47 protein-coding genes and 3 rRNA genes (1 of these 50 only partly in view) are annotated in these 57671 nt (G+C 31.3%); 13 read left to right on the plus strand and 37 right to left on the minus strand.

Translation table 11 applies throughout. The features are described 5' to 3' along the window. Positions 1-1347, plus strand: partial view of a cation-translocating P-type ATPase gene (locus L6653_RS05590; RefSeq protein WP_236785889.1) — the 3' portion only. It extends 1329 nt beyond the left edge of the window; 1347 of the gene's 2676 nt are visible here — the last part of the coding sequence; its start codon lies off the left edge, out of view; its stop codon occupies positions 1345-1347. Between the two features lie 906 nt (positions 1348-2253). Continuing rightward, entirely contained in the window at positions 2254-2541 is a 288-nt protein-coding gene (locus L6653_RS05595; protein ID WP_236785890.1) for a hypothetical protein, read from the plus strand. A 33-nt stretch (positions 2542-2574) separates the two neighbouring features. Here the strand turns inward: L6653_RS05595 and L6653_RS05600 are convergent, their stop codons facing one another. Together L6653_RS05600 and L6653_RS05605 are read right to left on the minus strand one after the other, a co-directional pair. Further along, positions 2575-3135, minus strand: a complete 561-nt coding sequence (locus L6653_RS05600; protein ID WP_236785891.1) for a chromate transporter — start codon at positions 3133-3135, stop codon at positions 2575-2577. After that, positions 3128-3661, minus strand: a complete 534-nt coding sequence (locus tag L6653_RS05605; RefSeq protein ID WP_236785892.1) for a chromate transporter — start codon at positions 3659-3661, stop codon at positions 3128-3130. The genes L6653_RS05600 and L6653_RS05605 overlap by 8 nt, the downstream gene beginning before the upstream one ends. Before the next feature lie 116 nt (positions 3662-3777). Here L6653_RS05605 and L6653_RS05610 point away from each other — a divergent pair, with 116 nt between their 5' ends. Both L6653_RS05610 and L6653_RS05615 read left to right on the plus strand, forming a co-directional pair. Next, the gene (locus L6653_RS05610) at positions 3778-4317 is read left to right on the plus strand and encodes a GNAT family N-acetyltransferase (RefSeq protein WP_236785893.1); all 540 of its coding nucleotides are present in this window, start codon (positions 3778-3780) and stop codon (positions 4315-4317) included. A gap of 16 nt (positions 4318-4333) precedes the next feature. After that, positions 4334-4987, plus strand: coding sequence for an HAD family hydrolase (locus L6653_RS05615; RefSeq protein ID WP_236785894.1), 654 nt, complete (start codon positions 4334-4336; stop codon positions 4985-4987). Between the two features lie 226 nt (positions 4988-5213). Here L6653_RS05615 and L6653_RS05620 read toward each other — a convergent pair whose 3' ends face one another. The 9 genes from L6653_RS05620 to L6653_RS05660 all read right to left on the minus strand — a co-directional run bounded on the left by L6653_RS05620 (position 5214) and on the right by L6653_RS05660 (position 15099). Next, positions 5214-6128, minus strand: a complete 915-nt coding sequence (locus L6653_RS05620) for an IS3 family transposase (protein ID WP_369806173.1) — start codon at positions 6126-6128, stop codon at positions 5214-5216. Continuing rightward, positions 6115-6621 carry a helix-turn-helix domain-containing protein gene (locus L6653_RS05625; RefSeq protein ID WP_236785895.1) on the minus strand — a complete coding sequence of 169 codons (507 nt, stop codon included), beginning with the start codon at positions 6619-6621 and terminating at the stop codon, positions 6115-6117. Before L6653_RS05625 ends, L6653_RS05620 begins: the two co-directional genes overlap by 14 nt. 97 nt (positions 6622-6718) lie before the next feature. Further along, entirely contained in the window at positions 6719-8080 is a 1362-nt protein-coding gene (locus tag L6653_RS05630) for an MATE family efflux transporter (RefSeq protein WP_236785896.1), read from the minus strand. Positions 8081-8255: 175 nt separating this feature from the next. Next, positions 8256-9368 carry an ABC transporter ATP-binding protein gene (locus tag L6653_RS05635; protein ID WP_236785897.1) on the minus strand — a complete coding sequence of 371 codons (1113 nt, stop codon included), beginning with the start codon at positions 9366-9368 and terminating at the stop codon, positions 8256-8258. A gap of 51 nt (positions 9369-9419) precedes the next feature. After that, positions 9420-10880 (minus strand): 4-alpha-glucanotransferase, encoded by a 1461-nt coding sequence (malQ, locus tag L6653_RS05640; RefSeq protein WP_236785898.1) that lies wholly within the window; start codon positions 10878-10880, stop codon positions 9420-9422. A 2-nt stretch (positions 10881-10882) separates the two neighbouring features. Next, positions 10883-11920 (minus strand): LacI family DNA-binding transcriptional regulator, encoded by a 1038-nt coding sequence (locus tag L6653_RS05645; protein WP_236785899.1) that lies wholly within the window; start codon positions 11918-11920, stop codon positions 10883-10885. Between the two features lie 4 nt (positions 11921-11924). Continuing rightward, positions 11925-12761: a carbohydrate ABC transporter permease gene (locus L6653_RS05650; protein ID WP_236785900.1), complete on the minus strand. Its 837-nt coding sequence runs from the start codon at positions 12759-12761 to the stop codon at positions 11925-11927. Continuing rightward, complete coding sequence (locus tag L6653_RS05655; protein WP_236785901.1) at positions 12762-13607, minus strand: carbohydrate ABC transporter permease; 846 nt, start codon at positions 13605-13607, stop codon at positions 12762-12764. A gap of 127 nt (positions 13608-13734) precedes the next feature. Next, the gene (locus L6653_RS05660; RefSeq protein ID WP_236785902.1) at positions 13735-15099 is read right to left on the minus strand and encodes an ABC transporter substrate-binding protein; all 1365 of its coding nucleotides are present in this window, start codon (positions 15097-15099) and stop codon (positions 13735-13737) included. A 504-nt stretch (positions 15100-15603) separates the two neighbouring features. Here L6653_RS05660 and L6653_RS05665 point away from each other — a divergent pair. Next, positions 15604-17079, plus strand: coding sequence for an IS1182 family transposase (locus L6653_RS05665; protein WP_369806169.1), 1476 nt, complete (start codon positions 15604-15606; stop codon positions 17077-17079). An 8-nt stretch (positions 17080-17087) separates the two neighbouring features. Here L6653_RS05665 and L6653_RS05670 read toward each other — a convergent pair whose 3' ends face one another. The 5 genes from L6653_RS05670 to L6653_RS05690 form a co-directional block, all read right to left on the minus strand. After that, positions 17088-17345, minus strand: coding sequence for an ion transporter (locus L6653_RS05670; protein ID WP_236785903.1), 258 nt, complete (start codon positions 17343-17345; stop codon positions 17088-17090). Next, positions 17335-18000 carry a nitroreductase family protein gene (locus L6653_RS05675; protein ID WP_236785904.1) on the minus strand — a complete coding sequence of 222 codons (666 nt, stop codon included), beginning with the start codon at positions 17998-18000 and terminating at the stop codon, positions 17335-17337. The genes L6653_RS05670 and L6653_RS05675 overlap by 11 nt, the downstream gene beginning before the upstream one ends. 133 nt (positions 18001-18133) lie before the next feature. Then, entirely contained in the window at positions 18134-18400 is a 267-nt protein-coding gene (locus tag L6653_RS05680; RefSeq protein ID WP_236785905.1) for a hypothetical protein, read from the minus strand. Between the two features lie 319 nt (positions 18401-18719). Beyond that, entirely contained in the window at positions 18720-19451 is a 732-nt protein-coding gene (locus L6653_RS05685; RefSeq protein ID WP_236785906.1) for a TIGR03915 family putative DNA repair protein, read from the minus strand. Positions 19452-19454: 3 nt separating this feature from the next. Further along, complete coding sequence (locus tag L6653_RS05690; RefSeq protein ID WP_236785907.1) at positions 19455-20690, minus strand: putative DNA modification/repair radical SAM protein; 1236 nt, start codon at positions 20688-20690, stop codon at positions 19455-19457. 150 nt (positions 20691-20840) lie between these two features. On the opposite strand from L6653_RS05690, the gene L6653_RS05695 reads away from it, so the two are divergent. Continuing rightward, on the plus strand, positions 20841-21116 hold the full coding sequence (locus L6653_RS05695) for a histidine kinase (protein WP_236785908.1): 276 nt from the start codon (positions 20841-20843) through the stop codon (positions 21114-21116). 742 nt (positions 21117-21858) lie between these two features. Here L6653_RS05695 and L6653_RS05700 read toward each other — a convergent pair. After that, the gene (locus tag L6653_RS05700) at positions 21859-22995 is read right to left on the minus strand and encodes a hypothetical protein (RefSeq protein WP_236785909.1); all 1137 of its coding nucleotides are present in this window, start codon (positions 22993-22995) and stop codon (positions 21859-21861) included. A gap of 281 nt (positions 22996-23276) precedes the next feature. On the opposite strand from L6653_RS05700, the gene L6653_RS05705 reads away from it, so the two are divergent. Continuing rightward, positions 23277-25256 carry a C69 family dipeptidase gene (locus tag L6653_RS05705; RefSeq protein WP_236785910.1) on the plus strand — a complete coding sequence of 660 codons (1980 nt, stop codon included), beginning with the start codon at positions 23277-23279 and terminating at the stop codon, positions 25254-25256. Between the two features lie 883 nt (positions 25257-26139). Here L6653_RS05705 and megL read toward each other — a convergent pair. Beyond that, a complete protein-coding gene (megL, locus tag L6653_RS05710; RefSeq protein ID WP_236785911.1) occupies positions 26140-27330 on the minus strand; it encodes a methionine gamma-lyase in 1191 nt (396 codons plus the stop codon). Positions 27331-27408: 78 nt separating this feature from the next. On the opposite strand from megL, the gene L6653_RS05715 reads away from it, so the two are divergent. Further along, complete coding sequence (locus L6653_RS05715) at positions 27409-28326, plus strand: LysR family transcriptional regulator (protein ID WP_236785912.1); 918 nt, start codon at positions 27409-27411, stop codon at positions 28324-28326. Here L6653_RS05715 and L6653_RS05720 read toward each other — a convergent pair. Continuing rightward, positions 28289-29683 carry a Na+/H+ antiporter NhaC family protein gene (locus L6653_RS05720; protein WP_236785913.1) on the minus strand — a complete coding sequence of 465 codons (1395 nt, stop codon included), beginning with the start codon at positions 29681-29683 and terminating at the stop codon, positions 28289-28291. The genes L6653_RS05715 and L6653_RS05720 overlap by 38 nt on opposite strands. A gap of 359 nt (positions 29684-30042) precedes the next feature. On the opposite strand from L6653_RS05720, the gene L6653_RS05725 reads away from it, so the two are divergent. Next, positions 30043-30996: a 3-hydroxyacyl-CoA dehydrogenase gene (locus L6653_RS05725; RefSeq protein ID WP_236785914.1), complete on the plus strand. Its 954-nt coding sequence runs from the start codon at positions 30043-30045 to the stop codon at positions 30994-30996. A 350-nt stretch (positions 30997-31346) separates the two neighbouring features. Here the strand turns inward: L6653_RS05725 and rrf are convergent. From rrf to L6653_RS05755, 6 genes are all read right to left on the minus strand, one after another. After that, positions 31347-31463 (minus strand): 5S ribosomal RNA (gene rrf / locus L6653_RS05730). A gap of 49 nt (positions 31464-31512) precedes the next feature. Further along, positions 31513-34574, minus strand: a 23S ribosomal RNA gene (locus L6653_RS05735). A gap of 222 nt (positions 34575-34796) precedes the next feature. Then, positions 34797-36322, minus strand: a 16S ribosomal RNA gene (locus tag L6653_RS05740). The 16S, 23S and 5S rRNA genes sit together here, the layout of an rRNA operon. Positions 36323-36762: 440 nt before the next feature. Further along, the gene (gene pepF / locus L6653_RS05745; RefSeq protein WP_236785915.1) at positions 36763-38547 is read right to left on the minus strand and encodes an oligoendopeptidase F; all 1785 of its coding nucleotides are present in this window, start codon (positions 38545-38547) and stop codon (positions 36763-36765) included. Between the two features lie 9 nt (positions 38548-38556). Next, on the minus strand, positions 38557-39222 hold the full coding sequence (locus L6653_RS05750) for a rhomboid family intramembrane serine protease (RefSeq protein ID WP_236785916.1): 666 nt from the start codon (positions 39220-39222) through the stop codon (positions 38557-38559). 12 nt (positions 39223-39234) lie between these two features. Next, positions 39235-40347: a glycerate kinase family protein gene (locus tag L6653_RS05755; RefSeq protein ID WP_236785917.1), complete on the minus strand. Its 1113-nt coding sequence runs from the start codon at positions 40345-40347 to the stop codon at positions 39235-39237. Positions 40348-40681: 334 nt separating this feature from the next. Between L6653_RS05755 and ahpC the strand changes: the two genes are divergently transcribed. Next, complete coding sequence (gene ahpC / locus L6653_RS05760; RefSeq protein WP_060802970.1) at positions 40682-41251, plus strand: alkyl hydroperoxide reductase subunit C; 570 nt, start codon at positions 40682-40684, stop codon at positions 41249-41251. Then, positions 41251-42777: an alkyl hydroperoxide reductase subunit F gene (ahpF, locus tag L6653_RS05765; RefSeq protein ID WP_236785918.1), complete on the plus strand. Its 1527-nt coding sequence runs from the start codon at positions 41251-41253 to the stop codon at positions 42775-42777. The genes ahpC and ahpF overlap by 1 nt, the downstream gene beginning before the upstream one ends. A gap of 194 nt (positions 42778-42971) precedes the next feature. Here the strand turns inward: ahpF and L6653_RS05770 are convergent, their stop codons facing one another. Next, the gene (locus L6653_RS05770) at positions 42972-43478 is read right to left on the minus strand and encodes a helix-turn-helix domain-containing protein (protein ID WP_236785919.1); all 507 of its coding nucleotides are present in this window, start codon (positions 43476-43478) and stop codon (positions 42972-42974) included. A gap of 135 nt (positions 43479-43613) precedes the next feature. Between L6653_RS05770 and L6653_RS05775 the strand changes: the two genes are divergently transcribed. After that, a complete protein-coding gene (locus tag L6653_RS05775; RefSeq protein WP_236785920.1) occupies positions 43614-44096 on the plus strand; it encodes a TM2 domain-containing protein in 483 nt (160 codons plus the stop codon). A gap of 617 nt (positions 44097-44713) precedes the next feature. On the opposite strand, the gene L6653_RS05780 is transcribed toward L6653_RS05775, so the two are convergent. The 11 genes from L6653_RS05780 to L6653_RS05830 all read right to left on the minus strand — a co-directional run bounded on the left by L6653_RS05780 (position 44714) and on the right by L6653_RS05830 (position 56223). Continuing rightward, positions 44714-45628 (minus strand): DUF4234 domain-containing protein, encoded by a 915-nt coding sequence (locus tag L6653_RS05780; RefSeq protein ID WP_236785921.1) that lies wholly within the window; start codon positions 45626-45628, stop codon positions 44714-44716. Further along, entirely contained in the window at positions 45628-46173 is a 546-nt protein-coding gene (locus tag L6653_RS05785; RefSeq protein ID WP_236785922.1) for a zinc ribbon domain-containing protein, read from the minus strand. The genes L6653_RS05780 and L6653_RS05785 overlap by 1 nt, the downstream gene beginning before the upstream one ends. Positions 46174-46193: 20 nt before the next feature. Continuing rightward, on the minus strand, positions 46194-46589 hold the full coding sequence (locus tag L6653_RS05790) for a DUF2752 domain-containing protein (protein ID WP_236785923.1): 396 nt from the start codon (positions 46587-46589) through the stop codon (positions 46194-46196). Between the two features lie 192 nt (positions 46590-46781). Further along, positions 46782-47159, minus strand: a complete 378-nt coding sequence (locus L6653_RS05795; protein WP_236785924.1) for a hypothetical protein — start codon at positions 47157-47159, stop codon at positions 46782-46784. Between the two features lie 45 nt (positions 47160-47204). Then, a complete protein-coding gene (locus L6653_RS05800) occupies positions 47205-47450 on the minus strand; it encodes a glutaredoxin family protein (RefSeq protein ID WP_058991262.1) in 246 nt (81 codons plus the stop codon). Positions 47451-47515: 65 nt separating this feature from the next. Continuing rightward, complete coding sequence (locus tag L6653_RS05805; protein WP_049690395.1) at positions 47516-47704, minus strand: hypothetical protein; 189 nt, start codon at positions 47702-47704, stop codon at positions 47516-47518. Continuing rightward, a complete protein-coding gene (locus tag L6653_RS05810; RefSeq protein WP_236785925.1) occupies positions 47701-49317 on the minus strand; it encodes an oligopeptide/dipeptide ABC transporter ATP-binding protein in 1617 nt (538 codons plus the stop codon). The genes L6653_RS05805 and L6653_RS05810 overlap by 4 nt, the downstream gene beginning before the upstream one ends. Continuing rightward, on the minus strand, positions 49304-50308 hold the full coding sequence (locus L6653_RS05815) for an ABC transporter ATP-binding protein (RefSeq protein ID WP_049690393.1): 1005 nt from the start codon (positions 50306-50308) through the stop codon (positions 49304-49306). The genes L6653_RS05810 and L6653_RS05815 overlap by 14 nt, the downstream gene beginning before the upstream one ends. Before the next feature lie 8 nt (positions 50309-50316). Then, the gene (locus L6653_RS05820; protein WP_236785926.1) at positions 50317-52269 is read right to left on the minus strand and encodes an ABC transporter permease subunit; all 1953 of its coding nucleotides are present in this window, start codon (positions 52267-52269) and stop codon (positions 50317-50319) included. 1 nt (position 52270) lies between these two features. Then, positions 52271-53233 carry an ABC transporter permease gene (locus L6653_RS05825; protein ID WP_236785927.1) on the minus strand — a complete coding sequence of 321 codons (963 nt, stop codon included), beginning with the start codon at positions 53231-53233 and terminating at the stop codon, positions 52271-52273. An 866-nt stretch (positions 53234-54099) separates the two neighbouring features. Then, on the minus strand, positions 54100-56223 hold the full coding sequence (locus tag L6653_RS05830) for an ABC transporter substrate-binding protein (protein ID WP_236785928.1): 2124 nt from the start codon (positions 56221-56223) through the stop codon (positions 54100-54102). Between the two features lie 352 nt (positions 56224-56575). Here L6653_RS05830 and L6653_RS05835 point away from each other — a divergent pair, with 352 nt between their 5' ends. Further along, positions 56576-57541: a hypothetical protein gene (locus tag L6653_RS05835; protein ID WP_236785929.1), complete on the plus strand. Its 966-nt coding sequence runs from the start codon at positions 56576-56578 to the stop codon at positions 57539-57541. The last annotated feature ends 130 nt before the right edge of the window (positions 57542-57671 follow it).

Here is a 57671-nt window from a genome sequence, read left to right on the forward strand (position 1 = left end):
CACAATATTGAAGAAAATTATAAGGCAATGACAAAGGGAGCTCCAGATATAATAATTTCAAATTCTTCAAAAATTTTATTAAATGGGGAAATTGTAGATTTTACGGAAGATTTAAAGAAAAAGGCAATGGATGAAAATAAAAATCTTGCCAAACAAGCTCTTCGTGTAATGGCTTACGCCTTTAGAGAATTTGATTCAATAAAAAATGAAGATTTAACAAGCGAAAATATAGAAAGAGAAATGGTATTTGTAGGTCTTACTGGAATGATAGATCCACCAAGACCAGAAGCAAAAAAGGCAGTTGCAGAATGTCACTCATCAGGAATTGATGTTGTAATGATTACTGGAGATTATCTAGAAACAGCCTTCGCAATAGCAAGAGATTTGGGAATTGCAGATTCCAAAGACCAAGCAATTGAAGGAAAAGAATTAAATAATATGAGTGATGAAGAAATCAGAAAAATCGCCAAAGAAAAAAGAGTTTTCGCAAGAGTATCTCCACAAAATAAGGTACAACTTGTAAATGCCCTCCAAGAAAACGGCGAAATAGTTGCCATGACAGGAGACGGAGTAAACGATGCTCCAGCAATTAAAAATGCTGACATAGGAATTTCTATGGGAATTACAGGAACTGACGTTGCAAAAGATACAGCAAATATGATTTTGGTTGACGATAATTTCGCTACAATTGTAAATGCCGTCGAAGAAGGAAGAATTATTTTTTCAAATATTAGAAAATTTGTTTCATTCCTACTTTCATGTAACATTGCAGAAGTTTTGATTGTATTTTTATCAATTTTATTTGGACTTCCTTCTCCACTTACACCAATCCAATTACTCTGGTTAAACCTAGTAACAGATGCTTTCCCAGCCCTTGCCCTTGGAGTTGAACCAGGAGAAAAAGATATAATGCAAAGAGAACCAAGAGATCCAAAAGAATCAATAATTTCTGGAGATTTGAGAAATTCATTAATTGTCCAATCTCTAGCAATTACATTTTCAGTTTTGATGTCTTATATAATCGGATTAAAATTAATCTTCCCAGGAAACATAGAAGGAGCTCACACAATGGTTTTTGCAACCTTAATTACAAGCGAGCTTTTGAGAGCATTTTCTGTAAGAAGTACAAAATATACCCTAAAAGAATTGGGAATTGGATCAAACAAACAATTAATAAAAGCAAATCTCTTATCATTCGCCCTACTTTTAATAGTAATGTATGTAGGACCTTTAAGATATTTATTTGAATTAGAATTAATAACCTGGCAATGGATAATAATTCTAGTCCTCGCCTTTATCCCATTAATTTTAGGAGAAGTTCACAAAATTAGTGCGAGAAAAAAATAATATTTTTTCAAAGAAGCAAGGATTTTAATTCTTGCTTTTTTTTGATTAATTAGTATAATGTAAGTGACAAAAAGTTATGACAACATAATGATAATCACAAAAAAGCAGGAGGGCCAACTCCTGCTTTTTTATTTTGGGCTACTTATCGTTAAAATATCTATCTAGCCACTTGCAGGTAAAATGACAAATTATTCCTGCCAAAATAGATATTATTAAAGTTATGACATAATCTATGATAATCACCCCCTAACTGTTACCAGTATAGGTTAACGATAACAAAAATATTATATCACAATTTAAATTTCACAGTTTACGAGTTGAATTTATTTTGAAAATATTCTATTGCTTTTTCCTTGTATTTTAGTATAATGAAATTACTAAGAGATATGAAAATATACAACCAATCAAAAAAAGCAGGAGCGGCAACTCCTGCTTTTTTTGCCTAATTATCGTCAATATATCTATCTAAAAATTTGCAAATATAGTGGCAAATTATACCTGCTAAGATAGAAAATACTAGAGATATGAACAAACCAATCACCCCCTAACTGTTACCAGTTTAGGTTGACGATAACAAAAATATTATATCATAATTTTTATTTCTAAGTTTTATCTTTAAAAAAATATTATTGATTTTTTATATCTAATGAGTATAGTATTTTTGAGTAAAAGAATATAGATTCATGGAATCAAAAAAAGCAGGAGAGGCAACTCCTGCTTTTTTTAGGCTAGTTATCATTTTTATAATATCTATCTAACCATTTGCTGATGCAATGAGTAGTTACGCCAGCCAAAATAGATATTAGAAAAGAATATAAACATTTCATGGAATCCCTCCCTTCTGTTATCAGAATGGGAATGATAACACAATAATTATATCAAATTTAAAAATTTAGAGGTATATTTATGAGAAAAAAAGAAAAACAAAAGTATTTTATGGAAAAAATTCACCAAATTTACAATGATAAAAATTTAAAATTAAGCAAATCTTGTAGAAAAGAAATTTTAGACCAATATAAAGACTTGTCAAATAATAAGACAAATATAAACTATGCCTCATATAAGCTCTATCCACATTTAAGAGATGCCCTTTATGACAATAAGGACTCCAAACTTTTAGGTGATTTTATGAAAATAATTTTAAAATACAGGTGGAAGGCATATTTTGCAATGATTTTACCTACAAAATTTTAATTTCAAAAAAGCAGGAGTATAAATTCCTGCTTTTTACAATTTAAAAACAATCCCAAACAAAGCCCCCATTCCTATTATTAATAGTGGATGGATTTTTTTGTATTTTCTTAATAAAAATAAAAATCCTAGGAACAAAACAAGTTGGATTAATTGAAATAAATCTAGAAAATTTCCTGTTTTTTCATATAATTTTACATTAAATAAGGAAATTACCATAACATTTAACATGGCTCCCAAAATAAGTCCTGCCGTTGATGGTCTTATAAATTCAAAGGCGTTTTTTACAGTAAGAGATGTTTTAAATTTATCCAAAGATTTAGCTATTATTAAAATTATTATTATTGCAGGACTTATTAAAGAAATACTTGCAAGGATTGCCCCTGTGATTCCATAGGCCTTGTATCCTGCAAAACTTGCTGCATTTATCCCTATTGCTCCGGGTGTCGATTCTGAAACTGCAATCATATCCAACAATTCTTCGCTTGTAAACCAATCATAATTTTCTGCCATTTTTTGTAAGAAAGGAAAAGTTGCCATTCCTCCCCCAATTGCAAAAAGTCCTGTCTTAAAAAATTCCCACATCAATCTAAGCATATTTTCCTCCAAAAAGAATTCCAAAAATTCCACAAGCTATAACAATAATTATTGGTGAAATGGAAAATATTCCAATGGCAAGAAAAGTCAATAAAAATATCAAAATTTTCACCTTACTATCAGCAGTTTTTTTGACCATATTTATTACAGTATTTAAAACTAAAGCTGAAACTGCAATTCTAATTCCAGCAAAAGCGTGTTGGATTATTAATAAATGGGAAAATTCTTTTAAAAAATTTGCAATAATTGTGATTATTATTATTGATGGAGTAATAAAACCCAATGATGCAATTATTCCTCCCAAATTTCCCTTTCTTTTTCTACCACAAAATGTGGAAGTATTTACAGCAATAATTCCTGGAGTTGTTTGACCAATTGCATAATAATCTAGGATTTCTTCTTGACTAATCCATTTTCTTTTATCTACCAACTCTCTTTCCAAAAGCGGAAGCATGGCATAGCCTCCCCCAAAGGTAAAGGCTCCTATTTTAAAAAAAGTTAAATAAAGTTCTAGTAATATTTTCATTTTAAATTTCTCCTTTTTCTTATTATAGCACAAGGGTTAGATTGGCTAAATCACTTGATTTTAAGCTTTTTTGAAGTATGATTGTCTAATATGACTGATAAAATGAAAGGAAATTTATGAATTTAACTTTATCCAATTCTTACATTAATTATTTAGATGAAATTAAAAATTTATATATAGAAGCTTTTCCAAAAGCCGAAAGAAAACCAATGGACCAAATAATTAAAGTTTGCGAAAATGGTTTTGGAAGAATTATTCCAATTTTACTTGACGATGAATTTGTTGGAATGTTTATAACTTTGGATTCTAATAATGACGATACACTTTTAATTGATTATTTTGCTATAAAAAATGATTATAGGGGTCTAAGTCTCGGCTCAAAATCCATAGAACTTTTAAACAAAATGGAAAACAAAACCATAATTATTGAAATCGAACCTTGTCACAAAGATGCCGAAAATTTAATCCAAAGAAAAAAGAGAAAAAAATTTTACAAAAATCTTGGTTTTAGGCAAACTGATATAAATATTTCTTGGTTTGGAGTTGACCTTGAATTAATGAGCCTTAATAAAACCATAAATTTTGATCATTATATGACTTTATTAACTTCAATTTTCCCAAAATCATATATTGAAGAAAATATTAAACTTGCTTAAATTTTAAGGAGGATTTATGAAATTATTATTTGATTGTGATGGAACGATTCTTGATTCTATGCATATTTGGCTTGAACCCGTTGATAGGCTTTTAAAAGAATATAATTATAATTTGACAACTGAAGAAAAAGGACATTTTGAAGCTCTTCCCTTTAACGATACTATAAAATGGTTAAAGGAAAATGTCTGTACCGACAAAAGTGAAGAGGAAGTCTATAATTATTTTTCAAAAACAATAGAAGATGCCTACAAAAATCACCTTCTTCCAAAAGACGGAGCTGTAGAAGTTTTAAAAAATTTGAAAAACGAAGGCTATGACATGTGTATTTGCTCATCAACTGACAAATTTCATTTGGTAAATGCGCTTACAAGACTTGAATTGATAGATTTATTTGATTTTATTCTCACTCCAGATAAATTTCCCTACAAAAAAAGCGACAGGGAATATTGGCAAAAAGCACTCGATTATTACAAAATAGATGGCAAAGACGCCGTTTTATTTGACGATGCCCTCTATGCCATAAAAGCTTCCAAAAAACTCGGCATAAAAACCGTAGGCATAAAAGACTTTCCACATAATAAAAATGAATGGGAAGAAATAAAAAAAGAAGCAGACATGGTAATTGATAATATAAAAGACATAGATATGGAAAAAATTAAAAATCTATAAAATAAAACCACCAAATGAACTGACCCCCCAAAAGTTGGACTTAAAAACCAACTTAAGGAGGTCAGTAAGGTGACCCCATAAAGTTGGACCTAATACCAGAGTTAGAACTAAACTAGCTCTGGTATTTCTTTGTCCTTTCTACCCTTATAAAAAATTTGATAATGCTTTTATTTTAAATGTGCTCTGGTATTTCTTTGTCCTTTCTACCCCTAGGGGTAGGAAATTTTTATGCTGCATTTTTATTTCTATATTCTACTGGTGATAGGTATCCTAATTTTTCTTTTATTCTTTCTTCGTTATAATATTTTATGAAATCTTCTATTGTTTGTTTTAAGTGCTCGTATGAATAGAATTTGTGTCCGTAATTTATTTCTTGTTTTAATATTCCAAAGAAGTTTTCCATTGGTGAGTTGTCTAAGCAGTTGCCTTTTCTGGACATGGATTGGATAATGCCGTTTGCTTCTAGCCTTGATGTGTATTGATTTTTTTGATATGCCCATCCTTGGTCTGAGTGGAATATTCTTTTTTCTTTTGTTTTGTTAGTTACTTTTATTGCTTTATCTAAGGCTTTTAGGATTGGTTCTATTGTTGGTTGTTTTGATATTTCATAGCTTAGTATTTCACTGTTGTACATATCTAGGTATGGGTTTAGATAAAGTTTCTTTATTTGATAGTTGCCTTTTTTATCTTTTTCTAAATACTTAAATTCTGTTGTATCTGTTGTTATTTGGATGTATGGTTTTTCTACTTTAAAGTTTCTTTTTATTTTATTGTCTGATATTTTTCCTATCTGTCCTTTGTAGGATGAGTATTTTCTTGATTTTCTTGAATAACTTTTTACTTGTAGTTTTAGCTTTTGAACTAATCTTTGTACTTTCTTTTTATTTATTATTAGCCCTGTTCTTTTTAACATAGCTGTTATTCTTCTGTATCCATAGTTTGGATTTTCTTTTCTTATCTTAAGTATTTTATTTTCTATTTCTAGATCTTTATTTGGTTTATTTAATCTTTTTTGCCAATACATGTATGTTGATTTTGGAAGATTAAAGTATTTTAACAAGTCTTTTAGTTTAAATTTTTCTCTTAATGATCTAATGACCTCAGATATTCGTCTATTTCTTCCTGTGTCATTTGAGAGAATTGAATCTTTTTTTTAGAATTTCTACTTCCATTTGAAGATAGTAGTTCTCTTCTTTTAGTTTTTCTAATTCTCTTAGATCTTCTTTAATTTTAGTTTTATTAACAGATATTTTCTTACCGTCTTTTCTCATTTTTGAAGGTCTTCCTCTCTTTTTTGGTTTTAGTCCTTCAATTCCTCTTTCTCTAAACTCACTTACCCATCTAGCTATTATGCTTGGGTTTGTGATTTTAAGTTCATTAGCGAGACTTTGATAGGACATTTCTCCTGTTAAGTACAAGTTTACTACATTTAGTTTGAAGTCTAAAGAGTAATTATTATTCCTTCTTGATATTTTTATTCCCTCATAGCCTTGATTTTCATAAGCATTAACCCACGTTCTAATAGTAGATTTGTCTTGGATATTGTATTTTTTTGATAATTCTTTGTATCCTATTTGTCCTTCAAGATATTCTTTTACTACTTTCATCTTAAATTCTGTATTGTATTTTGTCATTAAAAAACTGACCTCCTTAGTTGGTTTGTTAGTCCAACTTTTGGGGGTCAGTTCACAGTTCAAATGGTGGTTATTTTTTTATATTTTTAAAAAAATCTTATCTAAAATCAACAAATTTTAAATTCTTTTTAATTTTCTTTCTCAAAAGATAAAGAGAAAGTAGGCCTTTTATTATTGATGTTATAGTCATTGATAACCAAATTCCCAAAACTCCAAAATATGGAATTAATAAAAATGAAATTGGAATTCTTGCTGCATTAAATATTACAGAAATAGCTGATGGTGTTCTTGTATCAGATAAAGCTTGGAAAATTCCTGTAGATCCAATTTCTAAGGACATCATTAATTGGCTTGCAGAAAGAATAGCCAAATATTTTGCCCCCAAATTTATTGTTTCTAAATCTCCTGGAACAAAAGCTTTGAACAAGTGATTTCTAAATCCAAAAAGAATAATAGTCGCCACTATCCCTATAAAACCGACAAGTTTTAAACTTTCTTTTACACCTTTTTTAACCCTATCAACCAAGCCTGCCCCGTAATTTTGTGCAATAAGTGATTGGATAACCACTTGGCAACCTTCGGTTGTTTTCCAAGAAATTGATTCGAGTTGACTTCCTATTGAATAAACTGCAACAGGTTTTGGGCCAAATCCTGCCATAAGTTTATTTAAAATAATAGTTATAAAAGCATGAATTCCACTGATAAATGAAACCGGAAGTCCAAGTTCAAAAATTCTTTTTTGCCATTTTGTAGACAAGGTAAAATTTTCTAAAGAATCTTTTATTACTCCTTTTTTTCTTTTCATGACAAATAAAAATATTAAAAATACAGTAGCTTGACCTGTAACAGTTGCAAAAGCAGCCCCTCTTATTCCCATAGGAGGTATTGGTCCAAAGCCAAAAATAAAAAGAGGATCCAAAATTATATTAAGAACAAGTCCAATTGTATTTATTTTAAAAGGAGTTACACTTTCTCCAATCGAATAAAAAGATTGGGAAAATATTGGATTTAAAAATACAAAAATATAACCCAAGGCTGTAATTGAAAGATATGCATTTGCAAAATCAGAAACTTCCTTTCCAAGCTTATAAAAATCAATAATATAAGTTTTAAAAGTTAGGATTAAAATTATGTAAATTATTGCCGTAATGCTTCCTTGTATATATCCATTTTGTAAAATCAAAGAAGTAAGTTTTTTATCTTTTCTACCATAAGCTTGAGCCGCATAAACTCCTCCCCCAATTTTTGCAATCAAGGACAAGGCTTCAGCAATCCAAGCCAAAAAATATGAAACTCCAACAGCAGCTACAGCATTGGAACCAATCCTACCAATCCAAATCATATCAACCAAAGTATAGGCAATTTGAACAAAAGCAGTAAGAGTAAGAGGAATCGATAATATTATCAAAGATTTTCTAATATCTTCTTTAGTCAAATCAATATTTTTTCTCTTCTCCATAAACCCTCCTTTATCATCTAATTTAAATTATTTTACCAAATTTTTTAGAAAATTTCTAAAAATTTAAAACTAATATAATCTCCTAAATTTTACGAAATATAAATTATTTTGTCAATAATTATCAATAGATTTACTTACACAAATAAAAACGCTCTTTTTAAGAGCGTTTTAAAAATTATTCTATAATTAGTTTTGTTTCTGGATCAAATAAATATGATTTTTCCATATCAAAGGCGAATTTTGTAGTTTCTCCTACTTTTGCTTTGGTTGATGGGCTTACTCTTGCTGTTATTTGGTCTTCTCCGAGATCAAAATATAGGTAAACTTCTGCTCCCATTAGCTCGTATACTCTAATTTTTGCATCAATTATTGCTTCTTTATCTGCTTTTTCTAAGAATTCTTCCTCATCATATATTGATTCTGGTCTGATTCCAAAGATTAGTTTTTTTCCTATATAATTTTTTTCTACAAGAAGATCTGCCTTTTCTTTTGGTAATTTTAATTTTATATGATCATTTTTAACGTAAACTTCTTCGTTTTCTTTTAAAACTTCTACGTCTATTAGATTTATTTGTGGTGATCCTATAAAACTTGCTACAAATAAATTTTTTGGGTGGTCGTAAAGGTTTTGTGGAGTATCAATTTGTTGGACTACTCCGTCTTTCATTACAACGATTCTTGTTCCAAGCGTCATTGCTTCTGTTTGGTCGTGAGTTACATAGATCATTGTTGTTCCCAATTTTTGATGGAGTTTTGAAATTTCTATTCTCATTTGAACCCTAAGTTTTGCGTCAAGGTTACTTAATGGTTCATCCATCAAAAATACTTTTGGATTTCTTACAATAGCTCGTCCCATTGCAACTCTTTGTCTTTGTCCACCTGATAATTGTTTTGGTTTTCTTTTTAATAAATTTTCTATTCCCAAAATTTTTGCAGCTTCTTTTACTTTTTTGTCAATTTCGTCTTTTGGAATTTTTTTGATTTTTAATGAAAATGCCATATTATCGTAAACTGTCATGTGTGGATAGAGGGCATAGTTTTGAAAAACCATGGCTATATCCCTATCTTTTGGTAAAACATCATTTACAACTTTGTCGCCTATTTTTAACTCTCCAGAGCTAATTTCTTCTAGACCTGCAATCATTCTCAAGGTTGTAGATTTTCCGCATCCTGATGGGCCAACGAAAATTATAAATTCTTTATCTTCAATTTCCATATTAAAATCTTTGACCGCATGAAAGCCGTTGTCATAAATTTTATTTATATTTTTCAAACTTAAATTTGCCATTTTTTCTCCTTTAATATTAGAATTTAGAGGTTAAATTTTAATATTTCGAATTTATTTCCTATTTTTTTCTATAATTTTTTTCAAAAATTCTTCTTTTTCTTTTAAATTTTCCATTGAAGTGAATTTGAAAGACCAGTTTTTTTCATCTAAAGTTGCTGGAGTGTTGATTCTTGCTTCATCTCCCAAGCCCAAAATATCTTGGAGTGGGATTATTACATATTCACTATCTCTTCCCATGGCAAATTCAAAAAAATCTTCTGCTGTATTTTTGTTTTTTATACCAAGTTTTTCAAATAATTTTCTTATATCTTCTCTTTTTTCTTCACTCAATCCCTCATACCAATCCATTAGGGTCTTGTTATCGTGAGTTCCTGTGTAGGCTACTGAATTTTTTGGAGCGTAAATGTATTCTTTTTCTTTTGGCTTTAAAAATTCTTGGATTATAACCATGCCTTTTAGGTCAAAATAATCTCTAAGTTCATAAACTTCTGGTCTTATTTCTCCCAAATCTTCTGCTATAAATTCTACATCTTTTAATTCCTTTTTTACTTTTTCAAATAATTCATAGCCTGGTGCAAGAAGCCACTCTCCTTTGATTGCAGTTTCTTCTTTTGCATCAATAACCCAATAGGTATCAAAAGCTCTAAAATGATCAAGTCTTACTATATCGTAAAGCTTTCCGTTATAGGCAAGTCTGTTTATCCAAAAGGAAAAGTCATCTTCTTTTATTTTTTCCCAATTATAAATTGGATTTCCCCATCTTTGTCCTGTTGCTGAAAAATTATCTGGTGGGACTCCTGCTATTGATTTTGGATTTCCATCTTTTGTTATTTGGAAATATTTTTGGTTTTCCCAAACATCTAGGCTATCAAGTCCAACATAAAACGGAATATCTCCTACAATTTTTATTTGCTTTTTGTTTGCATAAGCTTTTAAATCCATCCATTGTTTATAAAAAACATATTGGATAAAAATTTCATAATTGATTTTATCTTGGTAAGGGGTCAAATCGAATTTTTTATCAACAATCCAATTTTTCATTTCATCTGGCCACTCATTCCAAGATTTTAAGCCATTTTCTTTTTTTAGGGTGATAAAAACTCCATAATTGTAGACAAAATCAAATTTTAAAAATTCTTTGTAAGATTCATCTTCATAACCCCTATTTTTTTTGAAATTTTCGTAGGCAATTTTTAAATATTTTCCCTTAAATTCTCTTACAAAATTATAATCAATTCTTGATTTTTGCTCTATTTTTTCTGGTTTTTTTTCAAGAAGTCCATCTTCATGCAGAAGTTCTAAACTTATATAAATTTCATCTCCAGCAAATGAAGAGTATGGTTGGTAGGGAGAATTTCCGTATCCAAGTGGATTTAATGGTAAAATTTGCCACATATCAAATCCTGATTTTTTTATTATATCTATAAAATCATAGGATACTCTTCCAAAATCTCCAATTCCATAATCTCCATTTAGACTTTGAAGGGGTAGTAGAATACCTGCTTTTTTCATTTTTACTCCTTACTAACAATTTGTGCTGTTGTTTTACCAACAAACAAATCAGCATCAAATTCTGTTATCTTTTCATATGGTTTTTTCTTTATTATTTTAAATAAATCTTTTACAGACTTATAGGCAATTTCTGATGCAGGTTGGATAATTGTAGTGATTGGTTTTAATAAATATTTGTTCATTTCTATTCCATCAAAACCTGCAATCGAATAATCTTCTGGAATTTTTTTTCCAAAATCATCTATGGCCTTAATTGCTCCCATGGCAACTGTATCGGATATGGCAAAAATCGCTGTACAATCCACATTTTCTTTTACAATTTTTTTACCAATCTCGTATCCGTGTTCTAGGGAATATGGATTTACTCCTTTTTTTGGAGGAAAAATTAAATTTCCATCAAATTTTAAACCTTCATCTTCAAGTGCTTTTTTGTAACCCATAAGCCTTAGCTTTCCTATACTTTCATCGTCTGTTCTCGGGGCAATAAAGGCGATTTTTTTGTGGCCAATACCTATCAAATATTTTACTATTTTTTCGCTTTGAACAAAATCATCTATGCCCAAGCAAGCTGACCTGTTAATTTCTAAATCCTTATTTATTATTGTTGTCATTGTAAAAGGAATATCTAGAGCTTTTAAACTTTTCCTATCATTTACAAAATATCCACCCAGAAATATTATTCCCTCTGGTTTTAAATTTTTTACAACCTTGTGGGCAATTTCAACCTCATTTGAATTCTCTTCTACCTTTTGTAGGGCAAAAGTATAGCCTTTTTTTGTAATTTCTTCTTCAAGAACTTTTAACATTGGAGTGAAAAATGGATTTGTAATTCCTTTAATGAGGACAGCTATGGTTTTTGTTTTTGTTATTTTTAAATTTCTTGCGTTTTGGTTTGGGACATAGCCCAAATCGTCAATAGTTTTTAAAATTTTCTCCTTGGTTTCCGAGCTTATTTCATCGCCATTATTTATAGCTCTTGAAACAGTGCTCACACTCACACCACAAATAGATGCTATTTCTTTTATGGTTACTCTTTTCACTTTTTTATCCTTTGATTGCTCCTGCTGCAACTCCTTTTACTATATGTTTTTGCATGGTCAAATAAAATACAATAACTGGTAACATACTAAGAACAAGCATAGCCATCATAGCTCCCAAATCTTTGTTTCCATTGCTTCCTACAAGCATTTGGATTACAACTGGAATGGTTTTGTAAGGTGTACTTACTCCAATTACAAGATATGGAAGAAGATAGTCATTCCAAATCCACATTGTATTTAAAATAGCAACTGTAATTGCTGTTGGTTTTAATATAGGAAGAATTATATAGAAGAAATGTTTTATTGGAGAACACCCATCTATCATTGATGCTTCTTCGATTTCTATTGGGATTGATTTTATAAAGCCTGAAAACATAAATACTGAAAGTCCACTACCAAATCCTAAATATAAAACAACCATACCGATTGGATTGTTTAAATGTAGGAAGTCTGCAACTTTTATAGTTGGAAACATAACCATTTGGAAAGGAACTATCATTGAAAAAACAAACAAATAATAAATTACTTGTGTAAATTTATTTTTAACTCTTGTTAAATAATATGCAGTCATTGCTGATAAAAGCACAACTACAAAAACTGAGATTATTGTTATAAAAAATGACCAACCAGCTGCTTGGAAAAATCCTGTTCTCGCAAGTCCTGAAACATAATTTTCAAGCCCTGCAAAAGATTCTCCTTTTGGAAGGCTAAATGGTGAATCGCTTATAAAAAATCTTCCCTTGAAAGAATTAATAAGAATAAAACCTATAGGAAATAGGAAAACTCCTAATAGAACCAACATTATTACGAATAAAATTGAATTTATAGTTTTCTCTTTCATTTAATGTTCCACCTCTTTTTCTCTTGTAACTCTGATTTGAAGATAGGCAATAGCTGCTACTATAATAAAGAAAATAACCGCTTTTGCTTGTCCAACTCCTTCAAATCCGTTTCTTGAAAACATAGTGTCAACTATATTCATAGCAAGCATTTCTGTTTTATACATTGGAGCTCCTGCTGTCAAGGCAAGGTTTTGATCGTATAATTTAAAACTGTTTGTCAAAGTTAAAAATGTACAAATAGTAATTGATGGCATAACCATTGGAATAGTAATTGATTTTAAAGTTTGCCACTTGCTTGCTCCATCAATTTCTGCAGCTTCAATCAAGGCTTGTGGGACATTTTGAAGTCCTGCTATATAAATTACCATCATATAACCAATTAATTGCCAATTCATAAGGATAACCAAGCCCCAAAAACCATATTTTTGATTTGCCAAAAGTGTTTGTCCAAAATTTAATAAAAAAGAATCAATCATAACTTGCCAAGTATAACCAAGAACGATTCCACCGATTAAGTTTGGCATAAAAAATACAGTCCTAAATAAATTTTTCCCTTTAATTTTTCTTGTAAGGACAACAGCTAGGGCAAAGGCAATAATATTTATAGAAATTACACAAACAATTGTAAATAAAACTGTAAAAATAAAAGCTCTACCAAATCTTTGTCCACTTGAAAAGGCTGTTACATAATTTTGAAAACCTACAAATTCAGAATTAAAAATTGTGGTAAATTTTGTAAAAGAAAGTCCAATTCCCAAAATAAAAGGAATGATAAAAACTATACAAAATACTAAAAAAGTAGGTAAAACAAAAAATGGGAAATATTTTTTCAATATTTTTTCCATAAAAACCTCCTTTATGGATTTTTTAAAAAAAGTCTGAATGTAGAAGTGATTTTTAAATCAAACTAGCCTACATTCAGACTATTATTTTATCTAAAATAGATTATATAATCTTTGTGGCTGCAAATGTTTATTTTTCTACAGCAGCTTTTTCATCTTTCCAAGTATTAACAAAAGCATCTTTTACTTCGTCCCATTTCATTTCTCCAGAAGCATATTGTCCTAGAGCTTGACCAAAGAAATCTTTGAAAGCTTGACTTGGGAATGATGTAAAATTCCAGTCAATATTGTATAAGTCTTCGTCAGACATATATTTTACAACTTCTTTTGCAAGCGGATCTGATGGTTGGTCTTTTTCTTCAAATGTATCAAATGGTGAAATAAATCCAAGATCTTTTGTTACAAATTCTTTTCCTTTTTCAGATGTAAATAACCAAGTTAAGAATTCTTCTGTTGCTTTTTGGTCTTCTTCGCTAGCTTTTGAGTTTATAGAGAAGAAGTTTTCAGTTCCAATACAAATTCCTTGTTTTTCTTCGCCCTTAACACCTGTGTAAATTGGTAAGAATTTAATATTTTCTTCTTTTACCTTGTTTCCATTAACTTCAGAAATTTGGCTCCATGCCCAGTTACCATTTTGAACAAATGCAGCTTTTTCAAGAGCAAATTCAGCCATAGAATCTGTTACAGCTTTTCCTGTTAAAGCATTTGCTTCAACTGTAGAATTTTTAATATAAAGATCAAAAATATTTTTGAAGTTTTCAGCATATTTGAACTTAACTTCATCCATATCCTTTACCTTATTATCTTTGTATTCATAATAAATTGGTAAGTTTGCAAGGTGAGTTTGCCATCTCCAGTCTTCACCTGGTTTTAAAGATGTACAAGCAAAAGCACCATCAATTCCAAGATCTTTCTTTTTAGCTTGCATATCTTCAGCAACTTCTTTTAATTTTTCAAAATTATTAATTTCATCAACGCTTTTAATTTTTGCACCGTCAAGGCCAATATATTTTTGTAAGATTGCATCGTTGTAGATAATTCCATATCCTTCAACTACATAAGGAATACCAAAAACTCCATCCCCATCTTTAACAGCAAGTTCTTTGTCGATAAGGTGTTTATAAAGTTCAGAATCTTTCAAATCCTTTGTATAATCTTTCCAATTTTGATAGCCAATAGGACCATTTATTTGGAAAAGAGTTGGAGCATCTTTTTTAGTAATTTCTGCTTTCAAAGTAGATTCATAAGTACCACTTGCAGCAGTTACAACTTTTACAGGAACACCAGTTTCATCTGTATAAGTTTTTGCAATTTTGTTCCAAACTTCCTCAACTTCAGGTTTAAAGTTTAAATAATAAACAGATCCCTTTGCACTTTCGCCGCTTGCTGCATTTGAATTGTTGTTGTCAGCATCATTTTTTTGTCCACAAGATGTAAGAGTAAGAGTAGATGCAAGAACCAAAGCAGCTCCTAATAACGTTTTCTTTAATTTCATAAAAATTTCCCTCCATTTTTATTTTTTCCTAACCAAAAATAATTTCAAAAGAAACCCCTAAATTTTTTTATATTTCTCTTATATTTTTTGATTTTAAATTTTCTTCTTTATTTTATCAAAAAATAAGGCAAACTATTTTCGGTATCGTTTCCGTAAATTCAATATATCATATAAAAATATAAAAATCAAGCCTTTTTAAAATTATTTTTTAAATTTTTCCAAAAATAATCCTATTTCAAAAGAACTCTCAAAGCTCTTATATTTTAATACAAAAATTCCAAATAAAATATATTTATTTTAAATTATTAAATAAGATTTGATAAGGTTTTCCTAAATATTTACCTCTTAAATTAAAATTTAATCTCAAATATAAATTTCTTATAATAAGAAATCAGACTGTAGACAAAGTAGATGAAAAACACAAATTCATCTACTTTTTTCTATGCGATAAACGCTTAAATTAAGCCATCTATGGGTATAAATATACTAAAGATGGAGGAAAATATGTTACACAAAAACGATAAAAATAATACTGAGCAAGTTCAAATGGTATCAATAGAACAACTAGTCCCAAAAGATCACATATTAAGAAAAATAGATAAATACATAGACTTTAACTTCATATACGACCTAGTAGAAGATAAATACTCACAAACAACAGGCAGACCAAGTATAGACCCAGTAGTATTAATAAAACTAGTAATCCTACAATACTTCTTCAACATAAACAGCATGAGGCAAACAATAAGAGAAGTAGAAGTAAACCTAGCTTATCGTTGGTTCTTAGGACTCGACTTCTACGATAAAGTCCCACACTTTTCAACCTTTGGAAAAAACTATGAAAGAAGATTTAAAAATACAGACATATTCAATCAAATATTCGAAAATATCCTAGAGCAAGCAATGAATTATGGATTCGTAGACACAAAAATACAATTTGTAGACTCAACCCATGTAAAAGCTCATGCCAACAGACATAAAAGTCAAAAAGTAAAAATAAAGAAAAAAGTAAAAATAAAGAAAAAAGTAAAATCATATCAAAGAAAACTAGAAAAAGAAGTAAATGAAGACAGAAACAACAATGGCAAAGATGACTTTGATTACCCAGACGGTGAAATATTAGAAGAAAAAGAAATCACCCAGTCAACAACAGATCCAGAAAGTGGACTATTCCATAAAGGAAACCATAAAGAAGTATTTGCCTACTCAATCCAAACATCATGTGATAAAAATGGCTGGATATTAGGATACAAAACCTACCCAGGAAACCTACACGACTCCACAACCTTTCCATCATTCTTCAAAGAAAAACTAGAAAAATATAAACCAGAAAAAATAGTAATGGATGCAGGGTATAAAATACCAGCAATAGCAAAACAATTAATAGAAAAAGAGATAATGCCAGTCCTACCATATACAAGACCAAAAGGAAAAATTGATAAAGAATCATTCTATCCAAAACAATACAAATATGATGAAACAAACGACTGCTACATATGCCCAGAAAACAAAATCCTCCTCTACTCAACAACCAACCGAGAAGGCTACAGAGTATATCAGAGCAAGAAAAGCCTATGTGAAAACTGTCCAAGTCTAAGTAGATGCACAAAAAGCAAAAGCAAAGTAAAAGTAATAATCAGACATATCTGGCAAGGATACATAGATTATTGCGAATGGTATAGATTAACCAAAGAGGGAAAATCTGAATACAAAAAAAGAAAAGAAACAATAGAAAGACAATTCGGAAGTGCAAAAGAATACCATAGCTTCAGATATACCAACATGATAGGAAAAGCAAAAATGAGTATGAAAGCAGCACTAACTTTTGTGTGCCTAAATATGAAAAAACTAGCAAAATTACTAGATAAATTAGACAAAAATGGAGGTGATTTCCCTACATTTACAAAAATCTTTACTCTAATTTCTTATAATAAGAAATATTTTTCTGGACAAATATCTTTGAACTTAAGGATTTTCTGATTGCTTTTTTAATATAATAAATCGTGAAAACTTGCAATCATAATAATAGAAAAACCAAGTATCATTAAAATTCTAAGAAAATACTCACTTTTACTTTGTTTTTCTTTTTTTATAAAGGTTCTATAAATCATGCCAAACAAAATCATGGTTGAAAATATTGCATCTGGGCCGCTAGTGTCTAGATTTTTAATCCAGGATATTATCATTACAAGAATATAAGCAAGGCTTGCTCCAATAATTTGAAAATTTACTGTCCTATCTTTCATTTTTCTCTCCCCAATATTTTTCCGCCAAATCCAAATGATATTTTATTATTCCAAAATCAACCTTTGAATAAGGTCCCATTTTTCTAGTCAAATTATAAGACCCATCCTCTTTAAATTCAATATAGAATTTTTGTTGATTTAAAGCTGTTGGAGCAAGTTTACAAAATTCTAAAATAATCCTATTTTTTTCATTATCAAATTCATTTATATTTGATAAGATATGATCATCTTTAGATTTATGAATATTTCCATTTTCATTTCCATAAGCAAAGGCAATAAGGCAAATTTCTTTTTCACTCTTCTTAATTTTTGCCATAGATTTTCCATGAGTAAGACCAACCCAACAAGTATTTAGGCCCAAATCTTCCAAAAACAAAAGCAAATCTTGTCCAAAATATCCAATCTTTTCATCCAAATCAGAAGATTTTTCTCCAACTAGGCTTATATAATTATTTGCATTTTTAAAAGATCCGTAAGTGAAAATTTTTGATTTAAAACACTTAGGCTCATCAAAAAATACTTGAAAATTGAGCCCTCCTTTTTCATTAAGGCTTTTTACTTTTTCCTTAATTTTATTCTTTTTATCCTCTTCAATTTCTAAATCTTTAAATTTTCTAACAGAATGCCTATTTCTAGCTAAATCTAAATAATTCATATCTCCTCCTTATAAATTTTTACCCTAATATAATAGAGCCATTTAAAAAATATTCTAAAACAAAAAAATCCATCTTAATTCGATTAAAATCTTATGATTTATCAAATCAAGATGGAAAATTAATTTTAAAATATTATAAGAAATTGTATCCCATTGCCATAGTTATTGGAAAGGCTAAAATTAATAAGATATTTAAAAATGACAAGATTATATTTTTATTTTTTATAGAAAAAATCATTCCTATTATTCCCAAAATTGGACAAATGAAAATAGTTGCAAGTCCAATAGGTCTTAATCCATTTCCAAGCATAAATTCCAAACTATGGACTGGTAAAAATAAAGATATAAGCCAAACCGCAAGGCCCAAAATAAATACAGGTATTTCTATTTGTTTTTTCATATCATCCTCCTAGTATTAAAATTTTACCCGAATAAAATCCAATAAAACCACTTTATAAATCTTTGAATTTTTTTGAAAATAAAAAAAGGAGCTTTAACTCCTCAGACTGTCGACAAAGTATACAAATCCTCATGCTAAGAATATCATACGAAAAAAATTGATTTGATTTCAAATTTAAAAATTCGACAAAAATCGCATTGTTTGAGCGTTAGCGAGTTTGCGATTTTAGAATTTTAAAATTTAGAAATCAACAATTTTTGAAGTCAGATATTCGTGCTTGAGGGTTTGTCTACGCTCTGAGGAGCTTTAACTCCCCTTATTACCCTATCCTATTTTTTTCTGGCAAATATTTCCAATATTTTTTTGGCATATTTGAAATCATAAGTTTTTTGTTTTTTCGCTCTTTTATGGAAATTGAATCGTAAAATCCTATCCATAAATCTTTGAAAAATTTCTCTTCATCGCTTTCTTCTATAGAAAGATTTAAAATTTCTACAACTTCAACATTTCCAAAAATCGAAATAAAGGCTTTTTTTCGATTTTTATCGTAAATAATAAATTTTTCCTTGGGCATTCTTTCCAGAAAGTGCCTTGAAAGATCTTCCAAAATATAGTTATGAGATTCGTATTGAGCAAATAAAAATCCTTCTTGAATTTCCTTAAATCTCAAAAGCCCTTTTAAAGCATGGGCTTCACTTGTATAATTTTTTATCATTTTATTAAAGGCTATGGCGTATTTGTTGGTTGAATTTATAAATTTTTCACCCTTTAAAAAAACAAGCTTAATTAGCCTTGCAATTATAGTCTCCTTATTTTTATAATCAGATTTAAAGGCTGTTTTTATTTGATAAAAAAATTCTACAGAAAAATTTTTCTTTATAGAATCTTCCACCCTTTTCGCCTTTTCAAAATCCGTTTTGATTAATTTTTGGTCAAGAAAAGAAATTTGCTCTTTTTCATTTTCAATTTTTATCTTAAAAATGTCCTTATAAAAAATAAAAATAGCCGTCAAAAATCCCTCAAATGACCCATCATATATAATAATTTTCATATTTTACCCAAAAAATGACAACTGCTCAAAAGATTTTGGGTCAGAAAGGCTCATCCTATCCTTCAAATCTTTTTGATCCTTAAATCTTATACCTTGATATTTACCGTTGACTGTAATAAAATTTCTAGCTTTTTTTACAGAAATGTTTAAATCTTTCAAATGGTAATATTCAAGATTTCTGTATTTTCTTGCATTTACAATTTTTCTTGCAGAAAGTCTACCAATTCCTGGAATTTTCATCAAATCATAAAACCTTGCCTTATTTATTTCCATAGGAAATTTTTCTATATTATTTATCGCCCAATCTGTTTTAGGATCAATCCTTAGGTCAAAATTTTTATTTTTTTCATTTAATAAATCCAAAGATTTAAAGCCATAAAATCTCAAAAGCCAGTCTGCTTGGTAAAGTCTATGCTCTCTTAAAGGCGGAGCTTTTTTAATGTCATTAGTAAATTCACTTTTTACAACAGGAACAAAAGCTGAATAAAAAACCCTTTTTAATGAATAATCCTCGTACAAATTTTCTGCCCTAGTAACTATATCAAAATCAGATTCATCACCTGCACCAATTATCATTTGAGTGGTTTGACCTGCTGGAAGAAATTTGGGCGTGTGCCTGTATAATTTTATTTCATTTTTTCTTTGGACAATTTTTTCCTTGGCATAAGTCATAGAAGATTCAATTTTTTTTATAGATTTTTGAGGAGCTAGGATTTTTAGAGATTTTTCCGTAGGAAGTTCTACATTTATACTCATCCTATCAACCAAAAGCCCCATTTTTTTAACTAAATCAGAATCAGCTCCAGGGATTGATTTCACGTGAATGTAACCATTATAATGATATTCATTTCTCAAAATATCTGCAGTTTTTATCAAAAGCTCCATGGTATAATTTGGATTTTTTATTACACCAGATGATAAAAATAAACCCTCAATATAATTTCTCCTATAAAAATTTATAGTTAAATCAGCAACTTCCCTTGGACTAAACTCAGCTCTTTTCGTGACATTTGATGACCTATTTACACAATACTCACAATCATACACACACTTATTTGTAAATAAAATTTTTAAAAGAGAAATACACCTTCCATCCTCGCTCCAAGAATGACAAATCCCAGAAATATGACTATTACCCAATCCTTTCGAAGAATTTTTCCTATTAGATCCAGAAGATGAACAAGATACATCATACTTTGCAGCATCCGTCAAAATCTTCAACTTTTCTAAAATATCCATAGCTTCGCCCCTCTTTTTTAGACTTTTACTGTCCTATAATTATATAAGAGTTTTTTAAAATTTTCAAGAAAATATCTTCTAATAAGCTATTTGACACAAAAATTTTTTTAACCTATCATAAAGATAAAGCAAAAAAGAAAGGAATATATTATGAAAACAAACCTATTTATAACAATAATTTTACTTGCAAGCTTGGTTGTAAACGTCCTACTTTTAACAAAATATAAATTTGGCGACAAAAGAGATGTTGAAATTTTTAATTACACATCAATCCACACACTTTTCGCTTTTACAATATATCTTGTACTAGAAATAATTTTTTCATTGATAAGTAAAAGATCAAGTCCAGATTCCTTTACAAATCTTTTTATAATTTCCTTTTTGTTTTTGGTAAACCAATTAATGTATAGGAAAAAAATCAAATAATTTAAAATGAAATAAAAAATTAAAAATAAACACAAAAAAATCGACTTTAAACTTTCTTTACAATCTAAAGTCGATTTATTTTATATGTCCACTAGCACAGGATTCTGATTTTGGTTCAATCACTCTTATGTCCTTTCTCTTTTCATATTTAAATTTTATATATTAAATATCTTAGCATATTGACAATTTTTGTATATTTTTTTATATTATGGGAAAACTTCCTCCTAACAAAACTTTTATCTATTCAATTGTTAGCTTGCTTTTTATTTAGTCTATAAACAAATCTTTTAGAAAAATGTCAGATGGCCCTACTTTAACAATTAATTTCCACCACTTTTTCCACGAAAACCTATATTATTTTCTTTTTTTAAATAAATCTCCACAATTGTAAAGTTTTATAATATAAGATTTCAGATTTTAAATTCATTTAAATTCTTATAGCTAAATACCTTTATAGTTTTAAAATCTCTTCTATATTACTATAAATTCTAAGCTTTTTTACATCCATGCTAGTGGACTATCAGAAGATTTTATCTTCTGTTATTATAATAATACCCAGTGAAATCGATTCTAAACATTATTTTTAAAAATTTTTTAAAATTTTTAAAGTTTTTTCTCTATTTATATTCTTTTTATAAAATATATTCCTATAATTTAATTAGCAAGATTTATTTTATTTTTTTGTTCTACTTACAAAAAAAACTAGGATGAAATCACCCTAGTTTTTTAATTTAAAATTTAATTATTTTCTTTTTGATTTGAAAAGAGCTGCTGAAGCTGCTGCTAATGTTGCTACTACTCCTGTAAGTCCAGCAACACCTGTATTTACGTTGCTAGCTTTATTAGCTTTTCTTTCTGTTTTATTTTCTGCAGCTACTTTTTTGTCTGCTTTTTTATCAGCTTTTTTATCAGCTTTTTTGTCAGCTGGTTTTTGAGCTTCTTCACCAATGATTTCGCCTGTTTCAGGGTTAACTTTAACTAATTTGTCAGGATTTCCTACAACTTTTTTAGCTACAGTTCCTTCTACTGGTTCCATTGTTGTGTGAACATAGTATTTGCCATCTCTAGCTTCTGGGTTTGAGCCTGGGAATGCTTTGATAGCTTCTTCGTATGATTTGAATTCATATGTTGCTTTTGGAGCTTCTTGTGTATAGATTACATATTTTCCATTTTCATACATTGGTTTAATATCTTGGAAAGCTTCAAATGCTTCTGCTTGTGTATTAAATGTATATTTTAATAATGGAGCTTGAGCTGTGTATACGTAATATTTTCCGTTTTTAGCTTCAACTTTTAAGTTAGGGAATTTTTCTGCTGCTTTTTCAGCTGAATCAAATTGGTATCCTACTAATGGAGCTTTGTCAGAATAAACTATATATTTTCCATTTTCATACATTGGTTTTGAATCTGGGTATGCAGCTATAGCTTCTTGAACAGTTTTGAATGAATGTTTTACATTTTCATATGATGTTGTTGGAGCTTCTTTTTTAACATTTGTTGATCCAAATGGATCTTCTGCTTTGTTTAATTTAACATCATCATCTCTTTTTTGGAATGGTGCTTCTGCATCATTAAATCCATTTGTTTTTTCTTTTCCTGCAAATGGAGCTTCTGCACTTGTGTAATCTGGTTTTTTGATTTGACCATCTTTTCCAAATGGTGCTTCAGCATCTGTTAAAGGATCTTTGTTTGTTTTTGCTTCAACCTCAGGTGCTACTTCTTTATCTTTTGGCATTTTTTCAGTTACTGCTGGTTGTTGTCCTTTTCCATCTCCATTATCGATACCAAAATCAACAACTTTAGGACCGTCAGCGTTTGCTTGTGCACCAAATACTAATCCTGCTGCTAGTGCTAATGCTAGTACGTTTTTCTTTTTCATATTTTTCTCCTTATTTTAATAATTTTATCATATCTTCATTATATATATATATATAATGTCAAATAAATATTTTCATTTAATTCAAAATTTTGTATTACTTTATCTAATAAAATATTTTTAATTAATTAAGCTTTTTAAAAAATAAATTTATTTGTAAATATTTCTTACAATAGAGAAAAGATTTTGCTCATTTATGATAAAGAAATAAAGAATAAGAACTATTTTTGGTAACGTTTGTCTAATTTCTTTTATTGTTTTATAATATGATTTGGAGGTATACTATGAAAATATTTAATAAATTATGTGTTTTTGCACTTAGTGCAGTATTTTTATTTACTGCTCTTGCCTTGCCTGCAAAGGCTTGTACAGGAGTTATAGTTGGTAGTGATTTGACCGAAGATGGTACCACAATTTTTGGTCGTACAGAGGATTTGGAAATAAACCACAATAAGGTTTACAAAATCAATGAAGCTGGTAAGTACAAAAAAGGAGAAAAACTTGTAGATGTTTCTTACGCAGAAAAAGGTGGATATGAATTTGAACTTCCACATGATTCTTATCGTTTTACATCAATAAGTGATACAACTCCAGAATATGGTATGTTTGATGAAGCAGGTTACAACGAAAAAGGTCTTATAGCTGACATGACAGTTTCTGCTTCTGCAAATGAAGAAATTCAAAAAGTTGACCCATATCTTGATGGGGAAGAAGAAGGAAAGCCTATAGGAATTTCTGAAGCTATAATGCCAACAGTTATTTTATCAAGTGCAGATAATGCTCTAGATGCTGTAAAATTATTGGCAGACGAAGTAGCTACAAAAGGTGCTGCTGAAGGAAATGCTCTTGTAATTTCTGACAAAACTGATTTATGGTATGTAGAAATTTATTCAGGTCATGAATTTGTTGCAATGAAATATCCTAAAGATAAATTCTCAGTTTTCCCTAACACATTCTGGCTCAACGAAGCAAAACTTACAAAAGGCGAAGAAAGTGAAAATTATATAATGAGTGAAGATGAAAATTATCTTTATTCAAAGGGTATTTTCGAAACAGCTAAAAAAGCAAATACTTTTGAAGGAAATGAAGATGAAAGAGTAATTGATCTTGCAAAATCTTATGCAGAAAAAGAACTTTCACCATCAAACCGTTCAAGAGTAGCATCTGGAATCAAATTCTTAAATCCTGATTCAGATGTTGACATGAAAACTGAAACTTACGAATTTTTACAAGATGCCAAAAAAGGTTCAATCTCAGTTAAAAATGTAATGGACTTTACAAGAAATAGACTTGAAAACTTTGATATAGAAGCAAACGATAGGGGAAGAGATGATGCTTATCCAATAGGAAATAGAAATACTATGGAATCACACATCTTCCAAGTTCCAGAAAATGCAGAAGCAACAAATCCTGGAATAATGTGGTTAACACTTGGTTCACCACTCGTTCAACCATATGTTGCCTACTATCCAAACCAAGAAGGATCAATTGATAAAGTTTCAAACGAAACAAACGACCCAGACAAAGAAAATTCACACTATTGGTTGGCAATGGATACCTTACACATGGTTGAAGCAAACAGAGATGACTTTATGAAAGATATCACTCCAGAAATTGACAAATTTGAAAAAGAACAAATTTCAAATACAAAAGTTTCAGGAGAAAAAGATCCAACAGAAAAGAATAAAGAAGAAGCTCAAAAATCATTCGATTTATTAAAAGGATTTAACAAAGATCTTGAAGAAAAATATAAAGATTACCTAAAGAAAAACGACTACACCTACACCTTCTACGGAAGAAGAGCTACTGAAAACTTCTCAGAAACAACAATGGATGTTAAAAAAGACACAAGCGACACCTATCTAAATCTTCAAGTAGAAGCAAATGAAGAAGGAACAGGTGGAGAAATCAAAATTGTAGATGCTTACGGCAATCCAGTAGAAAAACTAAACAATCCAGTAAAAATCTCAATTCCAAAAAAAGCCTTCGAAAAACAAGCAAAATTTGAAGCAAAAGGCGATAAAATTGATGTAAAAGAAGAAGACGACAAATACGTATTCGAAACAGATAAATCCTCAATAAAATACCAAGAAGAAGGAAAAGAAGAAAAATCTGAATCAAACGAACAAACATCTTCTGATTCATCAAGCAATGAAGAAAATACTAAAAAATCAGAAAACAAATCAAACAAATCATTAATAGTAATAGCAGTTGCAGTAATAGCAGCAGTTATAGCAGTATTTTCAAGAAAAAAGAAAAACTAGAAAATAAAATAAAGTAGAAGTTAAAAATCGTATTGGAAAACCCAATACGATTTTTTTTAAGATAAATTTTAAAAAATTTACTAATTAAACAAATACAAAAATAACAACTCGATCAGATAAACAACCGTTAATTTCGATTGATTATCCCGATTTATCGTGCGTAGCAAGCGGAGAAATCTTGTGGTTAAAGTAAATAAAAAATAAAAAAAAGCAAAGAAATCTCAATAGAAAAATAAAAAAATATCCAAATATAACCAAGAGATCTCTCGACTTCGCTCAAGATGGGCTATTAATTTATGTACTCAGTGCCTTCGAATTATTGTAATATTTATATTATTTTTAAAATTCTTGAATAAAAAAATAAAAATATCAGATTAAAAATTATAAATAAAAATGAAATATAAATAGATAATTAAAAAATATAAAATTAGAAAAAAATAAAGCACACCACAAACCCATCTCGACTAAAGGAGCAAAGCGACTGCATGAAGAGATCTCATAGCAAAAGTAAGTAAAAATAAAAATATAGCAAAGAAATCTCAATGGAAAAATAAAAAAATATCCAAATATAACCAAGAGATCTCTCGACTGCTAAAACCCGTTTGCTTCGCAAACTTTACCGTGCTTATGAAAACCCATTTGCTTGGCAAATTTTTCCGTGATCTCGCACTAGTTTTCAGGATTTATAACCGAAATCAACGGTTATAAATCTGCACTAGTTTTATGGAAAAATATGCCAAATTAAGGCATATTTTTCTGCTCAAGATGGGTTATATAATTTTCTAACTTTAATTGAGATGAAATTATTTAATTTTTATATTAGTAGTTATGAAACTTTATCAAAATAAAAAATCCCCCCTAAGGGAGATTTTTCATATAATTTTTATATGAGGTCTAAAGCTTGATTTAAATCTTCTATTATTTCATCTGCATCTTCTAGGCCTACTGATAGTCTTATTAAGCCTGGAGCTATTCCTGCTTCTTTTAGATCTTCTTCTGAGTAGGTTGAGTGGGTCATTGTTGCTGGGTGCTCTATTAATGTTTCTGCATCGCCCAAGCTTACTGCTAATGAACATAATTTTACGTTGTTCATTACTGTCCTTCCTGCTTCGATTCCACCTTTTACTTCGAAGGTTACCATTGCTCCGTAGTCTTTCATTTGTTTTTTGGCTACTTCGTGGTTTTTGAAGTCTTCAAGGCCTGGATAGTATACTTTTTCTACGTTTTTGTGTTTTTGTAGTGCTTCTACAACTTTTTTGGTGTTTGCTATGTGTTGTTTCATTCTTACTTCTAGGGTTTTCATTCCTCTAAAGATTAAAAATGCATCGTGGGCTGATAGGACTGAGCCTGTGAAGTCTTTTTGGCCTACTAGTCTTACTTGGGTCATTAATTCTTTTGATCCGCATGAAAATCCTGCTATTACGTCGCCGTGGCCGTTTAGGTATTTGGTTGCTGAGTGGACTACTATGTCTACTCCGAGTTTTAATGGATTTTGTAGGTATGGGGTTGCAAAGGTATTGTCTGCGATTACTAATGTATCTTTTGAGTTTTCTTTTGCTAGTTTTACTACTTCTTCTATATCTATTACGTCTAGTGTTGGGTTTGCTGGTGTTTCTAGATATACTATTCTTGTGTTGTCTTTTAAATGTTTTTTGACTTCTTCTAGGTCTGTCATATCTATAAATTCTACGTCTATGTTAAATTTTTTTATTTCGTTTAGGTATGCGAAGGTACATCCGTAAAGTGTTCCGCATGCTAGGATATGGTCGCCTGCTTTTATGAATGGCCAGATTGATGATGTGATTGCTCCCATTCCTGATGAGGTTGATACTGCGGCTTCTGCTCCTTCGAGTGCTGCTAGTTTTTTTTCTAGGGCATCGTTTGTTGGGTTTCCTAGTCTTGAATAGATAAATCCTTCTTCTTCTAGGGCAAATCTTCTTCCACCTTGTTCTGCATTGTCGAATATAAAGGTTGATGTTTGATATATTGGTAATCCGAGTGAACCGTATGTATCCTTTATTGCGCCTGCATGTATTGTTTCTGTTGCAAATGATCTTTTTTTGTTTTCTGTCATTTTTTAATCCTTTCTTACTATTCTTTCATTTTTACAAAATATTTAATATAATATATCCAAAGACACTAAGGAGATATTATGAATTTAAACAAAATTAATTATGCTATAGAAGTTTCTAAAACAGGTTCTATTTCCAAAGCTGCCAAAAACCTCTACACATCCCAGCCTGCCATTTCTATGGCCATAAATGATCTTGAAAAGGAACTGGGCTTTAAAATTTTTGATAGAAATCAAAGTGGAACTCAAACAACCGCCAAAGGTCTTGAGTATCTCATAAAATGCCAAGACTTAATGAGCAAATACAAAGAAATTCAAAGACAATATTCTACAGAGAATAAGGATATTTCTGAGCTTAGAATTTCTAGTCAACATTTTAATTTTGCTGTATCGGCCTTTATGAAATTAATTGACAAGTATAAGGATGATTCTTTTAAATTTTATCTAAAAGAAACTACATCTCTTGATGCAATTAACCACGTTGAAAACGATTATTCTGACCTAGCCTTTATTTATATAAATGATCCATATAGACAGGCCATTTTTAATTTGTTCAAAGAAAAATCTTTGTCATATGTTACGATTGCCAAGGTCATTCCTCATGTTTTCATTAACAAAGATCATCCTTTAGCAAATCAAGAATTGATTAGAATTGATGATCTTTATAAGTTTCCTATGATAATTTATGAGCAAAATGACACACAGATTTTACCGGAAGAATTTGTAAGCCTTCCTGATCACAAACAGGTTATCTACACCCAAGACAGGGGTACAACTTTGGGACTTATTTCCAACACAAACTCATTCAATGTTGGAACAGGTTGCCTTCATCCAGATAACGGATTTCCTAATATAAAAACAGTAAAGCTTGAAAATCCTGAAAATTTATCTATGGATATAGGTTATGTTTACAAATCTTCCAAAAATCTTTCAAAGCTTTGTAAGGAATACTTATCCCTAACTAAGCGTGAACTTGTTCATTGCCTTCCAAATTTTTAATATGATCAGCTACTTTTGATTCTGCCATATCATATTCAAAGTTCCATTTATCTTTTGCTTGAGTAAATGGTACATAGATTGAAATTATTGAAACCACTCCCAAAATAAATTGATACCAGAAATATGGTATGATTTGGAATGGTGCAACTAAACCTTCTGTAAAGCTTGCAGCTATCAATACTTGAGCAGCATAAGGTACTATTCCTTGGAATACACATGAAAATGTATCAAGAAGTGAAGCTGATCTTCTAGGATCAATCTTATATTCATTACACATTTTCTTTGCAATTGGACCTGAAATAATAATTGCAACAGTATTGTTAGCAATTGCTATATCAGCAAGAGAAACAAGAGCAGCTATACCAAGCTCACCAGATTTTTCTCCCTTAGCAAATTTTCTAATTTTAGCAATAATCCAATTGATTCCACCCTCTTTGGTAACCATATTAGAAAGACCACCAATTAGCATTGAAAGTAAGAAGATTTCAAACATTCCAGTGAATCCTTCCCACATAGTTTGAGAAAGAGCAAGTAAGTCAAATCCATTGTTCATAAGAAGAACAATACCAGATAAAACAATACCACCGGTCAAAACTAAAAATACATTGACTCCCATCAAAGCTACAACCAATACGAAAATATAAGGAATAATCTTAATAATATCGTAAGATAAATCTTTTTGAGCAGGTTGAGATTCTGGAGCACCCAAAATTAATAATAAAATGAAAGTAATAATACCAGCAGGAAGAGCCATTTTAATGTTCATCCTAAACTTATCTTTCATTTCACAATTTTGAGTTCTAGTAGCAGCGATAGTTGTATCAGAAATAACAGATAAGTTATCACCAAACATTGATCCACCAACCAAGGCACCAAGCATCAAAGCCATATTGATACCACCAGATTTAGCAAGACCAACAGCTATAGGTCCAAGAGCAGTAATAGTACCAACAGAAGAACCAGTAGCTATAGAAATGAAACAAGCTATCAAAAATACACCTGCAGTTAAAAATTTAGCAGGAACAAAAGAAAGTCCCAAACCAACTACAGAATCAACTCCACCAGAAGCAGAAGCAACAGCGGAGAAAGCGCCTGCCAATATGTAAATCAAACACATAATAATAATGTTTGAGTCGCCACAACCTTCAACCAAATTGTCGAATTTTTCATCAATACTTCCACCAAATAATAAAAATGCACTAATAATACCAACAAAAGCTGCAATAGGTGCAGGCAATTGATAAAAAGCCATTTCTACTCCTCTAACGTGAAGTACTATACCTGTGGCTAAGTAAATAACGATAAAAACCAAAAATGGAATTAACGCCTTACCAGAAACTTTTTCATTTTCTTTCACAATATTCACCCCTTCTTCTTAAAAATGATTACGTTTTCATAATTATAATATTACAAATAAAAAAACTTGTAAAATACATATAAATTATAAGACATATAAGAAAAACTTATGGTACAATAAAGTATTAAAAAATTAAAATAAAATATAAATATAAAATGAACTTGTAAATTCTCTATTTTATGAAATATAAAAAGAATAAAATTAAAATAACAAAAAAATTTTATAAATAAAATTAGAAAAATACCAAAAACGATATAAAAAAATTTTATTACAAAATATCAACCAATAGAATTTAAATACAAAGAAATGGGTAAAGATATAAAAGGAAAAAGAAAAAAAGAATAAAAAAGGAGAATAATATGAAAATAAAAAAAGTAACCATAGCAGGAGGAGGAGTCCTCGGAGCACAAATAGCCTACGTTACAGCTTTTCATGGATTTGACGTAACAATTTGGGGAAGAAGCGAAGGATCAATAGAAAGAGTAAAACCAAGAATAGATTACCTACACGAAATATTCACCAAAGAATTGATTGCATGTCCATCATATATCGGACAAGAAAATCCAAACTATCCAAGATCATTTTTCAATAACAAATCAGAAATAACAGAAGAAAAAATAGAAGAACTAAAAAAAGTAAACGAAAAAGTTTACACAGAAATGAAATACACAACAGACCTTAAAGAAGCATTTGACGATGCAGACCTTGTAATAGAGGCAATAGCAGAAGTAGTAGATGAGAAAAAAGCCTTCTACGAAAAAATTGCCCCATACCTAAAAGACGAAGCAATCCTAGTAACAAACTCATCAACCCTATTGCCATCAACCTTTAGAGAATATACAGGAAGAGAAGACAAATTCCTAAGCCTACACTTTGCAAATAATATCTGGAGACAAAATCTAGCAGAAGTAATGAAACAAGACAAAACAAGCGATGAAGCCTTCCAAACAGTAATAGAATTTGCAAAAGAAATAGGAATGTATCCAGCAGTAATCAAAAAAGAACAAGCAGGATATATCCTAAACTCAATATTAGTACCACTAATAAATGCAGGACTAATGCTATATGGTGACGATGTAGCAGAACCAGAAGATATAGATATGGACTGGAAAATAGGAACAGGATCCCCAAAAGGTCCATTTGAAATAATAGATATAGTAGGAATCACAACAGTTCTAAACATAACAAAAAGAAATCCACAAGCAAACGACCCAAATACACCAATAGGAAAAGCAGTAAAAAAACTAGAAGAAAGAGCAGCCAAAGGTCTAAAAGGAATAGAAACTGGCGAAGGATTCTACAAATACAAATAAAAGAAAAATGCGATGAAATAAAATTCTATTTCATCGCATTTTAAATTTAATATAAAATTTTTTATAAACTTACAAAAAAATAATTCAAAAATAAATTTATTTCCAAAATATTTCCAAAATATTTCCAAAAATACCATTATAATAAAAACTACATATTTAATATAATCACATAAATATGACTACATTTTTCATAAAATCAATCGATTCAAAAATTTTAATAAAATTCATAATCAATATTTAAAATTTCTATATTCATACAAAGTAAAAATTAAATTTTTAAAAACACAGTAAAATTTAAACAAATCGAAATATTTCACACAAAAAAAGACTAGCAAATGCTAGTCAAATTTGTTTGGCAACTTCCTAGTCTCCCGGGAGGTCTCCCTCCGAGTACCATCGGCGTTAGAAGGCTTAACTTCTGTGTTCGGTATGGGTACAGGTGTATCCCTTCTGCCATTGTCACCAGATATTTTATATTCTTTTTTTAAACCTCTTAATCAATAGCTATAAATATTTCCAGTCAAGATTTAAAGTTTAGTATCCATTAGCTTAATACATTACTGCACTTACACCTTGGACCTATCTAAGGTATTTTCTTTACCTACTCTGAGAAATCTTATCTTGAGGCCTGCTTCGTACTTAGATGCTTTCAGTACTTATCAATCCCGCACTTAGCTACCGAGCCATGCTAGTGGCCTAACAACTCGTACACCATTGGTGCGTCCATCCCGGTCCTCTCGTACTAAGGACAGCTCCTCTCAAATTTCTTACGCCCACGCTGGATAGGGACCGAACTGTCTCACGACGTTCTGAACCCAGCTCGCGTGCCTCTTTAATGGGCGAACAGCCCAACCCTTGGGACCTACTCCAGCCCCAGGATGAGACGAGCCGACATCGAGGTGCCAAACCTCCCCGTCGATGTGGACTCTTGGGGGAGATAAGCCTGTTATCCCCGGGGTAGCTTTTATCCGTTGAGCGATGGCCCTTCCATGCGGTACCACCGGATCACTAAGTCCGTCTTTCGACTCTGCTTGAGTTGTAGCTCTCGCAGTTAAGCTCGCTTGTGCCTTTATACTCTACGAATGGTTTCCGTCCATTCTGAGCGAACCTTTGAACGCCTCCGTTACTTTTTAGGAGGCGACCGCCCCAGTCAAACTGCCCAACTGACAATGTCCCATGCCCTGATTCAAGGGCTATGGTTAGAACTTTGATATTAAAAGGTTGGTATCCCACCAGTGACTCCTCCTAGATTGGCATCCAGATATCTCAGTCTCCCAACTATCCTGTACATTTAATCTCAAAATCCAATATCAGCCTACAGTAAAGCTCCACGGGGTCTTTCCGTCCTAGCGTGGGTAAGTCGCATCTTCACGACTACTACAATTTCACCGGATCCTTTGTTGAGACAGTGCCCAAATCGTTACACCTTTCGTGCGGGTCGGAACTTACCCGACAAGGAATTTCGCTACCTTAGGACCGTTATAGTTACGGCCGCCGTTTACTGGGGCTTAAGTTCTAGCCTTCGATTGCTCTAAGCCTTCCCCTTAACCTTCCAGCACCGGGCAGGTGTCAGCTCCTATACTTCATCTTGCGATTTTGCAGAAACTTGTGTTTTTGGTAAACAGTCGCTTGGGCCTGGTTTCTGTGGCCAAATCTCTTTGGCTCCCCTTCTCCCGAAGTTACGGGGACATTTTGCCGAGTTCCTTAACAAAGGTTCTTCCGCGCGTCTTGGTATTCTCTACCTCCCTACCTGTGTCGGTTTTGGTACGGGCGCTTTGGTCTGGATAGTGACTTTTCTTGGCAACATGGAGTCATCAACTTCTCTACTTATGTTTTCGATACCTATCGGCTTTCAGAATTTGTGAAAAGCGGATTTGCCTACTTTTCTTCCTACGGCTTTAGACCATCATCCATCGGATGGCTTTGATTATCCTTTTGCGTCATCACGTCTCTCTTAACGACTTCAAGCGGTACAGGAATATAAACCTGTTATCCATCGCCTACGCCTTTCGGCCTTGGCTTAGGTCCCGACTTTCCCTGAGGGGACGAGCCTTGCTCAGGAGTCCTTAGGGTTTCGACGGGAGTGATTCTCACACTCCTTCTCGCTACTCATGCCAGCATTCTCTCTTGTATTAGATCCACTTTTGCTTTCGCCTTGGCTTCGTCTCTAATACAATGCTCCTCTACCACTAATAGAGGTATTAAGTTTAGCTATGAGTCCTAGTTTTTAACTCTTAACCAGTGATTGTTAGTTCATAATTTCTTATGTTACTCACTTTGACTTTAGACTTGTGTTTTTTTGAATATTTTTCTTTAATATCCTATCTTTATGTCTGCGTCTGAAATTTGTATTTTCTTAATCTCTTCTGTTTTTGTTAAATATTTCCTAGTCTCATTTGTAAACTTAATCCCTCTATTAATCCGAAGCTTCGGTATTGAATTTAGCCCCGTTCATTTTCGGCGCAAACCCACTTGACCAGTGAGCTATTACGCATTCTTTAAATGCATGGCTGCTTCTAAGCCAACGTCCTGGTTGTCTTAGTAGATTCACATCCTTTTCCACTTAATTCAAATTTTGGGACCTTAGCTGTCGGTCTGGGCTGTTTCCCTTTCGACTTAGAAGCTTATCCCCCTAAGTCTGACTCCCTGACTTGATTTTTTGGCATTCGGAGTTTGATAGGTTTTGGTACGGATCTCCGCCCTAGACCATTCAGTGCTCTACCTCCTAAAATCTTAGGTCAGAGGCTAGCCCTAAAGCTATTTCGAGGAGAACCAGCTATCTCCGGGTTCGTTTGGTTTTTCGCCCCTATCCACAGTTCATCCGATGCGTTTTAAACCGCACCCGGTTCGAGCCTCCATTGAATTTTACTTCAACTTCACTCTGACCATGGATAGATCACCCGGTTTCGGGTCTATTCTAACTTACTTTGGCCCTATTAAGACTCGCTTTCGCTACGGCTTCTGATCTTAAATCATTAACCTTGCAATTTAGAATAACTCGCTGGCCCATTCTACAAAAGGTACGACATCACGTTCTCTCACGCTCTGTCTGCTTGTAGGCACTAGGTTTCAGGTTCTATTTCACTCCCCTTGCGGGGTTCTTTTCACCTTTCCCTCACGGTACTTGTTCACTATCGGTCACATGTTAGTATTTAGCCTTAGGGGATGGGCCCCCTATCTTCACACCGGGTTACTCGTGCCCGGTGATACTTTCCCTCTTACTTTCTTAAATCTTTCGTTTACAAGACTTTCACTTTCTTTGGTTTAGCTTTTCAGATAATTCTACTAGATTTAAAATCGTTTAATGAGTTAGGCTCTTTTCCGTTCGCTCGCCGCTACTTAGAAAATCGATGTTTCTTTCTTTTCCTCCTGCTACTTAGATGTTTCAGTTCGCAGGGTATCGCCTTACTAAGCTATGTATTCACTTAGTAATGATTGTGTCTTCCACAACCGGGTTGCCCCATTCGGAGACCTAGGGGTCAATGCTTTTTGTGAGCTTACCCTAGTTTTCGTTCACTTACGTCCTTTTTCGCCTTCATGTGCCAAGGCATCCACCTTGTGCCCTTGCTTTCTTGACTGGAAATATTTATAGCTATTTAATTTTATTAGGTTCTAATGGAATTGTCACAGCGAATTTATGAGCTGATGAAATTCCTTATGCAGGGATTTTTGATTTTTCAAAAATCATCGCATTTTTTGCCCTCATTATATAGAAAAGTAAATTACTCCTTTTAACTTAACGAAGTTAATTTTAAAATTTCTTTTGGGTAAAAGTCAGCGTACCGACTTTTTACTCTTAGAAAGGAGGTGATCCAGCCGCACCTTCCGATACGGCTACCTTGTTACGACTTCACCCCAGTTACTGACCCTACCTTCGACTGCTACGTCCAATTGGTTCGCTCACAGGCTTCGGGTATTGCCAACTCCCATGGTGTGACGGGCGGTGTGTACAAGACCCGGGAACGCATTCACCGCGACATTCTGATTCGCGATTACTAGCAACTCCAACTTCATGTACTCGAGTTGCAGAGTACAATCCGAACTGGGACAGGTTTTGTGAGTTTCGCTTCAGATCGCTCTTTCGCTGCCCTGTGTACCTGCCATTGTAGCACGTGTGTAGCCCAAGTCATAAAGGGCATGATGATTTGACGTCGTCCCCACCTTCCTCCGGTTTATCACCGGCAGTATCGCTAGAGTCCCCAACTTAATGATGGTAACTAACGATAGGGGTTGCGCTCGTTATGGGACTTAACCCAACATCTCACGACACGAGCTGACGACAACCATGCACCACCTGTATTACAGTTGACCGAAGTCATAGAAAATTATCTCTAATTTTCGCCGTAATATGTCAAGACTTGGTAAGGTTCTTCGCGTTGCGTCGAATTAAACCACATGCTCCGCTGCTTGTGCGGGTCCCCGTCAATTCCTTTGAGTTTCACACTTGCGTGCGTACTCCCCAGGCGGAGTGTTTAATGCGTTAGCTGCGGCTCCCAGATTATTCCAAGAACCTAACACTCATCGTTTACAGCGTGGACTACCAGGGTATCTAATCCTGTTTGCTACCCACGCTTTCGTACCTCAGCGTCAGATGATGACCAGAAAGTCGCCTTCGCCACCGGTATTCTTCCTAATATCTGCGCATTTCACCGCTACACTAGGAATTCCACTTTCCCTTCCATCTCTCAAGCCTTGCAGTTTTAAAAGCTTTATATAGTTGAGCTATATTATTTCACTTCTAACTTACTAGGCCGCCTACGTACCCTTTACGCCCAATGATTCCGGACAACGCTCGGTCCATACGTATTACCGCGGCTGCTGGCACGTATTTAGCCGGACCTTATTCTTATGGTACTGTCATTTTCATCCCATAAAAAAGATTTTTACAACCCGAAGGCCTTCTAAATCACGCGGCGTCGCTGCATCAGGGTTTCCCCCATTGTGCAAAATTCCCCACTGCTGCCTCCCGTAGGAGTTTGGGCCGTGTCTCAGTCCCAATGTGGCCGTACACTCTCTCAAGCCGGCTACTGATCGTCGCCTTGGTGGGCTTTTATCTCACCAACTAGCTAATCAGACGCAAGTCCATCTTACACCGATAAATCTTTGGTCACTATATCATGCGATATTTTGACGTTATAGGGTATTATTCTTCGTTTCCAAAGGCTATCCCCTTGTGTAAGGCAGGTTACTCACGTGTTACTCACCCGTTCGCCACTAATTCACTTAAAATCATTCCGAAGAAATCAACTAAGCTTCATCGTTCGACTTGCATGTGTTATGCACGCCGCCAGCGTTTATCCTGAGCCAGGATCAAACTCTCAATTATAGTTTGATCTTGACTTTTGTCATTTTTCGTTTGGTTTACTCAAAGTAATTCACTTTACTTTTCTTGTAGTTTCTATATATTTTTTGAGGTTCAATGTCGTTATCTCGTAACGACTATTATATAATACCACATTCATTTTATCTTGTCAAGTATTTTTTTAATTTTTTTATTAAAATCTTACTTTTCAGATTGTTTGTCTGAAGTGATATCGAATATATAATACACTATATTTTTTCGCTTGTCAAATTTTTTTGAAAATTTATTTTTCGTATTTGACTTGCTTCTTTAACAGTGCCTTTATTTAATACTAGGATTTCTTGTCTTTGTCAAATATTTTTCCTGATTTTTTTAAATTTAAAAAAGAGCCCTTGTTTTCAAGCTTTTTCTTAAAGATTTTATGCTTGTTGAGCTCTTTTTGATTTTTATTTTTAATTTTTATTTTATTTTTCTAGAGATCTTTTTAATTCTTCTAGTTTTTCTTTACAAACATCCATGGCTTTTTGGAGTGAATCTTTTTTGGTCATATCTACTCCTGCCTCTTTTAATACTTCTAATGGATATTTACTTTTTCCTGCTTTTAGGAAGTTAAGATATTTTTCTAAATCTTTTTCGTCTCCGTGAAGGATTTTTTCTGATAGGCTTACTGCTGATGAAAATCCTGTTGCGTATTGGAATACGTAGTAGAACATATAAAAGTGTGGGATTCTTGCCCATTCTGTTGATATATATTTGTCTACTTCTATATCTTTTCCAAAATAATCTACGTTTAGGTCGTGGTAGATTTGGTTTAATTTTTCTGCTGTTACTGGCATTGAATTTTCTACTAATTTGTTTGCTTCTAGTTCGAATTCCGCAAACATTGTTTGCCTAAAGACTGTTGATTTGAATGAATTTACGTAGTGGTTTAGTAAATAGGCTTTTTCTTTTTCGTCTTTGGCATGGTCTATCATATAGTTTAATAATAGAAGTTCGTTTGTTGTTGATGCTATCTCTGCCAAAAATATTGAATAGTCTCCATAGATATATGGTTGGGTTTTTCTTGTGTAGTATGAATGCATTGAATGTCCCAATTCATGAGCTGTTGTAAAGAGTGAATCTAGGGAGTCATTATAGTTTAATAAAATGTATGGTTCTGTATCGTAGGATCCGGATGAATATCCTCCTGATCTTTTTCCTTCGTTTTCCATTACATCAAACCATCTATCTTCAAATCCTTCTCTTGCTTTTTTAATGTAGTCTTCTCCGAGTGGAGCTAGGGCTTTTAGGATTAATTCTTTCGCTTCATCAAAAGTGTAGGTTTTGTTATAGTCTTCTACTAATGGTAGGTAGATATCGTAAAATCCTAAATCATCAAGGCCCAAAACTTCTTTTCTTAGACTGGTGTAATCTCTGTGGATTTCTATATTATCGTGGATTACTTCTATTAGATTATCGTAAACTTTTTCGTCAATGTTGTTTGCAAACAGACTCATAGCTCTTGCTGAATCGAATTTTTTAAGTTTTGCTATGGTATTATTTGCTGTCATTTCCCCATCAAGAAGAGATGCTGCTGTGTTTTCAAATTGCTTGTAAACTGTATAATATTTTTCATAAACTTCTTTTCTAAATTCACGATTTGAATCTAGTTCTAGGTTTGTAAAGTTTGCGTCTGTGATTTGGATTTCTTCATCGCCTTTTTTTACTTTTGGAAATTTTAGGTCAGCGTTTGAAAAAATCATATAGGTATTTTGTGGGTTTTGGGTCAATTTTGAAAATGAAGCTATGATTTTTTCTTCGTTTTCACCCAAGGTGTGGTCTTTATTTCTAAATAAATCTTCAAAATAATGGTCGTAAATTTTTAGCTCTTCTTTTTCTTCTATATATCTTTGTACTTTTTCGTAATCTTCTGACAAAATTTCTGGTGTTATAAAGGAAAGTTCTTGGGCAAGATTTGCAAATAAGTTATCTGCAATTTTTGACATTTCTTGATATTTTGCAACTCTTGTGTCTTCATCGGATTTTAATGAAGCATAAACACCGAGTTTTGAAAATTTTCTTTCTAATTTTTCATCTGTCTTTAAAAAATCGTAAAGACTGTCAGCTGATTCTAGAATTCTTCCTTTATATGTCTTTGTTTTTTCGATTAAGTTTTTTACTTCTCCTACTTCTTTGTAGAAATCTTCGTCTTTTTTATAAATTTTTTCTGTGTCCCATTTTAGGGACTTGTCTATATCTTTTCTGTCCATTTTTTCTCCTTATAAAGCTTGTGCTACTGATTTGTTTCCTATATATATAAAGCCCATGGCTATTAATGCAAAGGCAATTATTGCAATAATTTTTGTGCTTGTTGGTAGGGTCATGTTCATTATTGGGAAAAATCCTGCAAGGATAAATCCTCCCAAAAGCCCACCAATGTGTCCTGTTATTCCAATTCCTGGAACCATAAAAGAATAAATAATATTTATCGCCACGATCCCTATAAAACTTGATCCAAATTGCCTTAGAAATTCATTGTCCCTGTAATTAAACATAATTCCAAGAGCAAGACCAAAAAGTCCATAAAGGGATGTGGAAGCTCCCGCTGATACGCTTGTAATTTCTCCAAAAGCATAGGTAAATAAATTTCCCATTATTCCACATAATAAATAAATAATCAGAAAATTTAAAGACCCATACAAGGATTCAAATGTATCACCAACACTATTTAAAAAATACATATTCATCAAAAGATGAAAAAATCCAATGTGGATAAAAATTGGGCAAAACAATCTCCACCATTCGCCCTGGTAAACGTGGATTTTGCTCATAGCATTAAATCTTAAAAGATTTTGAATATTTTCGCTGCCACCAGTGACAGTCATCAAAATAAATACTATGACATTGATTGCCATTAATATTCTAGTCATTTTTCCCTTCGCCATAACTCCTCTTTCTTATATTTTTACAGAAAGATTATCAGAAATAAAAGCTCTAGCAACAGATTTTATTTCCCTTTCATAATCTCCCCTTTCAAGATTTGATTTTATTTTAAATTTATAAACTTCATCTATATAAGGATTATCCCTCAAACTTTGGTAATCTTCATCTTGTAAGAAAATTATTTTTATATTTTCATTATATCTTTTGGCAAATTTAGAAAGATTAATAGAATTTTCCCCATTAAATTCATTAACATTTTCGCTAATAATCAAAAGATCCTTGTCCTTGACCTCTTTTTCAAAATCAAAAAGAGACAAAACAAGTTCCATAGAATTAGAAATTTGAGCCTTGAAAAATATATAAAGAGCCCAACAAACTCCGCCTCCAGCACCAAGATAAGGAAAATCTATCTCACTTACCCCCAAAAAATCGCTCACTTTTTTAGAAAAGTGCCTGCAAGCTTTCTCAAGTCGTAAAATTTCCTCAGGACTTGCACCCTTTCTTATTGGTCTTTTATCCAAAAAAGAATTTTTTTGAAAAAGAGTGAGAGGAAGGCTTGTAGCAATTTCAAAATTTGCATTCAAAACTCTCTTATCAAGACCAGATATGTCAATAGAATCAACCTTAATCATGTTTTTTGCAACCGGATTTAAAGAATTAAGATTTTTATCAAAAAATCTAACGCCCAAAGCATAGAGCATACCCATGCCCATATCATTTGTAGCCGTATCCCCAATTCCAATAAAAAAATTCTCACAGCCATTATTCAAACCATCAACAATCATCTCGCCAAGACCAATTGAAGAAGATTCCATAACATTTAAATTATCCTTGTATAAAAGCCTAAGACCACAAGCTTGAGCCATCTCCATAGCACACATATTTTTTTTGATAATATATCTAGCAGTCGAAGCCTCGCCTATAGGATCATGTACATTTACATAAGAAAAATCTCCACCAATAACTTCCTTGATACTTTCAACAGTCCCAAGTCCCCCATCCAAAAAAGGAAGAATAGAAACCTTGTTATTTTTATTTTCACTTTCTAACTCTTCTTTAAAATAATTTCCAATTTCGATAGAATTTTCAAAATCTTTAATTGAATCTAAAGCTAGTAATATATTCATAATTCACCTCAATTAGATTATACCCAAACTATATGGGCAAATTATTAATTATCTTTACCAATTGTAAATTCGATGATATAATTAAATAGAAAGTTTAGAAAATAAACTTTTACTGTTTAACTCATGGAAATCTTTTAAAAAAAGATTTCGCCCATCAAAGAGCCACTTAAAAACTTATAAGTGGCTTTTTAAAATGCCTTTCCATAAATTTTGGAAGGCATTTTTTTATTTTGAAAATTTAAGATATTGATTCAAAATTTATAATGAGTATAATTATCATATACTTTGTTTTTTATTTAAAATAAAGTAATTTTTTAAAAATATGGAGGATATTATGTCACTAATAGGAAAAAAATTACCTGAATTTAATTTGGATGCTTATGATCCAAAAACAAATGAATTTGTAAAGATAAGTGATAAGGACCTTGAAGGTGAATGGAAAGTTTTGATGTTTTATCCAGCAGACTTTACCTTTGTATGCCCTACAGAGCTTGAAGATTTGCAAGAAAAATATGGGCAATTAAAAGAGATGGGTGCAGAAGTTTATTCTGTAAGCGTTGATACACATTTTGTACACAAGGCTTGGCATGATGAAAGTGAAGCTATAGGAAAAATCCAATACAAAATGATTGGCGATTCAAACAAAGAACTTACAAAAGCTTTAGATATTTTAACAGAAGATGGAAAAGCTGACAGAGCAACTTTTGTTATAGACCCTGATAATGTTATCCAAGCATTAGAAATAAATGCGGGTGGAATAGGAAGAAAAGCAGAAAATAATATCTACAAAGTTAAAGCTGGTCAATATGTAAGAAAACATCCAGACCAAGTATGTCCTGCTAAATGGAATTCTGAAGATGATGATACACTAACTCCAGGACTTGACCTTGTTGGAAAAATCTAATGTTAGACAATAAATTAAAAGATCAGCTAAAGGCTTATCTTAAAATGCTAAAGTCCAATGTAACAATTGGACTTTCGCTAAATGAAGATGAAAATTCAAAAAAATTAAAATCTTTTATAGAAGAAGTGGAGTCTTTATCTGATAAGATAAAAATAAAAGAAGAAAATTTAAATTTCACCCCTGCTTTTAGCCTAAATGGAGAATTTGAACACGGAAAAATTGTTTTTGCAGGAATTCCTTTAGGACACGAGTTTGAATCATTTGTTCTTGCACTTTTACAAGTTGGTGGAATCGAACCAAAAATATCCAAGGAAGAAAAAGAAAGAATAAAGTCTATAAAGGAAAAAAGAAATTTTGAAACAATAGTTTCTCTTTCCTGCCACAACTGCCCTGAAGTTGTGCAAGCATTCAATATTATGGCAGTTTTAAACAAAAATATCTCTCACACAATGATTGAAGGTTCAATAAACCAAGATATATGTGATAAAAGAGATGTTATGGCAGTACCAGCAATTTTTGAAGATGGAGAATTTCTTGACGGGGGCAAAAAAACTATGGCAAGTCTTTTAGACCTTGTAGCAGAAAAAGTCCAAAAAGATTTATCCAATTTCAAAGATTACGATATCTTGATAGTAGGAGCAGGACCAAGTAGTGCTACAGCTGCAATTTATGGAGCAAGAAAAGGACTAAAAGTTGCAATAGTTGCAGACGAATTTGGTGGACAAGTAAACGAAACTCTCGATATAGAAAATATAACAGGAATCCTAAGAACAGAAGGACCTAAATATATGCTATCAGTCAAAAACCAAGTAGAAAATCTTGGTGTAGACATAATAGAGGGAGTAAAAGCTGTCGATTTCGAAAAAAAAGATGATGAATTTAATATTATCCTAGAAGATGGAGCAAAAATAAATAGTAAAAGCCTAATTTTTGCAACAGGAACAAGATGGAGACTTCTTGGAATAGATGGAGAAGAAAAATTCAAAAACAAGGGCGTAGCTTTTTGCACCCATTGTGATGGTCCCCTATTTAAAGGAAAAGACGTAGCAGTTATAGGAGGAGGAAACTCAGGAATAGAAGCGGCAATAGACCTTGCATCAATAGCAAAAACCGTTACAGTTCTTGAATTTTTACCAGAATTAAAGGCAGATAAAATATTACAAACAAAATTAGAATCCCTTCAAAACGTAAAAGTTATAACATCTGCCCAAACAACAAAACTCCTTGGTGATAAAAAACTAACAGGTCTTGAATATATAGATAGAAATACAAAAGAAGAAAAAACAATTGATCTTGACGGAGTTTTTATTCAAATCGGTCAAATTCCAAATACAGAATGGCTGGAAGGAAAAATAAAACTCACAGATAGGGGCGAAATCGAAGTAGAAAAAGACGGTTCAACAAATATAGAAGGAATATTTGCAGCAGGTGATGCAATAAATTCCCTTTATAAACAAATAATAATAGCAGCAGGATCAGGAGCAACAGCAGCCCTATCAGCCTTTAACTATTTAATAAGAAAATAAAAAATATGGAAATCTTGCAAAATGAATTAATCATCCCAATTTGTTAGAGTAAATTTTATGAAAATTTTGCCAAATTAGAAAGGTGATATTAAAAATCTTTTAAGAAAAGCCTCTAGCTATGGAACAATGATTCTTATAGTTTTGCAAGATCTCCATTATTTTTTTACTTAAATTTGATAAAGATACTAAAGTGCTCAATTTTCTTTTTTAAAAATATAATAAAAAACAATAAAGGGTGAAATTATAAAAATTACTGGCAAGACTAATTTTGAAAATGTGAAATAATCAATTTTTTCTAGTTTGTTTCCCATCTTCTTTATAGCTTGGGGAAAGGCTATTACTGAAAATGCTAGAAAAATTGTAAGTATTAAAAAAGGCATTTGTTTTGGGTCTTTGTTAAGGCCAGCTTCCATTATTCCAAAATAATATATTAAATAAAAAACAAGTCCTATAGCTGCATATAAAAAATCCCAAAAAATTTTTGAAATAAGAGATTCATTTTCTTTCTCATCGTTATTTTTAAAATATTTTATATCTACCCCAAAAATTTCAGATAATTTCACAAGATTTTCCATGGAAGGCTCGCTTGTTCCTTTTTCCCATTTAGATACAGCTTGTCTTGAAATATTTAATTCTTTTGCCAAATATTCTTGGGTTAAATTTAATTCTTTTCTTTTATTTTTAATTTTTTCTCCAATCATATGTCCTCCTTTTCTATTATTTTAAGGAATTTTTCAAAAAAAGCTAGCAACTATAAGGCAACTTGGATGATTTTTTCCTTTATTTTTAATATTTTTTGTAAATAATGATATAATTATAGAAAATAAGGAGGAATTATGGGCGAAATTATTAAAATCGAAATTGACAGTGTCGTTGTCGGTATGGACGACGGGTCTGTTGTTAGGGTTAATTTATCTGATGTAAATTTTCTTCCTCAAATAGGAGATAGGGTCAAAGTTTTTAAGGACGACAAGGGATATTTGCTAAGTAAAATAAAAGAAGAAAAATTTGTTGAAAAAGAAAGTAATCCTTACTATGACTTTGAAAAAAATGTGCCTGATGAAAGTAGGAAGGTTTACAACAATTATTATATAAATACTAGTATTCAAGATAAAAAGAAGGTCAATAAAATTGCCTATGTTCTTTTGGCATTTTTCTTGGGTGGATTTGGTGGCCACAAATTTTATTCTGGAAAAATTGGTACAGGAATTTTATATTTAATTTTTTCCTGGACCTTTATTCCTTCTATAATTGCCTTCGTAGAATTTTTAATTGCCCTTACTAAGTCTTCTGATGAAAATGGGGAAATATATGTATAAGAACTCTATTTTGAGTTCTTTTTTTAAAGAATAATTTTAAATTTTTAGATTATAAAATATCTTTTATTTGATTAAGTAAATTGAATTTTAATATCAAAACAAAGCTATACCTATCTCGAGCGCAGTCGAGAGATCTCTTTGGTTTAATATTTTCTCTATATTTACTTAATTCACGAGATCTCTCCACGCACTCGCTTTGCTCATACTAAAACCCGTTTTCTGGGCAAACTTTCTCGTGCTTATGAAAACTCATTTACTAGGTAAATTATTCCGTGCTCTCGCACTAGTTTTCAGGATTTATAACCGAAATCAACGGTTATAAATCTGCACTTAGTTTTAGGGATGATTGTGCCAAATCAAGGCGCAATCATCTGGTCTATATGTGTTAGTGTGAGATTCATTTTATTGCTAAAGTTTTTATTTTGATTTTTCGTAACTCATATTTTCAATAAATGCTAAAAATTTTGAAATCTAGAAATAAGTATGAAATAATAAATGTTCATAGTTTATAAAGAATCAATAAAAAAATACCAGAGCAACTATAAGTAAACTTTCTGGTATTTTGTGACTTTATTTTTCAGTTTAATTTTATAAATTTAATTGATTTTTACTATTTTTTAAAATCTAGAATTTTCTTGATTATACCCTCTGCATATCTTATTTAGGTTTTTTATTGTTATATTTCTTGCAACAAAATAACCAATTCCACAAATCCACCAACCTAAAATCAACCATAGTAGGAATGTTGAACCATTTTCTTGGATAGTATATCCATATCTTGGTCCGTTGGCTGCAAGTCTATTTGTCAAAGCATAATCCCAATAAATTCCATAAATTCCAAATGTAATTGTCGTTAAAATTATAAATTTCAATAATCCACTTGTATGTTCTCCATCTCCTGCACAAGCGATATTGACATCTCTTGATGCGGTATGAACAAAATATAGGAAATAAAATCCACAAGTTATTATATTTAGAAATATAAATAATAATAATGATCTATTTTCTTTTAACATCCCTTTAAAATCTCCCTCATCTTCTGTATATTTGTAAGCTTGTTCTTCTTTAACTTTTTTATTTTGTCTTTTTTTGGTGTTTGTATCTTTCGCAACTTTTGAACTAATTTTTTCTATTTCTTTCAAAAACAATCCAAATGCCGCCATAATTTCTGCTTTTAGGAAATTCGTATCTTTAATTTTATTGAAATATCCTTGTTCATAAATTTTATCTCCTGATGATTTTGAAATAAAATATATGGCAAGTGGAACTAATATAGATATTAAAACCAAAAATAAACTTATTATTGGTTTAAATTCGTATTCCCGGCTAAGTGATTTAACAATAAAATCAAAAATTCTAACTATCACTAGAAAACTTCCACTTACTAGTAAGAGGTTAAATAAATCTTTATGATCTGCCTTTTCCCATTGTTTTGAAACCGTAAAAAGACTATAAGCTAGAAAAACGACGGATAATAAGCTAAGGATGCTAGCTATAATATTAAATAATGATGAAAATAAAGACCCAATCATTAGAATATACCTCCTATAACTTTAAAAATTAAACTTACTAAATCTATTAGATAAACAATTGAAAAAATCACTAAAACGCATGCTGAAAATATAGATATTAATTTAATAAAAACGCTAGGCTTAAGTTCTACGCTAGTTATTTCTTCGCTATTAGAATTAAAGTTTATTTCATCCTCTGTAACTCCAGCTTTACCCAACAAATCTTGGAATTCTTCTTTTGCTTTTTGACTTTGCTCTTTTGTACTTTCTTTAAATTCTCCAATTTCTTTTTTTACACTAGACTTTACTTCTTCACTTTCTTCTCTGACCTTCTCTTTAAAAACGCCCATAGTTTGGTCAATATTATCTTCTATTTTTGTTTGATCTTTTTCAATTTCTTTTTTTACTTCTTCTAACTTTTCTTTGCCTAGATCTCTTTTTTCTTCAAAATTTTGAGTTTTCGTTGAATTCTCATCAAAACCTGATTTCGAAACAACTGGTTTACCGCATTCGCTACAAAACTTAGCACCTTGGACTAAATCTGCACCACAATTAGTACACTTCATTAAATCACCTCTTTTATTTCTTAATTAAATCCTTGGTAAATCCTATAAATTACTGAATCTTTTGGATTAAAAATAACTATATTATCGCTAGGATCTATCATCCTCATTATATAAACTAAAAAAAATAGACTTATTACAAGGAATATTCCTATTTTCTTAATCCTTTCTGGTATCTTATCTTTTAAAAAATATGATAATAATACTAAAGCTGGTATCGGAAAAAGTGGATGGTAGAAAAAGGCTTTTTGAGGTTTAAACTCAAGTAATGATATGTAGGCTCTGGTCATTCCACATCCCGGACAAGAAACTCCTGTTAAAGCCTTAATTGGGCAGGTGAATCCAAGGAGAAATAATAACCCATAAAATATTATAATAGCTAGTATAAAACATATAAAACTTTTAAATTTTTTCCTCATCAATTTCCTTTCGTTATCTAAACTAATAATATATCATTATTGTATCATAGAAATAATTATATTTCTATAAAAATACAAATTTTCTACAAATTTAAATTATTTCTCTTTAAATAAAAGTACAAAGATTTAAATCTTAATGAAATAAACATAAAACTAAAAGTTAATGTATTAACAAAAAATGTAGAAAGTATTTTATTCTAAACTTTTCAAGGCAAAAAACACGCTTACTACAAGTCCTTCGTCTTCTGCCACTTCTATTGTGTTATTTTCAAAATCATAACTTGCTAGATATTCGTCGTCTTTTATTAGAGAAATTAAATTTTCGTGGCTTATTAATTTCATTTGTCTGTTTATAATTTTCGCCTCGCTTATAGGCTCATCTTTCATTTTTTCTATTTTTAGATTTCCTATTACAGCTTGTTTTTTTCCTCTTAGGCTAAAGAGATTTTTTATTTTAAATCTTGCTACTAATTTCCCACTAGGACGCAATACATTGTACTTTCCTTCTAGTTTATAGGTCATTCTTTCGTTTTCAAAAATTTTTCCGTCTTTATATTGTAATTTTTTCATTTTTCCCTCACGAAAAAACCAGCAGGACTTCCTACTGGCTTTGTTTTAATAATTTTCTTTTAGATATTCGATAATATCGTCAGATTCGTACATTTTTTTATCGCCAAATACCATAAATGGAATTTGATCTTTTCCACCAAGCTCTATCAATTCTTTGGTGTTTTCTTTTCCACTTCTGCCATCTTTTACATTGTAGGATGTGAAATCTACAATTTTATTTTCGTGCATAAAATTTAAAACTTTTAAGCAATATGGACATTCTGGTTTAAAATATAAGTCAAATTTACTCATAATACTTCCTTTCTCATTTACTTTATCTCTCATAATTTTTCTACCCTTAAATTAGTTTTTAAAACTTAAAAGAAAAATATTAAGGAGGTAAATATTAAAAGTATTAGTAAAACTGGCGGTAAAAAAACTTTCATTGCTGCCAAAAACATAGCAAATCTGTCGTGTTTTTCTAGATTATCTTCTTCTAAAAGCTCTTCTTTTTCATAGATTTCTTCTTTTGTTTTATTTTTGAAGGGATCTATTGGTCTTTTCATAGATTAGCTTCCTTGGCCAATTCTTGTTCTTTTTTGAGTCTTTCTTCTTCGTTTTTTTCGAAGGCTTTAATTTTTGTTTCTTCTGAAACGTCCATCAAGTGGCAAGCTACAAAATGACCATCTTCTACTTCTTTAAGCTCTGGTTCAAATTGTTTGCATATATCCATACAATATTTACATCTTGTGTGGAAACGACAACCCTTTGGTGGTCTTACGGCTGATGGAATATCTCCATCGATTGTTTGTAATTCTTGTCCCTTATCAACGTCAGTTCTTGGTATTGCCTGTAAAAGTGCCTTTGTGTAAGGGTGTTGTGGATTTTTGAAAATCCTATCTGAGTCTGAAAGCTCAACCATAACTCCCAAATACATTACTCCAATTCTATCTGAAATATATTTTACAACTGAAAGGTCGTGGGTTATGAAAAGATAGGTTAGGTTCAATTCTGTTTTTAAATCTTGAAGTAGATTTATAATTTGTGATTGGATTGAAACGTCAAGGGCTGAAACCGCCTCATCACAAACTATAAAGCTTGGGTTTAGGGCAAGGGCTCTTGCAATTCCTATTCTTTGTCTTTGTCCGCCGGAAAATTGGTGAGGATATCTGTGAATAAAATATGGAGCTAGTCCACATTGGTTCATTATATCTTGGATATATTCATTGTAGCCAGCCTCACTTCTTGATTTGAAAAGTCCGTGGCCCAAAACCCCTTCTCCAATTATATTTCCAACTGTCATTTTTGTATCCAAAGAACCATAAGGATCTTGGAAAATTATTTGAAGATCTTTTCTAAGCTCTCTCATTTCTTCGTTTGTAAGTCTTGATAAGTCGATTCCATCATCTACAAAACTTTCAAATTTTTCAAAATCTTCTTTTGATTTTAATTCTTCTTTTTTTGCCTTTATTTTTTCTTCTTTTTCCAAAACTTCCTTGTCGAGTTTTTCTTTTTTACTCAAAAGTTCCTTGTATTTTGGATCGTTTAAAATGGCATCTTTTAATTCTTTTTTATCTCTAATCCTTACTTGGTCTTTTTCTTCAATTTTTTTGATATCTAGTAAAACTTTGGATCTTTCTTTGATTTTTTTGTAATAATCATCAAGTAGGGCAGAAATTTCTGACAAATTGTCGCTTGCAAGAAGGCCGCCTGCTATTCTCATCATATTTTCATATTCTTCTTGGAGAAGTCTTCTTTGATGCATAGCAGCTTCGTTTAGCTCAGCTATTTTTTCCTCATCGTCCGTTCTTTCAAGTCCATCATAAATTATTTGAAGAGTTTCTACTTCTTTTTCATATGAAGGGAATATTTTTGGAATATCTTTTATATCTTTTCCCATATAAGCTGGAGCAAGTCTATCTAGAGTTGTTCCATAATATAGGGTTGTACCTTCTGTTTGTTCATAAATTTGTAGGATTGTCCTACCAAAAGTAGATTTTCCACAACCACTTTCTCCAACCAAACCAAATGTTTCTCCTTCAAATATATCTATAGAAATATTTTCATTGGCGTGGACATATTCATTCGCTCCCCTAGAAAAGATAGATTTTTTCTTGATTGGGAAATATTTTTTGAGATTTCTTATTTTAAATAAGACTTTTTTATTATTGTTCTCCATTTTCCCTCTCCTCTCTGTTTGGGTAGTGGCATCTAATTTTTTGATTTTCGTTTACTGCTACAAGCTCTGGCATTTCTTTCCTACATTTTTCTGTAGCATACTTACACCTATCTGCAAATTTACATCCATCAGGAAGGTTAAGTGGATGTGGAACAGAGCCTGGTATTATATCAAGTCTTTCGTTTCTATCGCTTGTTATTGCTGGAATAGAATTTAAAAGAGCAACTGTGTAAGGATGGTTGTATTTTGTAATATCGTGTTTGAAAATATAATCAACTGGTGATTGTTCAACAATTTGTCCACAATACATTACAGCAACCTCATCTGCCATTTGATTTATTACTCCCAAGTCGTGGGTTATAAATAAAATTGAAGTATTTTGTTTCTCCTTTAATTCATTCATTAATTTTAGAATTTGAGCTTGGATTGTAACGTCAAGAGCTGTTGTTGGCTCATCTGCAATTAATAATTTTGGCTCACAAGCAAGGGCCATGGCAATCATAACCCTTTGGTTCATACCACCGGAAAGCTCGAAAGGATATTGTTTGGCAACAACGTGAGGGTTTGGAATCTTTACTTGGGCAAGAAGTTCCTCAACCCTTTTTGCTGCCTCTTTTTTATTCATATTTTTGTGAAGAATCAAAACTTCTGAAATTTGTTTTTCAACTGTAAAAACTGGGTTAAGTGAACTCATAGGCTCTTGGAAAATCATAGAAATATCATTTCCCCTTATTTTTTCCATTTGTGACCTATTAAAGTCAGAAATCTTTTTGCCGTCAAAAATTATTTCTCCGCTATAAATTTTTTGGTTTGGTTCAAAAAGTTGCAAGATGCTCATTGCAGTTTGACTTTTTCCAGAACCACTTTCTCCAACAAGGCCCAAAGTTTTTCCTTCTTCAATTGTGCATGATACTCCATTTACTGCTTTTATAAGACCACGTCTTGTTTCAAAGTAGGTATGGAGTTTTTTTATTTCTAGTAAATTTTTCATTTTTACACCTATCTCTCATTTGATCTTGGGTCGATAGCATCTCTTAGGGCATCTCCAATTAAGTTTACTGAAAATGCTGCCAAAAATACTGCAAGAGCTGGAATCACCCATCTCCACCAGTAAATATTAATTACATCTGATGATTGGGCACTTGTCATCATATTACCCCATGATGGCATTGGCTCTTGGACACCAAATCCTAAAAATGATAAACCTGCTTCTGTAAGGAGGTTTCCTGCAAAACCAAGTGTCGCATTTACAATTATTATTGAAAGAATATTTGGAAGAATATGTCTTACAAGAATTGAAGAATTTGTAACTCCCAAAGCCTTAGCTGCTATTACATAATCTCTTTCTCTTTCAGCCAAAATTTGACCACGAACAAGCCTTGCTATTCCTGTCCATCCAATAACTCCAAGTAAAACCATGATCATCATAAGTCTTGTATTTTGACTTGTATTTACAGGAAGTAGGGCTGATAAAGTTATTATTAAAGGATAAAATGGGAATGATTGAACAATTTCTGTAATTCTCATCAAAACATTGTCAACTTTTCCTCCAGCATAACCTGAAACCATACCAATAATTACACCAAGCACAACTTGGATAATAACTGATACAAAAGAAATGATTATGGTCATTTTTCCACCGTGAATCAATCTTGTATAAATATCACGACCTTGGTCATCTGATCCAAATTTAAATCCTTTTAGTCCCCAAGTATCAATTTTATTTTCTTTATTTACAGCATAATTGTTAAAATATCCAGAAAATATTTTTTCATATTTTCCACTAGGACTGTCAGCTTCACCATAAACATTATTTCCCCATGAATAAATTTTTCCATCTTCATCAAGGGCAGTAAAGTGATTGGTTCCTGCAACTATATCCTTAACTTTTCCTTTAAATTTCGGAACATTTTCTCCTGATAAATTGTCCCTAGAAGGACCCCAAACATAAAGTTTTCCATCTTCATCAAGGGCTGCTGCAGAATTTGAAGTAAGGGCAACTTTTGAAATTTTAAGCTTATCATTTTTAATATCGTCAGGCGCCCCAACATCAATCTCAGCTCCCCTTACACCAAGAAGCTTTGTAGTTCCGTCTTTTAATACAGCAAGAATATTTGAACCACTTGTATCAAAGTCTACAACTTTTCCTTGAACTTCTTTTGGGATAAGGTCAAGTCTTGAGTTCATTGTTGAACCCCAAACATATATATTATTTTTTTCAGTCAAAACAACAGAATATTGAACTCCACCACCAAGTTTTTTTATACCTTCTTGTTTGATTTGGCTTTCTTGCATTGGTGGAAGTTTTGTTTGTTGGAAGGAATCATTACCCCAACCATAAACTTCATTATCTTCAGTTGCTACAAGAATATGCCTATCTCCAGCAGCAACATCTTTTATTTTTTTATCTTTAAGTTTTTCCTTTATATCATCAGGCATTTTCATAACATTATCTTCGTTATTTTTGCCCCAAAAATAGAAATTTTTCTCCTTAGTAAGACCAACACCAAAAGTATTTCCAACAGAAATTCTTTCAACGCCTTCTTTTTCCATTTGAGAAGGATATTTCATATAGCCTGAACCTGGGGAAACATTTATAAGAGTACCCTCAGATTGGTAAGGATTAAATGGAATTATAGCTGATCCTATAAAAACTACTAGGATGATTCCAAGCATTAAAACAAGACCCAAAACTCCAAGAGGGTTTCTAAAATAATTTTTTACAGCCATTTTTCCAGGAGAAGTAATTGCATCTTCCTTTAAGGCTTCATTTTCATTTTTAGGATTAAGATCTCCCAAATTTTCTCCGCTTTGTTCATCAAGTAAATCTTGGGCCACATCCTTTATCTTGTCTTCTCCGATTTCGCTATCATTTGCATTAGTTCCAAAAGTAAACAAGGAAAGAACTAATCTACCAAAAGATTTAAATGATTTTTTTAATTCATCTTTCATATTAAGCCTCCAATTTTACTCTAGGATCTACAAGTGCATAGGCAATATCCATAATCAAGTTTCCAAGAAGAGTTAAAATTGCATAAAACATAGTTAGAGCAAGAATAACATTATAATCTTGAGCCAAAACTGATTTTATAAGAATATTTCCAATTCCCCTGTAAGCAAATATAGTTTCAGTTATAGCAGAACCTGAAAACATTGAAAGAATTGCCCAAGTCATAGCAGTTACAACCGGAATTAGGGCATTTCTAAAAGCGTGGGAATAAATTACAGTTTTTTCTTTCAAACCCTTGGCTCTTGCAGTTCTAATATAATCCTCATTTAAAGAATCTAGCATAGAGTTTCTAACATATCTAGAAATTGAAGCCATAGAACCAAAAGTTAAAGTTAAAGTAGGTAAAATTAAATATTTAACCCATTCACCAAAGGTGTTATTTCTAGGCATACCATTAGCAGGGAACCATCCTAGCCTAAAAGCAAATAAGAATATCAAAAATAAACCTATAAAAAACGTAGGCAAGGAAATTCCAACCAAGGTAAATACCTGGAAGAACTTATCAAAAGGTCCTCCCTTGTGAACAGCCGACCTTATTCCAATAAGAACCGAAAGTATAAAAGAAATAAGAGTCGAACCAATATTTAATAAAATTGTATTTTTAAGTGGTTCAGAAAGATATTCCTTAACAGGTCTTTTAGCTTGAGTAGATTCACCATAATCTCCCTTCAAACTTCTTCCCATCCACATAAAATATTGTTCTGGTAACGATTTATCATAACCATAACGTTTCTCAAGATTTTTATACATTTGTTCTTGTTGAGCCTTGGTCATTCTTCCGTTCTTAGGCATCATTGCCAAAATAGGATCACCAGGCATAGATTTAGAAAGTGCAAAAACCAATATAGAAATAATTATGGCTACAGGAATCAAATTAATGATTCTTTTTACTATGTATTTTAACATGTCTATCCCTTCCTTGTATTTATTAAGTTTACTCAAAAAATTTCACACTTTAATTAATTAAATATAAATAAAATTAAACTTTGAAAAATAAAAAAAATTCAAAGAAAAAATTTCATATAAAAATAAAAAATAAATATAAAAATTTTGCATAGAGTAAGCTTATAATATCATAACCATAATATTAATATAAAAGATCGATTTTGTCAATGTGAAATTTGCCATAAACTTATAAAGATTGATATTTATTTTTAAAAATTCACATTCTATGAGGAATATTTTATATCGATGAATATTAATAAAAAATAATCCTACAATACATTAAAGTTATAATGTTTTGTATAGAAAAGAAAAAATTTAGATTTATAAAAAAGTTCCATTTTAAAAAACTAAATACAAATAAGAATTTAATATAAGAGATCTCTCGACTACTAAAATTCATTTGCCATGCAAATTTCTCCGTGTTTTCGTGCTAATTTTAGGGATAAATATGCCAAATCAAGGCATATTTATCTGCTCGAGATGGGTAATTTTTTTCTTAGTAAATTGCTTTGAATTGATTAAATTAAATTTAAATTCTATTTTTCTAGTAAATGAAAATTTGTTTGAAAATTAAATTTATAAAATCTAATGGTTAATTAATTTAAACTTAGCTTAAAAATAAGAGAAAGAAACCCATCTCGAGCTTGTCGAGAGATCTCTTTAATTTTATAAATACATGCATTATATTTGAAAGTTTTGATTAAAATAATAAAGGAAAATATCAGCTAGTAAATCTCATTTATTTTCAATTTTTCCTATAGCAAAACAAAATAAAAAAAGAAGCCAAATTTATGACTTCTTTTTTATAATCTTATTAAATTTAAATCTTATTTAAGACTCATTTGGTTGATTTGGCAAGATACTGCCCATTCTGGTGTTAAGCCATCAAATCCTTTAACTCTTGTTGATGCTGAAGAGTGGATTTGGTTAGAATAAAGTGGAATTTCTGGTAGGTAATCATTGTACCATTCTTGGAATTCTTCCCATTTATTTAGGTAAGCTTCTTTATCACCAGGTTTTACTTGTCTTAATTCTTCTGTGATTTTATCAACTTTTGGATCATTTGTCTTTGTCTTGTTGTCATTTCCTTTACTATTGTATTGGTAGTAAGGATCAAATGGTGTTCCAAAATTAAGTCCCATATTAAATGCTGTGTATTCTGCCTTGTCACCTTCTTTTGGATTTTCTCTATAGTTTAGAAGGGTATTAAAGTCACCTGCTTGAACGTTGTATTCAAGTCCTGCTTGTTTAGCATTGTCTGGTAATTGGTTTGAAAGAAGTGTTGTGATTTCTGATTCTTTTGCACCAAATTGGTTTATTTGTAATTTCTTTCCATTTTCATCGTATCTGTAATAATCAAATTTGTCTGCGTTATTTTTGTATTCTTCTGCTGCTTTTTTAGAATCCCAAGCAGTTTTTCCGTCTTTTTCAAATTTGTATGGTGATTGGTCTAATCTCTTGTTTGCTTCTTCTACGTTTAATGTATATTTTGTAAGTTTAGCTTCTACGTCAGCTCCTCTTTCTTTATACACCCATTGACTTGAACCATACATTCCGTTTGTTACTACTGCATATCCACCTGCAAAGTTTTGTACGAAGTCATCTCTGTTCATTAAAAATGCTATAGCTTGTCTAACTTCTTTATATTGAGTTGGACCTCTGTCATCTAAGAATGTTAAACATCCATAACCATTTCTGTCGAAAGCTACATATTGTAATTTCTTTTCATCAGCAGCTTTTCTAATTTGGTCAATTCTTGAACCATTCATTTCATCTTCAAATACATCTATGTCCCCATTTTTAACAAGATCTACAGATATTTCTGGGTTTACTGCTTGGATGATTACATTTGGAATTGTAGCTTTATTTCCTTCAAAATCTCCAGCATATTGGTCATTAAGTTCCATTTTAACCATATTATTTTCAAATGAAACAAATTTGTAAGGTCCACAAGTTACTTTTGGTGCTTTTCTGTAGTCATTTGCATCAAAAAGCATAGCTTGTTCAACAAGCATTTCTGTAGGATCTATATCTTTTCCGCTTTCAGCAGATTTTTTCTTATCTTCAAGAGTTTTTAATTTCTCTTCATGTTCTTTTTTGTATTCTGGATCTTCTTCGCCAGCTTCTTTTACTTCTTCATCATAAGAAGATTTTTCTGTTTCAATTTGTTTATCAAGTGATTCAATAAAGGCTTTTTTATCATCATCAGATAATTTATATCCATCTTTTAAAGCAAATTTTGATCCATCAATTGTTAAGTTTGGAGCAATATAATGAATTGGTCTTGGGTTCATTGCTTTTAGAGATTCTTCTTCATAATATGGTAAGAATGATGAATCAATTGTGATTTCAAATGTTTGATCATCTATTTTCTTTAACCCAGCAAATTCATCAGTTTTTCCTTCTCTAAAGTCATTGTATCCTTTTAGAGAATCTCCACCAATTTCTGTTGATCCTGTTATTAAAGCATAATCTTGTGGTGAGTGTAAAAGAGCTGTAAATAAATAATCATCAGCTGTTACAGGCTTACCATCAGACCATTTAAGATCTTTTTTGATTTTGAAAGTAAAAGTTTTTGATCCGTCTTCGTTGTCTTTTGATTCAGGTTCACCTTCAAGAACAGTTTTGTTGATTACATATTTTCCGCCTCTATCCTTAACATAAGTATCATAACCAACAGCACCTTGAATTCCCATAAATTCTCTTGCTCTTACGTCGTTTGCACTGTTGTTAAAGCCTTGAATAAATTCTCCACCAAGTGAATCAACACCTACTACAAGCGTATCATCATTAGTTTGTTTTTTAAATTCTTCGTTAGCTTGTTCGTTACTAGCATTGTTGTCTCCAGCATTTGAGCCATTATTATCCTTGTTTCCGCCACTGCCACAAGCAGTAAGAGTTAAAACTAAGCCAAGCGCAAAAGCTTGTGAGAAAACTTTTTTTACATTCATCCTTCTCTCCTCTTTTCTTTTATTTTTTATTTATATGAATTCATTATAGTTTATATTTATGTTTTTGTCAAATTCTATTTATTTCCGATAATTCCAATAACTATAGAAATTTTCACAAAAATATATTTTTTTATAATTTATATTTATACATAATATAAGGAGAATTTTAAAAATTTTTTACAAATTTTTCCCGATTTATTGAGATAAACCGTTGAAATGATAACGTTTTATAAATTTGTATATTAATAGACTAAATTGTAAAATATAAAATTAAAATTTTTTTAAAATTTAAAAATAAATATTAAATATTTAAAATGGGTAGAAATATTTAAGAACAAAAAATGGAGGAACTATGAAAAAAATATTAATTTTAGCATTAAGCCTATCTTTAATTTTTACAGGATGTGCTAAAGATAAAAAAAATACAGAAGAAAACTCATCAAGTAATCAAAAAATCACAGAAAAATCAAACCAAGAAAATAATCTTACAGTAGGAGAAGAAGAAAATTTGGAAAATACTTCAATTTCATCAAATGAAAAAGGAAAAAAATCAAAAAATTTATCAAATGATGAAATAAGAAAAGCCATGGTTGATATTGGTGGATTTAGCAAAAAATTTGTAGATAATTTTAAAGATGAAGATATAAAAAAATATGAGAAAAAAGCTGAAGAATTGAGAGAGAAGACTGGTTTTTGGAACAAATTGACCCTATTTTTTAGCCAAGTTGCAAAAGATAATGAGAATTCATCAAAAATATATCCAGATATTTCAGTAGATGAAGTTGAAAACTGGGTTTATAGTGGAGATGAAAATACTGATAATTATAAAAATGCTAGAAGATATTTAAAACAAAGAGGATTTGACGCATCTGAGGTTCCAAACGGAATTTTAAGAGAAGTATTTTTCAAGGTTTATGATGAAAATAAGCTTGCAAGCTATGAAAAGCAAATTGACAAGGCCTATGAAAAACTAAAAGAAAAATATCCAAATGGTTATGTTGAAAATTCAACAGAAAAAAAAGATATAGATAATGAAAATAAAAATTCACAAAAAAATAAAAATAGAGAAAATGGCGGAATAAAAAAATTTGCAGAAAAAAATAAAGACTACGATGAGTTTAGAAAAGAATTAGTAGACCAATATGGATTTTCTAAAGAATCTGTAGAAAAAATAAGCAATGAAGATATAGATCTTGCAAACTACAGGGCAAAAAATAAATTAGAAGAAACAGGCTATGGCGATATAGGATTAGTAATAAATGAAATAGCAAAGATGTATCCTGGTGCATCTACAATGTATTCGGAAGATGACAACTAGGAAAAAATAAATACAACTCATCTTGAAAAATAGAGAAATCTCATAAATTTGTTTATTTAAAATCAAATTTAATAAAAGAGATTTCTCGACTTTGCTCGAGATGGGTTGTTTTTCGCTTAGTTTTTAGCTA

It is taken from the genome of Anaerococcus ihuae (genome assembly GCF_928368155.1).
GTDB lineage: Bacteria > Bacillota > Clostridia > Tissierellales > Peptoniphilaceae > Anaerococcus > Anaerococcus ihuae.

Excerpts from the sequence above, each read along its gene's own strand:
- ahpC (WP_060802970.1), top strand. The coding sequence starts at position 40,682 with ATGTCACTAATAGGAAAAAAATTACCTGAATTTAATTTGGATGCTTAT.
- L6653_RS05750 (WP_236785916.1), bottom strand. The coding sequence starts at position 39,222 with ATGGCGAAGGGAAAAATGACTAGAATATTAATGGCAATCAATGTCATA.
- L6653_RS05670 (WP_236785903.1), bottom strand. The coding sequence starts at position 17,345 with ATGAAAGATAGGACAGTAAATTTTCAAATTATTGGAGCAAGCCTTGCT.
- L6653_RS05780 (WP_236785921.1), bottom strand. The coding sequence starts at position 45,628 with ATGATTGGGTCTTTATTTTCATCATTATTTAATATTATAGCTAGCATC.
- L6653_RS05610 (WP_236785893.1), top strand. The coding sequence starts at position 3,778 with ATGAATTTAACTTTATCCAATTCTTACATTAATTATTTAGATGAAATT.
- L6653_RS05755 (WP_236785917.1), bottom strand. The coding sequence starts at position 40,347 with ATGAATATATTACTAGCTTTAGATTCAATTAAAGATTTTGAAAATTCT.
- L6653_RS05665 (WP_369806169.1), top strand. The coding sequence starts at position 15,604 with ATGTTACACAAAAACGATAAAAATAATACTGAGCAAGTTCAAATGGTA.
- L6653_RS05660 (WP_236785902.1), bottom strand. The coding sequence starts at position 15,099 with ATGAAATTAAAGAAAACGTTATTAGGAGCTGCTTTGGTTCTTGCATCT.
- L6653_RS05820 (WP_236785926.1), bottom strand. The coding sequence starts at position 52,269 with ATGAAAGATGAATTAAAAAAATCATTTAAATCTTTTGGTAGATTAGTT.
- L6653_RS05690 (WP_236785907.1), bottom strand. The coding sequence starts at position 20,690 with ATGGATATTTTAGAAAAGTTGAAGATTTTGACGGATGCTGCAAAGTAT.
- L6653_RS05715 (WP_236785912.1), top strand. The coding sequence starts at position 27,409 with ATGAATTTAAACAAAATTAATTATGCTATAGAAGTTTCTAAAACAGGT.
- L6653_RS05835 (WP_236785929.1), top strand. The coding sequence starts at position 56,576 with ATGAAAAAAATATTAATTTTAGCATTAAGCCTATCTTTAATTTTTACA.
- L6653_RS05775 (WP_236785920.1), top strand. The coding sequence starts at position 43,614 with ATGGGCGAAATTATTAAAATCGAAATTGACAGTGTCGTTGTCGGTATG.
- L6653_RS05655 (WP_236785901.1), bottom strand. The coding sequence starts at position 13,607 with ATGGAAAAAATATTGAAAAAATATTTCCCATTTTTTGTTTTACCTACT.
- L6653_RS05605 (WP_236785892.1), bottom strand. The coding sequence starts at position 3,661 with ATGAAAATATTACTAGAACTTTATTTAACTTTTTTTAAAATAGGAGCC.
- L6653_RS05630 (WP_236785896.1), bottom strand. The coding sequence starts at position 8,080 with ATGGAGAAGAGAAAAAATATTGATTTGACTAAAGAAGATATTAGAAAA.
- L6653_RS05800 (WP_058991262.1), bottom strand. The coding sequence starts at position 47,450 with ATGAGTAAATTTGACTTATATTTTAAACCAGAATGTCCATATTGCTTA.
- L6653_RS05685 (WP_236785906.1), bottom strand. The coding sequence starts at position 19,451 with ATGAAAATTATTATATATGATGGGTCATTTGAGGGATTTTTGACGGCT.
- L6653_RS05785 (WP_236785922.1), bottom strand. The coding sequence starts at position 46,173 with ATGAAGTGTACTAATTGTGGTGCAGATTTAGTCCAAGGTGCTAAGTTT.
- ahpF (WP_236785918.1), top strand. The coding sequence starts at position 41,251 with ATGTTAGACAATAAATTAAAAGATCAGCTAAAGGCTTATCTTAAAATG.
- L6653_RS05790 (WP_236785923.1), bottom strand. The coding sequence starts at position 46,589 with ATGAGGAAAAAATTTAAAAGTTTTATATGTTTTATACTAGCTATTATA.
- L6653_RS05795 (WP_236785924.1), bottom strand. The coding sequence starts at position 47,159 with ATGAAAAAATTACAATATAAAGACGGAAAAATTTTTGAAAACGAAAGA.
- L6653_RS05725 (WP_236785914.1), top strand. The coding sequence starts at position 30,043 with ATGAAAATAAAAAAAGTAACCATAGCAGGAGGAGGAGTCCTCGGAGCA.
- L6653_RS05600 (WP_236785891.1), bottom strand. The coding sequence starts at position 3,135 with ATGCTTAGATTGATGTGGGAATTTTTTAAGACAGGACTTTTTGCAATT.
- L6653_RS05680 (WP_236785905.1), bottom strand. The coding sequence starts at position 18,400 with ATGAAAAAACAAATAGAAATACCTGTATTTATTTTGGGCCTTGCGGTT.
- L6653_RS05805 (WP_049690395.1), bottom strand. The coding sequence starts at position 47,704 with ATGAAAAGACCAATAGATCCCTTCAAAAATAAAACAAAAGAAGAAATC.
- L6653_RS05615 (WP_236785894.1), top strand. The coding sequence starts at position 4,334 with ATGAAATTATTATTTGATTGTGATGGAACGATTCTTGATTCTATGCAT.
- L6653_RS05675 (WP_236785904.1), bottom strand. The coding sequence starts at position 18,000 with ATGAATTATTTAGATTTAGCTAGAAATAGGCATTCTGTTAGAAAATTT.
- L6653_RS05650 (WP_236785900.1), bottom strand. The coding sequence starts at position 12,761 with ATGAAAGAGAAAACTATAAATTCAATTTTATTCGTAATAATGTTGGTT.
- L6653_RS05770 (WP_236785919.1), bottom strand. The coding sequence starts at position 43,478 with ATGATTGGAGAAAAAATTAAAAATAAAAGAAAAGAATTAAATTTAACC.
- L6653_RS05695 (WP_236785908.1), top strand. The coding sequence starts at position 20,841 with ATGAAAACAAACCTATTTATAACAATAATTTTACTTGCAAGCTTGGTT.
- malQ (WP_236785898.1), bottom strand. The coding sequence starts at position 10,880 with ATGAAAAAAGCAGGTATTCTACTACCCCTTCAAAGTCTAAATGGAGAT.
- L6653_RS05700 (WP_236785909.1), bottom strand. The coding sequence starts at position 22,995 with ATGAAAAAGAAAAACGTACTAGCATTAGCACTAGCAGCAGGATTAGTA.
- L6653_RS05705 (WP_236785910.1), top strand. The coding sequence starts at position 23,277 with ATGAAAATATTTAATAAATTATGTGTTTTTGCACTTAGTGCAGTATTT.
- L6653_RS05810 (WP_236785925.1), bottom strand. The coding sequence starts at position 49,317 with ATGGAGAACAATAATAAAAAAGTCTTATTTAAAATAAGAAATCTCAAA.
- megL (WP_236785911.1), bottom strand. The coding sequence starts at position 27,330 with ATGACAGAAAACAAAAAAAGATCATTTGCAACAGAAACAATACATGCA.
- L6653_RS05635 (WP_236785897.1), bottom strand. The coding sequence starts at position 9,368 with ATGGCAAATTTAAGTTTGAAAAATATAAATAAAATTTATGACAACGGC.
- L6653_RS05830 (WP_236785928.1), bottom strand. The coding sequence starts at position 56,223 with ATGAATGTAAAAAAAGTTTTCTCACAAGCTTTTGCGCTTGGCTTAGTT.
- L6653_RS05595 (WP_236785890.1), top strand. The coding sequence starts at position 2,254 with ATGAGAAAAAAAGAAAAACAAAAGTATTTTATGGAAAAAATTCACCAA.
- pepF (WP_236785915.1), bottom strand. The coding sequence starts at position 38,547 with ATGGACAGAAAAGATATAGACAAGTCCCTAAAATGGGACACAGAAAAA.
- L6653_RS05815 (WP_049690393.1), bottom strand. The coding sequence starts at position 50,308 with ATGAAAAATTTACTAGAAATAAAAAAACTCCATACCTACTTTGAAACA.
- L6653_RS05625 (WP_236785895.1), bottom strand. The coding sequence starts at position 6,621 with ATGACAAAATACAATACAGAATTTAAGATGAAAGTAGTAAAAGAATAT.
- L6653_RS05825 (WP_236785927.1), bottom strand. The coding sequence starts at position 53,233 with ATGTTAAAATACATAGTAAAAAGAATCATTAATTTGATTCCTGTAGCC.